The 55351-nt window shown below is 64.8% G+C and carries 60 protein-coding genes; 11 read left to right on the forward strand and 49 right to left on the reverse strand.

Going from position 1 to position 55351, the window contains the following annotated elements:
- The 3 genes from XF30_RS31140 to XF30_RS31150 form a co-directional block, all read right to left on the reverse strand.
- Positions 1-336: NAD(P)/FAD-dependent oxidoreductase (locus XF30_RS31140; RefSeq protein WP_146207814.1), on the reverse strand; the 336-nt coding region annotated here is incomplete at its 3' end.
- 14 nt (positions 337-350) lie between these two features.
- Positions 351-1067, reverse strand: coding sequence for an HAD family hydrolase (locus XF30_RS31145; RefSeq protein WP_036007133.1), 717 nt, complete (start codon positions 1065-1067; stop codon positions 351-353).
- Between the two features lie 33 nt (positions 1068-1100).
- Positions 1101-2180 carry an ABC transporter ATP-binding protein gene (locus XF30_RS31150; RefSeq protein WP_109144795.1) on the reverse strand — a complete coding sequence of 360 codons (1080 nt, stop codon included), beginning with the start codon at positions 2178-2180 and terminating at the stop codon, positions 1101-1103.
- A 210-nt stretch (positions 2181-2390) separates the two neighbouring features.
- On the opposite strand from XF30_RS31150, the gene XF30_RS31155 reads away from it, so the two are divergent.
- On the forward strand, positions 2391-3329 hold the full coding sequence (locus XF30_RS31155; protein WP_109144796.1) for a LysR family transcriptional regulator: 939 nt from the start codon (positions 2391-2393) through the stop codon (positions 3327-3329).
- A 248-nt stretch (positions 3330-3577) separates the two neighbouring features.
- On the opposite strand, the gene uxuA is transcribed toward XF30_RS31155, so the two are convergent.
- The 6 genes from uxuA to XF30_RS31185 form a co-directional block, all read right to left on the reverse strand.
- On the reverse strand, positions 3578-4768 hold the full coding sequence (gene uxuA, locus XF30_RS31160) for a mannonate dehydratase (RefSeq protein ID WP_109144797.1): 1191 nt from the start codon (positions 4766-4768) through the stop codon (positions 3578-3580).
- Between the two features lie 73 nt (positions 4769-4841).
- On the reverse strand, positions 4842-5891 hold the full coding sequence (locus tag XF30_RS31165) for an L-idonate 5-dehydrogenase (protein WP_109144798.1): 1050 nt from the start codon (positions 5889-5891) through the stop codon (positions 4842-4844).
- Complete coding sequence (locus XF30_RS31170; protein WP_109144799.1) at positions 5888-7294, reverse strand: TRAP transporter large permease; 1407 nt, start codon at positions 7292-7294, stop codon at positions 5888-5890. Before XF30_RS31170 ends, XF30_RS31165 begins: the two co-directional genes overlap by 4 nt.
- A 4-nt stretch (positions 7295-7298) precedes the next feature.
- Positions 7299-7877, reverse strand: coding sequence for a TRAP transporter small permease (locus tag XF30_RS31175; protein WP_036007120.1), 579 nt, complete (start codon positions 7875-7877; stop codon positions 7299-7301).
- A 112-nt stretch (positions 7878-7989) separates the two neighbouring features.
- Positions 7990-8955 (reverse strand): sialic acid TRAP transporter substrate-binding protein SiaP, encoded by a 966-nt coding sequence (locus XF30_RS31180; RefSeq protein ID WP_502696171.1) that lies wholly within the window; start codon positions 8953-8955, stop codon positions 7990-7992.
- Positions 8956-9037: 82 nt separating this feature from the next.
- Positions 9038-9850 (reverse strand): FadR/GntR family transcriptional regulator, encoded by an 813-nt coding sequence (locus tag XF30_RS31185; RefSeq protein ID WP_036007117.1) that lies wholly within the window; start codon positions 9848-9850, stop codon positions 9038-9040.
- Positions 9851-9993: 143 nt separating this feature from the next.
- On the opposite strand from XF30_RS31185, the gene XF30_RS31190 reads away from it, so the two are divergent.
- Together XF30_RS31190 and XF30_RS31195 are read left to right on the forward strand one after the other, a co-directional pair.
- A complete protein-coding gene (locus tag XF30_RS31190; protein WP_192893303.1) occupies positions 9994-11478 on the forward strand; it encodes a mannitol dehydrogenase family protein in 1485 nt (494 codons plus the stop codon).
- Positions 11479-11573: 95 nt separating this feature from the next.
- A complete protein-coding gene (locus XF30_RS31195) occupies positions 11574-11981 on the forward strand; it encodes a nuclear transport factor 2 family protein (protein ID WP_036007097.1) in 408 nt (135 codons plus the stop codon).
- Between the two features lie 24 nt (positions 11982-12005).
- Here XF30_RS31195 and XF30_RS31200 read toward each other — a convergent pair whose 3' ends face one another.
- A complete protein-coding gene (locus tag XF30_RS31200) occupies positions 12006-12761 on the reverse strand; it encodes an HAD family hydrolase (protein ID WP_109145924.1) in 756 nt (251 codons plus the stop codon).
- Positions 12762-12906: 145 nt separating this feature from the next.
- Between XF30_RS31200 and XF30_RS31205 the strand changes: the two genes are divergently transcribed.
- Positions 12907-13755 (forward strand): SDR family oxidoreductase, encoded by an 849-nt coding sequence (locus XF30_RS31205; RefSeq protein WP_109144801.1) that lies wholly within the window; start codon positions 12907-12909, stop codon positions 13753-13755.
- A gap of 122 nt (positions 13756-13877) precedes the next feature.
- Positions 13878-15146 carry a serine hydrolase domain-containing protein gene (locus XF30_RS31210; protein WP_109144802.1) on the forward strand — a complete coding sequence of 423 codons (1269 nt, stop codon included), beginning with the start codon at positions 13878-13880 and terminating at the stop codon, positions 15144-15146.
- Between the two features lie 55 nt (positions 15147-15201).
- Here the strand turns inward: XF30_RS31210 and XF30_RS31215 are convergent, their stop codons facing one another.
- The gene (locus tag XF30_RS31215) at positions 15202-16089 is read right to left on the reverse strand and encodes a dienelactone hydrolase family protein (RefSeq protein WP_109144803.1); all 888 of its coding nucleotides are present in this window, start codon (positions 16087-16089) and stop codon (positions 15202-15204) included.
- Between the two features lie 616 nt (positions 16090-16705).
- Between XF30_RS31215 and XF30_RS31220 the strand changes: the two genes are divergently transcribed.
- Entirely contained in the window at positions 16706-17284 is a 579-nt protein-coding gene (locus XF30_RS31220; protein WP_036007089.1) for a MarR family winged helix-turn-helix transcriptional regulator, read from the forward strand.
- Between the two features lie 13 nt (positions 17285-17297).
- On the opposite strand, the gene XF30_RS31225 is transcribed toward XF30_RS31220, so the two are convergent.
- Complete coding sequence (locus XF30_RS31225; protein ID WP_109144804.1) at positions 17298-18254, reverse strand: hypothetical protein; 957 nt, start codon at positions 18252-18254, stop codon at positions 17298-17300.
- An 819-nt stretch (positions 18255-19073) separates the two neighbouring features.
- Here XF30_RS31225 and XF30_RS31235 point away from each other — a divergent pair.
- Positions 19074-19844, forward strand: coding sequence for a response regulator transcription factor (locus XF30_RS31235; protein ID WP_192893304.1), 771 nt, complete (start codon positions 19074-19076; stop codon positions 19842-19844).
- A 233-nt stretch (positions 19845-20077) separates the two neighbouring features.
- Here the strand turns inward: XF30_RS31235 and XF30_RS31240 are convergent, their stop codons facing one another.
- From XF30_RS31240 to motA, 37 genes are all read right to left on the reverse strand, one after another.
- Positions 20078-20536: a hypothetical protein gene (locus tag XF30_RS31240; RefSeq protein WP_036007081.1), complete on the reverse strand. Its 459-nt coding sequence runs from the start codon at positions 20534-20536 to the stop codon at positions 20078-20080.
- Positions 20533-21045, reverse strand: a complete 513-nt coding sequence (locus XF30_RS31245; protein WP_109144805.1) for a flagellar biosynthesis protein FlgN — start codon at positions 21043-21045, stop codon at positions 20533-20535. The genes XF30_RS31240 and XF30_RS31245 overlap by 4 nt, the downstream gene beginning before the upstream one ends.
- A gap of 39 nt (positions 21046-21084) precedes the next feature.
- Positions 21085-21564: a rod-binding protein gene (locus XF30_RS31250; RefSeq protein ID WP_192893305.1), complete on the reverse strand. Its 480-nt coding sequence runs from the start codon at positions 21562-21564 to the stop codon at positions 21085-21087.
- Positions 21561-21980 (reverse strand): hypothetical protein, encoded by a 420-nt coding sequence (locus tag XF30_RS31255; protein ID WP_036007058.1) that lies wholly within the window; start codon positions 21978-21980, stop codon positions 21561-21563. The genes XF30_RS31250 and XF30_RS31255 overlap by 4 nt, the downstream gene beginning before the upstream one ends.
- A gap of 7 nt (positions 21981-21987) precedes the next feature.
- Positions 21988-22740, reverse strand: a complete 753-nt coding sequence (gene fliR / locus XF30_RS31260) for a flagellar biosynthesis protein FliR (protein WP_036007054.1) — start codon at positions 22738-22740, stop codon at positions 21988-21990.
- Entirely contained in the window at positions 22737-24818 is a 2082-nt protein-coding gene (gene flhA / locus XF30_RS31265; protein WP_109144806.1) for a flagellar biosynthesis protein FlhA, read from the reverse strand. Before flhA ends, fliR begins: the two co-directional genes overlap by 4 nt.
- Positions 24819-24893: 75 nt before the next feature.
- On the reverse strand, positions 24894-25160 hold the full coding sequence (fliQ, locus tag XF30_RS31270) for a flagellar biosynthesis protein FliQ (protein ID WP_025034323.1): 267 nt from the start codon (positions 25158-25160) through the stop codon (positions 24894-24896).
- Entirely contained in the window at positions 25157-25576 is a 420-nt protein-coding gene (gene flgD / locus XF30_RS31275; RefSeq protein ID WP_109144807.1) for a flagellar hook assembly protein FlgD, read from the reverse strand. The genes fliQ and flgD overlap by 4 nt, the downstream gene beginning before the upstream one ends.
- A 15-nt stretch (positions 25577-25591) precedes the next feature.
- Positions 25592-26002 (reverse strand): flagellar biosynthesis repressor FlbT, encoded by a 411-nt coding sequence (flbT, locus tag XF30_RS31280; RefSeq protein WP_109144808.1) that lies wholly within the window; start codon positions 26000-26002, stop codon positions 25592-25594.
- Positions 26002-26346, reverse strand: a complete 345-nt coding sequence (gene flaF / locus XF30_RS31285) for a flagellar biosynthesis regulator FlaF (RefSeq protein WP_157281887.1) — start codon at positions 26344-26346, stop codon at positions 26002-26004. Before flaF ends, flbT begins: the two co-directional genes overlap by 1 nt.
- A gap of 68 nt (positions 26347-26414) precedes the next feature.
- A complete protein-coding gene (locus tag XF30_RS31290) occupies positions 26415-27461 on the reverse strand; it encodes a flagellar hook-associated family protein (protein ID WP_109144810.1) in 1047 nt (348 codons plus the stop codon).
- A 3-nt stretch (positions 27462-27464) separates the two neighbouring features.
- Positions 27465-28940 carry a flagellar hook-associated protein FlgK gene (gene flgK, locus XF30_RS31295; protein WP_109144811.1) on the reverse strand — a complete coding sequence of 492 codons (1476 nt, stop codon included), beginning with the start codon at positions 28938-28940 and terminating at the stop codon, positions 27465-27467.
- A gap of 34 nt (positions 28941-28974) precedes the next feature.
- Positions 28975-30207, reverse strand: coding sequence for a flagellar hook protein FlgE (locus XF30_RS31300; protein ID WP_109144812.1), 1233 nt, complete (start codon positions 30205-30207; stop codon positions 28975-28977).
- A 106-nt stretch (positions 30208-30313) separates the two neighbouring features.
- A complete protein-coding gene (locus tag XF30_RS31305) occupies positions 30314-30895 on the reverse strand; it encodes a transglycosylase SLT domain-containing protein (protein WP_109144813.1) in 582 nt (193 codons plus the stop codon).
- The gene (gene fliK, locus XF30_RS31310; protein ID WP_109144814.1) at positions 30846-32180 is read right to left on the reverse strand and encodes a flagellar hook-length control protein FliK; all 1335 of its coding nucleotides are present in this window, start codon (positions 32178-32180) and stop codon (positions 30846-30848) included. Before fliK ends, XF30_RS31305 begins: the two co-directional genes overlap by 50 nt.
- Positions 32177-33352 (reverse strand): chemotaxis protein, encoded by a 1176-nt coding sequence (locus tag XF30_RS31315; protein ID WP_109144815.1) that lies wholly within the window; start codon positions 33350-33352, stop codon positions 32177-32179. The genes fliK and XF30_RS31315 overlap by 4 nt, the downstream gene beginning before the upstream one ends.
- Entirely contained in the window at positions 33349-34662 is a 1314-nt protein-coding gene (locus XF30_RS31320; protein WP_109144816.1) for a MotB family protein, read from the reverse strand. Before XF30_RS31320 ends, XF30_RS31315 begins: the two co-directional genes overlap by 4 nt.
- 6 nt (positions 34663-34668) lie before the next feature.
- Positions 34669-35364: a hypothetical protein gene (locus XF30_RS31325; RefSeq protein ID WP_109144817.1), complete on the reverse strand. Its 696-nt coding sequence runs from the start codon at positions 35362-35364 to the stop codon at positions 34669-34671.
- Complete coding sequence (gene fliF / locus XF30_RS31330; RefSeq protein WP_036046274.1) at positions 35361-36986, reverse strand: flagellar basal-body MS-ring/collar protein FliF; 1626 nt, start codon at positions 36984-36986, stop codon at positions 35361-35363. Before fliF ends, XF30_RS31325 begins: the two co-directional genes overlap by 4 nt.
- 294 nt (positions 36987-37280) lie before the next feature.
- Positions 37281-38195, reverse strand: coding sequence for a flagellin N-terminal helical domain-containing protein (locus tag XF30_RS31335; RefSeq protein ID WP_057030126.1), 915 nt, complete (start codon positions 38193-38195; stop codon positions 37281-37283).
- A 270-nt stretch (positions 38196-38465) separates the two neighbouring features.
- Positions 38466-39374, reverse strand: a complete 909-nt coding sequence (locus XF30_RS31340) for a flagellin N-terminal helical domain-containing protein (RefSeq protein ID WP_057030125.1) — start codon at positions 39372-39374, stop codon at positions 38466-38468.
- Positions 39375-39634: 260 nt separating this feature from the next.
- Positions 39635-40375, reverse strand: a complete 741-nt coding sequence (fliP, locus tag XF30_RS31345) for a flagellar type III secretion system pore protein FliP (protein WP_036007014.1) — start codon at positions 40373-40375, stop codon at positions 39635-39637.
- Entirely contained in the window at positions 40372-40815 is a 444-nt protein-coding gene (locus XF30_RS31350; protein WP_109144818.1) for a flagellar basal body-associated FliL family protein, read from the reverse strand. Before XF30_RS31350 ends, fliP begins: the two co-directional genes overlap by 4 nt.
- 42 nt (positions 40816-40857) lie before the next feature.
- Entirely contained in the window at positions 40858-41565 is a 708-nt protein-coding gene (flgH, locus tag XF30_RS31355; protein ID WP_057030122.1) for a flagellar basal body L-ring protein FlgH, read from the reverse strand.
- Positions 41566-42312: a MotE family protein gene (locus XF30_RS31360; protein WP_036027426.1), complete on the reverse strand. Its 747-nt coding sequence runs from the start codon at positions 42310-42312 to the stop codon at positions 41566-41568. It lies immediately after the preceding gene.
- 67 nt (positions 42313-42379) lie between these two features.
- On the reverse strand, positions 42380-43510 hold the full coding sequence (flgI, locus tag XF30_RS31365) for a flagellar basal body P-ring protein FlgI (RefSeq protein WP_036007006.1): 1131 nt from the start codon (positions 43508-43510) through the stop codon (positions 42380-42382).
- Positions 43507-43983 carry a flagellar basal body P-ring formation chaperone FlgA gene (flgA, locus tag XF30_RS31370; protein WP_192893306.1) on the reverse strand — a complete coding sequence of 159 codons (477 nt, stop codon included), beginning with the start codon at positions 43981-43983 and terminating at the stop codon, positions 43507-43509. The genes flgI and flgA overlap by 4 nt, the downstream gene beginning before the upstream one ends.
- A gap of 13 nt (positions 43984-43996) precedes the next feature.
- A complete protein-coding gene (gene flgG, locus XF30_RS31375; protein ID WP_036006992.1) occupies positions 43997-44785 on the reverse strand; it encodes a flagellar basal-body rod protein FlgG in 789 nt (262 codons plus the stop codon).
- 18 nt (positions 44786-44803) lie between these two features.
- Positions 44804-45133 (reverse strand): flagellar hook-basal body complex protein FliE, encoded by a 330-nt coding sequence (fliE, locus tag XF30_RS31380; protein ID WP_109144820.1) that lies wholly within the window; start codon positions 45131-45133, stop codon positions 44804-44806.
- A 2-nt stretch (positions 45134-45135) separates the two neighbouring features.
- The gene (flgC, locus tag XF30_RS31385) at positions 45136-45552 is read right to left on the reverse strand and encodes a flagellar basal body rod protein FlgC (RefSeq protein WP_036006988.1); all 417 of its coding nucleotides are present in this window, start codon (positions 45550-45552) and stop codon (positions 45136-45138) included.
- 11 nt (positions 45553-45563) lie between these two features.
- Positions 45564-45965: a flagellar basal body rod protein FlgB gene (gene flgB, locus XF30_RS31390; RefSeq protein WP_109144821.1), complete on the reverse strand. Its 402-nt coding sequence runs from the start codon at positions 45963-45965 to the stop codon at positions 45564-45566.
- A 64-nt stretch (positions 45966-46029) separates the two neighbouring features.
- A complete protein-coding gene (flhB, locus tag XF30_RS31395; protein WP_109144822.1) occupies positions 46030-47115 on the reverse strand; it encodes a flagellar biosynthesis protein FlhB in 1086 nt (361 codons plus the stop codon).
- Positions 47116-47128: 13 nt separating this feature from the next.
- Positions 47129-48169 (reverse strand): flagellar motor switch protein FliG, encoded by a 1041-nt coding sequence (locus tag XF30_RS31400; RefSeq protein ID WP_109144823.1) that lies wholly within the window; start codon positions 48167-48169, stop codon positions 47129-47131.
- A gap of 2 nt (positions 48170-48171) precedes the next feature.
- Entirely contained in the window at positions 48172-48546 is a 375-nt protein-coding gene (gene fliN, locus XF30_RS31405; protein ID WP_036006979.1) for a flagellar motor switch protein FliN, read from the reverse strand.
- Positions 48547-48622: 76 nt separating this feature from the next.
- Positions 48623-48937 (reverse strand): hypothetical protein, encoded by a 315-nt coding sequence (locus XF30_RS31410; RefSeq protein ID WP_036006976.1) that lies wholly within the window; start codon positions 48935-48937, stop codon positions 48623-48625.
- Entirely contained in the window at positions 48918-49859 is a 942-nt protein-coding gene (locus XF30_RS31415) for a flagellar motor switch protein FliM (protein ID WP_036006973.1), read from the reverse strand. Before XF30_RS31415 ends, XF30_RS31410 begins: the two co-directional genes overlap by 20 nt.
- Positions 49856-50752: a flagellar motor stator protein MotA gene (gene motA / locus XF30_RS31420; protein ID WP_036006971.1), complete on the reverse strand. Its 897-nt coding sequence runs from the start codon at positions 50750-50752 to the stop codon at positions 49856-49858. The genes XF30_RS31415 and motA overlap by 4 nt, the downstream gene beginning before the upstream one ends.
- 143 nt (positions 50753-50895) lie before the next feature.
- On the opposite strand from motA, the gene XF30_RS31425 reads away from it, so the two are divergent.
- The 4 genes from XF30_RS31425 (at position 50896) to XF30_RS31440 (ending at position 55233) form a co-directional block, all read left to right on the forward strand.
- Positions 50896-51684 carry a DUF1217 domain-containing protein gene (locus tag XF30_RS31425; RefSeq protein WP_036006968.1) on the forward strand — a complete coding sequence of 263 codons (789 nt, stop codon included), beginning with the start codon at positions 50896-50898 and terminating at the stop codon, positions 51682-51684.
- 3 nt (positions 51685-51687) lie between these two features.
- Positions 51688-52416: a flagellar basal-body rod protein FlgF gene (gene flgF / locus XF30_RS31430; protein ID WP_109144824.1), complete on the forward strand. Its 729-nt coding sequence runs from the start codon at positions 51688-51690 to the stop codon at positions 52414-52416.
- 40 nt (positions 52417-52456) lie between these two features.
- Complete coding sequence (gene fliI, locus XF30_RS31435) at positions 52457-53782, forward strand: flagellar protein export ATPase FliI (RefSeq protein WP_036006962.1); 1326 nt, start codon at positions 52457-52459, stop codon at positions 53780-53782.
- A gap of 815 nt (positions 53783-54597) precedes the next feature.
- Positions 54598-55233 (forward strand): MarR family winged helix-turn-helix transcriptional regulator, encoded by a 636-nt coding sequence (locus XF30_RS31440; RefSeq protein ID WP_036006959.1) that lies wholly within the window; start codon positions 54598-54600, stop codon positions 55231-55233.
- Positions 55234-55351 lie beyond the last annotated feature (118 nt).

Consider the following 55351-nt stretch of genomic DNA (forward strand, 5'->3'; position numbering starts at 1 on the left):
CATGTCGGTCGATTCATGCGCGATCTCGTACATGCGCCGCGCCATGGCGCGGCCGTGTGCGGCATCGATCTCACGGAACGAGAGGCGGAATTTTGCGGTGATCACGCCGCCATTGCGCCCGCTCGCGCCCCAGCCGGGACGGTTGGCCTCGAGCACGACGGGGCTGAGCCCGCTCCTGGCAATGTGGTGCGCGGCGGAGAGGCCAGTGTAGCCTGCGCCGATGATCACCACATCCGCCTGTTGCTCGCCCGACAGCACGGGAAACGCGCGCGCCGGCTCCGCCGTGGCTTCCCACAGCGAATTGACGGAAGGCAGCGCGCGCCAGTCCCGTGTCATGCCACAGCTCTCCGTTACGTCGCCGGCCCGATGGCCGCGTCGGCAAGCGCCTTCAACGTCGGATAATGGAAGTCCGGCTTGGTCAGCGTCTCCACCGCCGGCGTGCCGCCGAATCCGGCGATGCCCTGGCGGCGCTCGATCCAGCACACCTTGTAGCCGAGCTTCCGCGCGATCCCGATGTCGTGATATTGGCTCTGCGCGACGTGCAGAATGTCGGACTGCTTGTACCCGAAGGCGGACTGGCGGCCCTTGTTGTAGGCGAAGAATTCCGGGTTCGGTTTTGCAACGCCGGTGTCGTCGGCGCAGACGGTGTCATCGAAGGGATTACCGAGCGCATGCGCGTAGCATGAGAGTGCCACGCGGTCGGCATTGGTCATCGCGACCAGGCGGAATTTTGTGCGCAGGCGCTTCAGCGCCTCGACCGAGTCCGAGAACGGCCCCCAGCGCAGCACGGCAAGCTGGAAGACGTCACAGGAGGCATCGTCCGCCGGCAGCCCGAGCTCCTTGGCGAGATAGCGGTAGACGTAGAACATCACCTCGCTGGAGCGCTCATAATGCTTGTCGCGCCCGCGCTTGTAGGATTCGAAGATCTGCTCGTCGCTGAGCTCGGCCGCCTTCTTGCCTCCGATCTTGCGCACCGCTTCAAGTACGCCGGTCTCGAAATCGATCAGGGTGCCGACGACGTCGAAGGTGAGAACCTTGAAATTGCTGAACGAGGCTTGGGTCGACATATCGCTTCTTCTCTCGGTTGAACAAGGCTGGATTCAGTCCACCCTGGGCACGACAATGGTGTCCTCGGGATGGAGGGTGACGGTGAGGCTGCCGCCGAGCGGCGGAATGCGGTGATAGGCCTGGTGATAGCTCGGCTGGCGCAGGCTGAGCGCGATGCCATCGGCGAGCGCGAGGAAAATGCGCAGGCTCTCGCCCTGATAGACGATGTCGGTGACGGTCCCGGTCAGCCGGTTACAGGCGGCATCCTGCGCGCCGTCATCAATCAGCAGCTTCTCGCTGTGCACGGCCAGCATCAGGGCATCGCCATCGGGAATGGCGCGTGCGCTGCGCAGCAAGGCATTGCCGAGCGCAACGCTGGAAGCATCGACGCGGCGGACCGGCAGCATCGTGGCTTCGCCGATGAAGCTGGCAACGAAGGAATCGACGGGATGGTCATGCAGCCGCGCCGGCTCGTCGATCTGGACCAGCCGGCCGTCCTTCATGACGGCGACGCGGTCGCTCATGGTCAGCGCCTCGCGCTGGTCATGGGTGACGTAGATGATGGTCGCGCCGATCCGCTTGTGCAACGCGCGCAGCTCGATCTGCATGGATTCGCGCAGCTGCTTGTCGAGCGCGGAAAGCGGCTCGTCCATCAGGATCAGGCGCGGCTCGAAGATCATGGCGCGCGCCAGCGCCACGCGCTGGCGCTGGCCGCCGGAGAGCTGCGCGATGCCGCGCTCTTCATAGCCGGCAAGCCCGACCATGCTGAGCGCCGCGCGCACCTTGTCCGGCCAGAAGGATTTCGGCAGGCGTCGCGCGCGCAAGGGAAAGGCGACGTTCTCCCCGACGCTCATATGCGGAAACAGCGCGTAGTTTTGGAACACCACGCCGATGTCGCGCTTGTGCGGCGGCATGTAGGTGACGTCACGGCCTCCGAATAGAATCGTGCCTAAGGTCGGCAGGATGAAGCCGCCCAAAATGCCGAGCAGCGTGGTCTTGCCGGAGCCGGACGGGCCAAGCAGTGAGACGAATTCACCGGCGCTGACATTGAGCGAAACGTCGTCGAGGGCGCGAACGGCGCCATAGGCCTTGCTGGCGGACCTGATCTCGACGCTCTCCGCGCGCTTGTCCAACGATCGACCTCGCGATGTCCCTCAGCCGGCGTGCCTCACTGCGCGCCATAAGCCTGCTTTATAGACAGGGATTTGGAGCACTCACGGCAAAGCGTGCGCTGCACCAAATCCTCTCTCGAAGGGCCTGTCTTTAAGCTGTCATGCTGATGACACCAGACTTGGCAAAATCCGGCAATTGCCAAATTCTCACCGCGCCCATAACATGACGTTATGCCAGAGCTCCGTCGCATGCTGCCGTCCAGCAACGCCCTGTTCGTCTTCGACGCGGCGGCGCGCAATGGCAGCTTCACGGCTGCGGCCGCCGAGCTGAACGTCACGCAGCCGGCGGTGAGCCGCATGCTCGGACAGTTCGAGGAGCATCTCGGCGTTCGCCTGTTCGATCGCAAGGCGGGCCGCGCGGTGCTCACCGAAGAAGGCGAGCTGCTCTATCGCCGCGTGCTCGAAGGCTTTCGCAGCATCGAGAGCGGGCTCGTCGAGATCGAGCGGCGGCGCAAGGGCACCGAGACGGTGACGCTGTCGGTCTCCTCCGCCTTCACCACGCACTGGCTAATGCCGCGCATCGACAAGCTGCAGAAGCAGTTTCCGCAAGTCGATCTGCGCTTCCAGTTGATTTCCGGCGCGCTGCGCGGGCCGGTGGAGAATGTCGATCTCGGCATGCGCTTCCGCGATCGCGACGAGCCGCCCTCCGGCGGCACGCTGGTGATGAAGGAAGTGATGCTGCCGATGTGCAGCCCCACCTATCTCGGCGAGACCGATCCCACCGAGGGCAACACCATCATTCGCCTCGCCGAGACGCCGGGCGACTGGGCCGCGGATTACGCTTCGCTCCTCACCGGCCGCCGCGGCGCGGCCAAGGCGCTGAGCTTCACCGACTATGCCGTCGTGGTGCAAGCCGCGCTGCTCGGCCAGGGCATTGCGCTCGGCTGGCTGACGGTCGCCTCGCACTGGCTGCTCACCGGCGCGCTGGTGCCGGCCTCCGACCGGCTCACCACCACGCGCCGCATCTGCGAATTCCTGCCGCCGCGCAACCGCGCGATGCGCCCGATCGCCGCCGAGATCCGCGACTGGATCATCGCGCAGATGAAAAGCGAGATCGCCGCGATCGACCGGCTCTATCCGAAGCTCGGCGCCATGGCGGCGTGCTATTGAGCCTGGAGCGAGCTTCACAAGAAGCCGTCATGCCCGGGCTTGTCCCGGGCATCCACGTTCGCCGTGCCACGTGGTAAGGCGTGGATGGCCGGGACAAGCCCGGCCATGACGCTGTGGAGGCGTCGCCCCCCCTCCCTCCACGTCATTGCGAGCGCAGCGAAGCAATCCAGAGTCTTTCCGCGGAGGGATTCTGGATTGCTTCGTCGCAAGAGCTCCTCGCAATGACAGTGTGGAGAGAGGTTTGCCCGCTACCGATGCTCGATCGCCCTGATCGCACCGCGCAACTCTGCGAGGCCGCGCAGGCGGCCGATGGCGGTGTAGCCGGGATTGGTGCGCTTGGTGGCGGCGAGATCGTCGAGCATGCGGTGGCCGTGATCGGGACGGAACACGATTCTCTTGTCCGGTGCGCGCCGCGCGTTCTCCTTCAACAGCGCCTTGAGCACCGCGATCATGTCGACGTCACCGTCGAGATGGTCGGACTCGTAGAACGACAGGACGTCCGCCTCGCGCTTGGTCGCGCGCAGATGGGCGAACGCGATGCGCGGGCCGAAGCGCTCGGCCATATCAGGGAGATTGTTCTCCGCGCGCACGCCGAGCGAGCCGGTGCAGAAGCAGATGCCGTTGGCCTTGGACGGCACGGCATCGAACAGAGCATGATAATCGTCGGCGCTGGAAGCAATGCGCGGCAGGCCGAACAGCGGCCGCGGCGGATCGTCCGGATGCAGCGTCAAGGAGACATCGAGCTGCTCGGCCACCGGCGTTACGCGCGCGAGGAATTCCGCGAGATGCTGCCGCAATATCTTTGGCGTGATGTCGCGATAGGTGTCCAGCCGATCGCGGAATTGCGGGATCGTCATCGGCTCGGTGGTCGAGCCCGGCAGCGCGCTGGCAATGACCATGACGAGATAGTCGATATCCGCCTGGCTCATCTGCTCGAACAGCTTTTTAGCGCGCGCCTGCTGCTCGGGGGTATACTCTTGAGCAGCCGCCGGGCGCTTCAGGATGTGCAGCTCGAATGCCGCAAAGCGGTCCTGGTCGAAGCGCATGGCACGGGCGCCGTTCGGCAGCTCCCATTCCAGATCGGTGCGGCACCAGTCCACCACGGGCATGAAGTTATAGCAGATGATCTTGATGCCGGACGCGGCGACCGCCTCCAGGCTCGCGATCCACGCCTCGATCGACTTGGTCGCTTTTCCGCCGAGGCGCTTGACGTCGTCAGGGATCGGAATCGATTCCACCACCGACCAGGTCAGCTGCGAGCGGCCGGGCTGGCCGTTCTCGATGAAGTCCTTGCGCTCCTCGACCGCCTTGCGCGTCCAGGCCTCTCCGATCGGCACCTGATGCAGCGCCGAGACGATCTGGCTCGCCCCGGCCTGCCTGACATCATCGAGCGAGACCGGATCATCCGGTCCGTACCAGCGCCATCCCTCCAGCATCATGTGCTGCCTCCCCAAAGCGTTTTCGAGCGAAGTGGGTACCGGTTCGCGTGAAGAAAACGCGTCAAAACAAAAGTCAGTTCGCGGTCAGCACGACCTTGACGCTCTGCGAACGGTCGAGCGCCAGCCGCAGCGCGTCGTGCGCGGTCGAGAGCGGCCGCTCGGCGGTGACCAGCGACAGCACATCGACGCTGCCGTTGCCGATCAGTTCCACCGCATTCATGAACTCGAAGCCGAAGCGGAACGAGCCGCGCAGGTCGATCTCCTTGGCCATCACCGCATTCGACGGCGTCGGGATCTGGCCGCCCGGCAGGTTGCCGATCTGCACCACGACGCCGCCGCGCCTGACGATGCCGATCGCGCTGGCAAGGCCGGCAGCCGTGCCCGAGACCTCGAACGCGACGTCATAGGGTCGCGACGCAGCCTGCGCCTTCAACCCTTCCTCGCCTGCGGAGACGTTCTCGACATGGGAGGCGCCGAGCTTGGTCGCAAAGGCAAGCGGCGCCGGGGCGATGTCGGCCACGGTGATGTCGGCCATGCCGGCGCGGTGCGCCGCGAGCATGGTCAGAAGCCCGATCGGGCCGGCACCGAAGATGATGCCGCGCTTGCCCTCGATCTTGCCGGCGCGCGCCACCGCGTGCAGGCACACCGCGAGCGGCTCGGCCAGCGCGGCCGCCTGGTAGGACACGTGATCGGGAATCTTCACGCACTGCGCAGGGATCGCATCGAAGTAGTTGGCGAAGCCGCCCTGCATGTGCGGCGTCTTCGAAGCCGAGCCCATGAAATAGATGTTCTCGCACAGGTTCGGCCGGCCCTCGCGGCAGGCGACGCAATGGCCGCACCAGCGCGACGGGTTGACGGCGACGCGGTCGCCGACCTTCAGGTTCGCAGCGGCACCGGAGATCTCCACGACCTCGCCCGAGATCTCGTGTCCCAGCACCAGCGGCGACTTCACCACGAAGTCTCCGGTGCGGGCATGACGAAAATAGTGCATGTCCGAGCCGCAGATGCCGCCGGCGCCGAAGCGGATGCGCACCATGCCGTCAGCGAGCCTGTCGAGCGGATGCTCGATCATGCGCAGGTCTTCGGGGCCGAACAGGGTCGCGGCGAGAGCGGTCGAGGTCATTTGGAGAGTCCCATGTATTTTGGCAGCCAGAGGGTCAGTTCGGGAATGAAGGTGATCGCGATCAGCGCCAGCAGCAGCGGAACCAGCCAGGGCAGGATCGCCACCGTCGTTCGCTCGACGGAGAGCTTTGCCACGCGGGCGAGCACGAACAGCACCATGCCGAGCGGCGGATGCAACAGGCCGATCATCAGGTTCAGCGTCATGATCAGGCCGAAATGAATGGGGTCGATGCCGAGCTTGAGCACGATCGGGAGCAGGATCGGCACCAAAATGGTGATTGCCGCCGTGGTGTCGATGAAGCAGCCGACAAACAGGATCAGCACGTTGGCGAGCGCCAGGAACACCCATTTGTTCTGGGTGATGCTGAGCATCCAGTCCGAGAGCATCTGCGCCGCCTGCGACACCGTCAGCAGCCAGGCGAAGATCGACGCCGCCGTGACGATGAACAGCACCGAGGCCGTGGTCTCGATGGTATCGAAGGTCGCCTTGGCGACGGTCTGGAACGTCATGGTGCGGTAGCGGACGAGGCCGAGGAACAGCGACCAGATCACCGCGGCGACGGCGGCTTCCGTCGGCGTGAACCAGCCCAGCGTCATGCCGCCGATCAGGATCACCGGCGCCATCAACGCCATCACCGCCGAGAAGTCGAAATACCAGTCGATCAGGAGCAGCGTGCCGAGGCCGATGACGACGGCCATGTTGACCGAGAGGCCGGCGAGGACCATCAGCCAGATCGCCATCGGGAACGACAGCACGATCAATATCTCGAGCCCGGCCGAGCCGAGCTGCGGCCAAGAGAACGGCGTGTCGCTGCCCCATTTGTTCTTGTGCGCGAAATAGGTGACCGTCACCATCATGAACAGCGTCAGCACGACGCCGGGAATGACGCCGCCCAGGAACAGCGCGCCGATCGAGACGTTCGCCATCATGCCGTAGATCACGAACGGCAGCGACGGCGGAATGATCGGTCCGAGCGTCGCGGAGGCCGCGGTGACGCCGACCGAGAACTCGGTGGAGTAACCGTGGTCCTTCATCGCCTTGATCTCGATGGTGCCGAGGCCGGCGGCATCCGCAATCGCGGTGCCCGACATGCCGGAGAAGATCACCGAGCCGATGATGTTGACGTGGCCGAGGCCGCCGCGCATCCACCCCACCAGCGCAACCGCGAATTTGTAGATGCGCCCGGTGACGCCGGCGATGTTCATGAGATTGCCGGCCAGGATGAAGAACGGCACGGCGAGCAGCGGGAAGCTCTCGACGCCGGCGATCATGCGCTGCGCCAGCGTGACGTCGGGCGTCACGCCGCTGACCAGGATATAGAGCAGCGACGACACCGCCATGGCGATCGCCACGGGAACGCCGAGCAGCATGAGAACGAGAAAGCCTCCGAGCAACAGCAGCATGGTTTTATCCTTCCGATCCGTCGTAGGCACCGGGACGTTCGAGGACCGAGTAACCCTGCCGCCAGTTCTGGATTGCCACCTGCACAGAGCGTGCGAACATCAGCACGAACCCGAGCAGCACGGCGTAATAGACATAGTCCTTGGGAAGATTGATGGTGGTCATCTGCTCGTCGCCGATGATCCTGATGTAGACCCAGACCAGCTTGATGGCGTATCCGAAGAAGGCGATCCGGATCAGGTCGATCGCGGTCGACAGCACGCGCCCTACGGCATGCGGCAGATAGCGATAGACGAGGTCGACCTGGATATGCCGCGACAGCCGTACGCACATCGACGAGCCGATGAAAACCACCCCGATCAGGCAATAGGTCGCGATCTCCTCGGTCCAGGCGTAGCTGTCGTTGAGCACGTAACGGGTGAAGAACTGCAGGAAGACGGCGAGCGCCATCACCCAGAAAATCGCCAGCGCCACCCAGTCCTCGAAGGCGTAGACGCCGAGATCGACCTTCGGCGTCGCCTCCTCCTCGAAGGTGTGCGCGATCTCGTCCGCGGTGATCTGCCGGTGGATTTCGGCGGTGGACATGGGGGCTCCTCAAACTCGCTACGTCGTTCCGGGATGGTGCGTTAGCACCAGACCCGGAACCTCGAGATCCCGGGCTCGGTCTGCGGACCGCCCCGGGATGACGGCTACGTCGTCACTTCACCGCCTGGATCTTCTCCCAATCCGCCTTGCGGTACCCGAAAGTCTCGAACGCGACGTTCTTCAACACGGTGTCGCGGAACTCGTTCTTGTCGACCTCGGTCACGCTCAGGCCCTTGTCCTTGAAGAAGGCGACCAGCTTGGCCTCGTTCTGCTTGATCTCGCCCGTTGCCTTGGCAGCGGCCTCCTGCGCCACGTCGGTGAAGATCTTCTTGTCCTCGTCGCTGAGCTTCTTCCACAGCGCGCCGGCGATCACGGTGTTGAGGTGATCGACGATGTGGCCGGTCAGCACGATGTGCTTCTGCACCTCGTAGAACTTCTTGGCCTCGATCGTCGTCAGCGGATTTTCCTGCGCCTCGACGGTGCCGTTCTGGAGCGCGAGATAGACCTCGGCGAACGCGATCGGCGCGGTGTTGGCGCCGCAGGCCCGCGGCATCGCCAGATAGGCCGGAACGTCGGGCACGCGGATCTTCAGGCCCTTCATGTCCGCGCAGGTCTTGATCGGCTTGTTGGACGAGGTCTGGCGCACTCCGTAATAGGTCACCGCGACGATGTGGTGGCCGCTCTTGTCCTCATAGCCCTTGGCGAGCTCCTTGAAGATGTCGCTCTTGGTGTAGGCGAGCAGATGATCGGCATCGCGGAAGGTGTAGGGATAATAGGTCACGCCGATCGGCGCGAAGCTCTTGGCCGCGAAGCTCGATCCGGAGATGATGATGTCGACCGAACCGAGCGAGAGGCCCTGGTTGATGTCGGTCTCCTTGCCGAGCTGCGAGGCCGGATAGACCTCGATCTGGTAGCGCCCGTTGGTGCGCTTATTGATCTCCTGCGCGGCCCAGACCGAGGCTGTGTGGAACGGCTCCGAGGGCTCGTAGACATGGGCCCATTTGAGCTTGGTCTGCGCCATGCTGGCGCTGGTCGCCGCCAACAGCGTGGCGGCGGAAATCGCTGCTGCAATCGTCATCTTCTTTAACATCGACTTTTCCTCCATCGTTCAAGTCTGCTTCTTGTTCGCCCGCCCCGGCATGGATGCGGGCCGCCCAATCTCATCGCCGCCGCGAGCTGCCGCTCTTGGCCTGTTTCTTCGATGGTCGTTTTGATTTCGCCGGCTGAACCCCGGACGGCGCCGCCCGCCTCCGTGCAGCCGGCGCCCCTGCTGATGTCTCGGCACCAAAATTCTGTGCAAAGCGCTCCTGCGAATGCGCGAGGTGATCGCGCATGGCGTCATGGGCCGTCAGCGGCCGGCGCGCAGCGATGGCGTCGCGCACGGCCCGGTGCTCATCGAGCGCGGTTCGCCACGTGGTGGGATTCTCGAAATAATGCGCTAGCTGCGCGAAATAGGGGTTGAGGCGCTGGTCGAACAACTCGCCGACAACCCGCACCAGCACGGCATTGCCGAGACATCCTGCCACGGCGATATGGAAGGCGCGGTCATGAACCATCGAGGCTTCGCCAGGATGGTCGACATTCTCCATCGCGACGAGCGCGGCGTCGATGCGGTCGATGTCATCTTTGGTCGCCACGCGCGCGGCCTGTTCGGCGATGGCGCTCTCCAGGAATTCGCGGGCGCGCAAGAGTTCGAACGGGCCTTCGATGACGGCAGTAGCTGTCGGCGCGGCCACGGCGGCGGGCTCGATCACATAGATGCCGGATCCGACGCGGATGCGCAGGCGCCCTTCGACCTCGAGCGCAATCAAGGCTTCGCGCACCGTGGGCCTCGACACCTTGAGCTGTTCCGCGAGGTCGCGCTCGGTCGGCAAGCGGCTGCCGACCGCGTACTCGCCGCTGTCGATCAGGCTTCGCAATTGATCGGCGACCTGGCGATAGAGCCGTCTCGCCTCCACAGCTTCCAGCGGCACGCTGGTCCTCCCGAAAAGGTCTCGCGCGGCGCCTCCGGCGCCCGCGACCCGCCAATTTTGGAAAATTGGTCTTACCAATTGACCGGAGCATTGACCTGATACGGACGCCATGTCAAGCAGCGGCAAAGCAAGGGGAGACGTCCATGCGCCAGAGCTCGATGCGCCTTGGTCGCGCCAATCTCGACCGCCTGGCACCTGCCATCCGGCGGCCGGCCTATGACCGATCGCGCGTCACGCCCGGCATCGTGCATCTCGGGCTCGGGGCGTTTCATCGTGCCCATCAGGCCGTCGTCATCGACGATTGCCTTGCTAGGGGCAGCATGTCCTGGGGCATCATCGGCGCGAGCCTGCGCAGCCCGGATACGCGCGACGCCCTCGCCCCGCAGGACCATCTCTACACCGTCGCTGTCCGCGCCGCCGAAGGTACCGAGCACCGCGTGATCGGCGCCCTGCTCGACAGCGTCGTCGCGCGCGAGAAGCCGGCAACCCTGGTCGAGCGGATGGCCGATCCCGCCATCCGCATCGTCTCGCTCACGGTGACCGAGAAGGGCTATTGCCATACGCCGCAGACCGGCGATCTCGACGAGCGGCATCCTGATGTCGTGCACGACCTCAATAATTTCGACGCGCCGCGCTCGGCGCCGGGCTTCATCGTCGCCGCGCTGGCACGCCGGCGGGCGCAGGGTCTTTCGCCCTTCACCGTGCTGTGCTGCGACAACCTCGCCGCCAACGGCCACACCGTGCAGCGGATCGTCACGCAGTTCGCCGCGCTGCGTTCTAGGGAACTCGGCAAGTGGATCGCCGACACGGTTGCGTTCCCCTCGACTATGGTCGACCGCATCGTGCCGGAGACGACGGATGCCGACCGCGATGCGGTCGCATCCGCGCTGGGCATGCGCGACGCCTGGCCTGTCATGACCGAGCCGTTCACGCAATGGGTGGTCGAGGACCGCTTCACCGCGGGCCGGCCGGACCTTGCCGCAGCGGGTGTCGAGCTCGTCGGCGACGTCAAGCCGTTCGAGCTGATGAAGCTGCGGCTGCTCAACGCCAGCCATTCCGCGCTGGCCTATCTCGGCTATCTCTCCGGCTACGAGACCATCGCCGACACGATGCAGGATCCGCATTTTGCGCGCCTCGCCGCGCAGGTGATGGAAGAGGCCGCGGTGACGCTGACCATGCCATCAGGCACGGATCTCGCCGCTTATCGCGCCTCGCTGCTCAAGCGCTTCGCCAATCCGGCGCTGCACCATCGCACTTGGCAGATTGCCATGGACGGCTCGCAAAAGCTGCCGCAGCGGCTGCTCGGCGCGATGCAGGATCGCCTTGCCAGAGGCCTGCCCATCGCAACGCATGCGCTGGCGGTGGCCGGCTGGATCCGCTACGTCAGCGGCGTCGACGAGCAGGGACGGCCGATCGACGTGCGCGATCCATTCGCCGCCGAGTTCGCCGCGCTGGCGCGCGAGGCAGGACCCGTTGCCGAGCGCCTCGCGCCGGCACTGCTCGGGGTGGCGAAGGTGTTCGGGCCGCTCGGCGCCGAGCCGCGCCTGCGCGAGGCTGTCACCGCGGCGCTCGGCCGCCTCTATGCCGACGGCACGCGGCGGGCCGTGGCAACGCACGTTTCAGCGTGACCACGACGCGGGCAGCATCCTGAATGCTGCACTGCGGCCAAAGTCGACGGAAAGTCGCGCTTGATTTTTGCCTGTCCTTGCCCCACCCGAGAGCGATGGGAAACGACACCAAGGTCATTGCCGCCAACGCGGCCTTTTACGCGGCATTCTCGACCGGCGACTTCGCCGGCATGGAACGGATGTGGGCGGATGACGACGGCATCTCCTGCATCCATCCCGGCTGGCCGGCCATCATCGGCCGCGCCACCGTGATCGGAAGCTGGCGCGACATCCTGCAAAACCCGCAGCGGCCGCAGATCGTCTGCGCCGAGCCGCAGGCCATCGTCGACGGCGACAGCGCCCGCGTGCTCTGCATCGAGATCGTCGACGGCACCGCGCTGGCTGCGGCGAACCATTTTCGCCGCGTCGGCGACGACTGGCGCCTGGTGCATCATCAGTCCAGTCCGATCGCACAGATTGTCGAGCAGGCCGAGGACGATAGAGCAAGTCACCGCGTCCACTGAGCACGGCGATCACGGCGCCGTGATCTACTGTGCATGGGGTTGTTTTTCAGCTTTTGTTTGGCGGGCCGAAAGTTCCGACAGATCGTCGAGCACGACATGCGCGCCGGTGAAGTCGTCGTCCCCGAAGAACATGCTGCGGGTGATCAGAACCGGGATGCCGGCGCGCGAGGCCGCAATCAGACCGTTGGCGGAATCCTCAATCGCAACGCAATCGGATGCCTCGAGCTTCAGCCGCGCCAGAATCTCGAAATAGACGTCGGGCGCCGGCTTCTTGTGCCTGACGTCGTCGCCGGCGACGATCGCATCGAAATCCGCGGCCCAGCGTTTGCCCAGCGCCTGCGACAGCAGCGCATCGATATTGCCGTGCGATGTGGTGGTCGCAATCGCAAGCCGCTGGCCGCGCTCCTTCGCGGCCCTGAGCAAATCCGTCACGCCTGGCCGCAAGGGACAGCGGCCGGCCTCGACCAATTCGGCATAATGCGCGGTCTTGATGCGGTGAAGTTCTGCGATGTCCCCGTCCGACAAGGGCGGAGCGGTCACTAGCCTCTCGTGGTAGGCGCGCATGCGCTCCTTGCCGCCCGTCACCCGCAACAGGTCCTTGTAGACGGCGCGGTCCCACTGCCAGTCGAGACCGAGGCGGGCGAAGGCGAGATTGAAGGCCTGCCGATGCAGCTCCTCGGTTTCGGCCAAGGTGCCGTCGACGTCGAAGATCAGCGCGGCCGCGCGCCGGATCAGTTCGGCGGCGTCTGCTGGCGCCTGAACCAACGCTTCGGCCTGCATGATCGATGCCTCCTGTCCCAAGCGAACATCGCCCGAAGCGACAGACGAGTAAAATCGCAATATCTTTTGCCGGACCCAAAAATCTCTTATGAGCGAACGGTGCGCGACGGCGCGAACGGGAACTTTCGACCTGCACGGGAGACGCATGCGGCTCTTCATCCTCGGCCTCGGCTACAGCGCCCGGCATTTCGTCCGCAAGCACGGCCGCAGCTTCTCGCATGTCGCCGGCACCGTGCGCGATCCCGCGCAGCGGAATGACCTCGCCGGGATCGAGGTGCATCCGTTTTCCGGCAGCCTTCCGTCGCCCGAGACGGTTGAACGGGTTCGCGACGCCGACGTCCTCCTGGTGTCGATTCCGCCCGGCAGCGGCGGCGATCCCGCGCTCGCAGCCTTCGCGGACGTGCTGACAGGGCGGAAACGCAAGGCCATCTATCTCTCCACCATCGGGGTGTACGGCGATCACGCAGGCAGCTGGGTCGACGAGAGCACGCCGCCGCAGGCCATCCTCGACCGCACGCGGATGCGGATCGCGGCGGAGCAGGCCTGGACGGATGCGACGGACGGCGATGCCGCGATCCTGCGGCTTGCGGGCATCTACGGTCCCGGCCGCAACGCGCTGGCGACACTGCGCGCGGGAACGGCGAGGCGCATCATCAAGCCGGGACAGGTGTTCAACCGCATCCACGTCGACGACATCGCGAGCGCGATCATGGCCGCTCTTCGTCACCAGGGCGGCGGCGTTTGGAACGTCTGCGACGATGAGCCGGCGCCGCCGCAGGACGTGATCGGCTATGCCGCGCAGCTGATGGGCGTGGCGCCGCCGCCGGAAGAAGCGTTCGCCACCGCCGAGATGTCGGCGATGGCGCGCAGCTTCTATGCCAGCAGCGCCCGCGTCTCCAACGAGAAACTGAAGCGCGAGCTCGGCGTCACGCTGGCCTGCCCCACCTATCGGCACGGCCTCGACGCTCTCTGGCGGGCCGGCGAAGGACGTTAGGGTTCCTGCGCTCCGATGCGTCCCAGACATGCCGCCCCCACGCTTGACTTCGTCCCTGTGCGGTCATGATCTAACCTTCGAGCGAGCCACCGCACAACGAGCTCGCCTCTTGGGAGAATGCAATGAACAAGACGATCGCCATGATCGCGGCAACGATTGCTGTCGTCACGCTCGGCGCCGCGCGCGCTGCGCCGCTGCCCGAAGCCAATCCCGACGATGTCGGATTTTCGAAGCAAGGCCTTGCACGCCTCGATAATTTCTTCGCGCGCGAGATCGCGGCCAAGCGCGTTCCCGGCGCAGTGGTCGCCATCGCGCGCGACGGCAAGCTCGTCCACTACAAGGCCTATGGCCTGCTCGATCCGGCCAAGGGCACGCCGATGCCGCTCGATGCGATCTTCGCGCTGGCCTCGATGACCAAGCCGATGGCCGCGGTCGCCGGCCTGACGCTGATGGAGCAGGGACGGCTGCCGCTCCAGGCCAAGCTGTCCGAATACTACCCGGGCTTCGCCGACATGAAGGTCGGCGTGCCTCAGGCGGATGGATCACTCAAGCTCGAACCGCAGGCCTCGCCGATCTTCATCCACGATCTCTACCGGCATACGTCGGGGCTGATATATGGCGGCCGCCCCGACTCATCGAGCCCCGTGGCGCGGCAATATCCCGATGGCATTGCGCCGGCGATCGAAGGCGACACCCAGGCTTTTATCGATCGCATCACCAAGCTGCCGCTGGCGCAGCAGCCCTCGACCGCGTTCGAATACGGCTTTTCGATCGACGTGCTCGGCGCTGTCGTCGAGAAGGTGAGCGAGCAGAAGCTTGGCGACTATCTCGCTGCCAATGTCTGGCAGCCGCTCGGCATGAAGGATGCGACTTTCCATCCGACCGAGGCGCAGCGCCCGCGCCTCGCCCGCCCCTTCCCGAACGATCCGCTGACGGGCAAGCCGCAGGCCATCAAGCTCCTGGACACTCCAACCAAGTTCGACTGCGGCGGCGCCTGCTCCTTCGCGACGGTCGGCGACTACATCCGCTTCGGACAGATGTTGCTCAACGGCGGCGAGCTCGACGGGCAGCGCATTCTCGGTCCGAAGACCGTCCGTCACATGACGGCGAACCATCTCGGCCCCGAGATCAAGAACAACGTCGCCAATGTCGAACCGCATCGCGGCGGCTTCGGCTTCGGCCTTTCGGTGGCGGTCCGCACCAGCGAAGGGTTATCGTCAGTCCCCGGCAATCCGGGCGAGTTCACCTGGAACGGAGCCTACGGGACGCAGTACTTCTGCGATCCCAAGGAGCGTCTCGTCGTCGTGGTGGGAACGGCGGCACCGGGTGAGCTCAGGAAGTATTATCGCGAGCAGGTCCAGGACATCGTCTACGGCGCGATGACGAAGTGAGACCGTCACATGAAAGAGAAAGGGCGGCCACTTGGGCCGCCCTCTTGATTGACCGTCAGCTCAACACGCCGTATTTCTTGAACCAGGCCTCTGCCTGCTTCCAGGCATCTTCCGCGGCGTCCTTGCGGTAGCTGCCGCGATAGTCGGCATGGAAGCCGTGCGGCGCTTCGGGGTAGATCTTGAAGTCGGCCGTCTTCTTGCTCTGCTCGAGCGCGGCCTTCATCTGCTCGACCTGCGCGACGGGAATGCCGGTATCGGCGCCACCATAGAGGCCGAGCACCGGCGCCTTCATCTCGGGCGCGAGCTGCAGAGGGCTCTTCGGCCACAACGGGTTGGCTGGATCGACCAAGGTCCCGTAGAAGGCAACGCCCGCCTTGAGCGCACCGCTGTGGGCGGCATACTCCCAGACCGTGCGGCCACCCCGGCAAAAGCCGATGATGCCGAGCCTCGTGGTGTCGCCGCCTTGCGATCCTGCCCAGGCGACCGTCGCGTCCAGATCCGACAACAGCTCCGCGTCCGGCTTCGCATTCACCACCGGCAGCAGCTCCTTGATATCCGTGACCTTGGTCAGGTCGATGCCCTTGCGGAAATAATAGTCGGGCGCCACTGCGAACGCGCCGAGCTTGGCAAGGCGGCGCGTCACGTCCCGGATGTATTCGTGCAGCCCAAAGATTTCCATCGCCACGATGACCACCGGCGCCTTGGCGTTGCCGGCCGGGCGGGCGAAATAGGCGGGCATTTCCTCAGAGCCGACCTTGATCTTGGCATCGCCGGCCTGGAGGCCGCTGGTATCCGTCGTGATGATGTCGGCCCGGACCGGACCGGCCGCGAGCGTGTAGCCAGCGGCGACGGCAGCGGTGGCGCTCATGAATCCGCGGCGCGAGAGCGGGGCAACTTTCGTCAGTCCAACGACGTCGGATGTCATGGTGGTTTCAAAGCTCATCGATCTTCCCATTCCTGATTCCCATGCTGATGCCCCTCGGGCGCCGCATTCGCCAGTAATTGCCGGATAAACGCAAGTCACCAGCCTGCGAGCACGCGGCTCACCACTTCATCCCTTCGTTAGCGAGCGCCGGTGTCCGCTGCCCGCCGGAGCGTGGGCCGTGTGCCGGACTTAACCGCCTGGCTGCACTGCACCGCAACATCCATTAACCGAAAGGAATGGTTCTTTGCCTGCCGGCCGGACCGCTTGTCGCTGCACAGAATGCTCCTAAGCGCACACCCGACAGGCTCTGCCGCAACAAATAGCAATCGCAGCGACGATGGTGACACATCATGTTGCTTACGCATCGCTCATCATCACCAAATCACGTGCGAACCGCCGTCATTTGATTGAAATTTTCGGAGGATCTTGGCCGCGCGATTTACCCGGTCTTTCTTTGTGACACCCTAGTTCCACGGCCGGAAGTTCCATCTTCGGAAACGCAGAGGCTTCTTCCCGCGACGCGCGATGCGCGCCCGCAACGGACGGCGGAGCGCGAGCGGGTCTCATTCTCGTCCGCCCCGATTGCGCTACCCGAGGCCCAATTGAATAAACGTTTATGCGACCTGGAACTGAAATGAATTTGGCTCGTGAATCGATTGAACTGTTGGAGCAGGCCGCACGCATCCTGTGGTTCGAAGGCACCAAGCACGGTTTGCGCGACCGCGAATGGATGGCGCTGCGCTTCCTCTCCCGCGCCAACCGATTTTCCCGAACCCCCTCGGCGCTGGCGAGCTACGTCGGCACCACGCGCGGCACCGCCTCGTTCATCATCGGCGAGCTCGAGCGGCTCGGTTATCTCGAGCGGAAGCGCTCGGCCACGGACAAGCGTTCGGTGACGTTGAGCGTGACCCAGCAGGGCAAGAAGTTCCTGGTGCGCGATCCCGTCAACGTCCTCATCGAAGCGATTGGCGTTCTGGACGACGAGGTCAAGATCCGCTTCCGCGACACGTTCCGGCACGTGCTGGACCACTCCGATGCCGCCGAGCAGCGGCACCACACCGACGTCTGCAAGCGGTGCATCTTCCTGCGGGAGGATCGCGCCAATACCGACAGCAAGACGACGGCCGAGTTCAGCTGCCGCCTGTTTCGCGCACCGATCGCCGAAGCGGAGGTCGATCTGCTGTGCACCAGCTTCGAGCATCACCGCCAATAAAAGGCGGGCTCGTTCAGGGCGTTGCCTTGCGCGACGAATAGATGACGCCGCCGCTTGATTCCACCACCAGGCGCCCGTTCTCGTTCCTGATCTCTTCGATGCGGCCAAGGCCGGGCACCTGTTGTCCCAGCACGGCTTCGATGACACCGTTCGGGCCCTGCAGGATCGCAATTCCCTCATAGGCCTGGCGGACCGACCAGCCCTTGATCGCCTTGCGCGGCGCCGATGCACGCTCGGGTGCAGGCACCGATCCCGTGAATTCGGGCGCGGCGACCGCGGCCATCATCGGCCCTTGCGCTGACACCAGCTGCGTCTGCACCGTCGCCGGCGCGGGAGCTTGGGCTTGGGCTTGCACCTGAGCGAGCTTGTCGAGCTTCACCGTAGAGGACGAGCTCACCCGCTCGATCCGGTCGAGATTCTCGGCAAACCGGCCGAAGCGATCGTTCGTGACCTTGCTGGATTGATCGACCGCGGTCCGCAAGCCATCGAGGTTTTCAGACACGCTCGACACCTGCTTGCGCAGTTGCGCGACGGTCTCGCGCAGATTCCTGATCTCCGCATTGGCCGCAACGTTGTTTGGCGCGGGCTGCGTGGTGAGATAGGCGATCACGCCGGTGCAGGCGCAGACCACCAGCATGGCAGCGACCGCCAGAGTTGCGAGCGGCGCGACCCAGGTCGGACGGGGTGGCGGCGGCTTCGCCACGATCACGGCCGGCTTGATCACGACCGGCGCCGGCTTCGGGATCGCCATCTTGTCGAGGCGGGCCTTGGCACGAATCCGCTTCAAGCCGTCGAGTGCCTCCTTTGCGAGAGCCTCGTCGCTCGCCGTCGCCGATACGCGCTTTGCACTCGCGGCAGGCTTGGTCGTCCGCGCCGCGTTGTCCATTGAATCGCTCGCCTCTGGCGCTGGCTTCGCCGCCGCGGAAGCGTCCGCGGTCGCGTTGGGACGAGCTTGTCCATCGGACAACATATGAAAATGCTCCGTTCGGTTCGGTCTGTCGAGCGACGACGTTATCTGTCGAAGCTTGCCTGAAACGTGCGGGTCGAAAGCCGTTCATCGCGCGTGATGCGACGTCGCATGAGTCGATTGCGCCATACACGTGGCGATAGTGCGACTCGAAAGACACACACTCGCCAAGATTTCATCAAGCTGGAGGCGCGGCGCAGACGTGAGTCGAACTTCCGCATGCGGAAAAGCGAGTTCCAGAGTCAATCCGGGGTTGAAAACCCATCAATGTGCGTGCCTCGGAGCACCACCCGAAATAGCTGTAATTGTACGGGGATGCGGAACTATACAACCATCACAATGCAAAACTAGTTCAGTATCGAAATCAACTGATACGTTTGGATGCATCAAGAAACAACCAGAAACAAATCAACAGCATCAAGTGCGTGTAGCAATCGCTTTCTTTCGCACGCTTGATCGGGAATCGGCAATCGCTACGGTTCTACTCAAGTGATTCTCGCCAGTTGGCGAGGAGATCGACATGGTTCAGCAGTGTTCGGACGCGATGAGCAACTTGGCGCAACTGTTCTAGGTCGTTTCTCAATCTGCTCCGCGAGGTGATCAGTAAGACACCCGCCGAGCCTCACGCAGTAAGCGTTTCAGTATCGAGTTGAAGTAACAGGCCTGCGAGACGCAGGCACTGAACGCGTAGGGCTGCCCGCGAATATCGAAACCACAACAACGGTTCGCGGGATGGAATGTCGTCAAACAGCATCGTTGCCGAGCCGGCGCATCACAACAACCAACCGGCCGCAACAAGTGCGAAACAGGGGCGAAAGACTGATGTATATTATCGTTGATGATCGTGAGAGCGTCGCGAACAGCTATGTCGGAGGGCTCGTTCGCGAAGGCGTATCGTCGATCGGGTTCTCCTCCGGAGAATTCTGGGACTGGCTGCAATCTGCGAGCGAATCCGATCTGGCGGCGGTGGACGCCTTTCTCCTCGGGGATTGCGATGCCCGCGGAAGCCTGCCGCGTGCGATGCGCAAGCGCTCCTCGGCTCCCATCATCGCCATGAGCGGCCAGAAGATGCTCAAGAACACGCTGGAGCTGTTCGAATCGGGCGTGGACGACGTCGTACACGTGCCGATCCACCTGCGCGAGATCCTGGCACGAACGGCCGCGATCGCGCGCCGCCGGGTGGGCGAGCTGCCGAGGCCCTGCGAGAGTAGGATCCAGGTCTTCTTCAACGGCCGTGATCCCGAAATCGCGGGCCACGCCCTCACCCTGCCCCGCCGCGAACTGCGCATTCTCGAATATATGGTGGCCAACCACGGCAAGTGGATCACCAAGACGCAGATCTTCAATGCGGTCTACGGCATCTTCGAGTCCACCTTCGACGAGAGCGTGATCGAGAGCCACGTCAGCAAGCTGCGCAAGAAGCTCCGCGACCGCCTCGGCTTCGACGCGATCGTGGCAAGGCGTTACGTCGGCTACCGCCTCAACATCCCGGCGGGCGAAACTCTCGACGAGCCGGTGCAGGAGCTCGAGGACGTCGGCATCCTCTTGAACCGGGCGCAGGCCGCCCCCGCGGCATACCCGGCCGGAAACTGACACGGCAGGACAGCGCCACGAACCGGCAACGGCCTCTGCGAAGCAGCTTCGCGGAGGCCGTTACACTTTTGGCGGCGAGCTGAGCGCACGCCTCGTCCTTCGAGACGGCGCTGACGCGCCTCCTCAGGATGAGGCTAATCGGCCGCGGTGCGCGCTGAGACTGGCGCCGCGCATTCCGTCCTCATCCTGAGGAGCCGCGTAGCGGCCTCTCGAAGGATGGCCGCAGAAAAGAGCTACGGCTTCTGCTGGAATTCTTCCTTGGAGACGTAGTTGAAGTCCTCGACCAGGACGTCCTGGACAATGTCACCCTGCATCCGTTCGTTGACGCGCTGCTTGATGGCCGTCGTCAGGATGGCGAGGTCGTAACGGGCGAGCTTCCTGAAGTCGAGACGATCGTCGGCGTAGATCCTGCGGAAGGCCTCGTCGACGACGAACGGCTCCGGCGGGACGTTCAGCTGGTGCATGGTCCGCGCCTCCATGGTGTAGACGAAGCGCGCGACGATGTAGCCCTGGACATTGCCGTTCTCGACCATCGGCACGCTCAGCGCCCGCGTCTTGTGATATTGCAACCCTTCGAGATATTCGTCCTTCGCCGGCAGCAGGCTGCCCTTCTCCTTCCAATAGGCGACGGCATAGCTCGTGCCCGCCGTGAGGATGCATACCCAGAGCCCGGCCAGCACCAGCCTGATCATTTTCCGTCCTGCGCCGTGCGACCGGTATAGGTGCCGTCGGACTCGGCGTCCTTGACCGCCTTGACGATGATGCCCGCGACTTCGCGGACCGCGTCGTAGTGCATTTCCAGAATGGAGCGATTCCGCTCGAGCTTCTCGCGCAGCCGCTGAATCTCCTCGGTGATCTCGACCTCGCCGCCGAGGTGCATCCGCGCCCGCATCAGGCGGACGAACTCGAGCATGCTCCGGCTCTTCCGCGCGCTGAAATCGTCGAAATCGATCTTTTGGCCGGTCGCGAGCGCTGTCGTCTCCTCCTCGACGATACCTGCGAGCCGGCGGATTGCGGCCAGCAGGCCACGCATTTCGTCCGATCTCACCGTGTCCGCGGCGTCGACCCTTGCCTCGTCACCCCCGATCGGCAGCAGCACGGGCAGCAGCGCATCGCTCGCTGCGGCTTCCGTCGTCATCATCTCGGTGTCCGCGACCGCCTGGTCCATCGCCACGGCCACCGCGCCTTCTTGTGCCTGCATTGGAAATTCACCTCTCAACTTCTATCACCCGTTCGCGGATCATGATTTGGCCTTCGCAGCGTCCGGTCCAGCCGGATGCGCGGCGGCGAGCTGCCGGGCGATGCCGACACCGTTGCCCTTTGCCAGCTGACTGCCGAGCTGCTCTGCAAGCATCGACTTCCAGACGCCGCCAGCCGTGCCCTTGCCGAAGACCTCCTCCGACTCCTTCGGCAACATCGTCTCGACGAAGGTCTGGAGGATGAAGGCTTCGAACTTCCGGTAAACCTCGCCGGATGCCGGCGCCTTGATCACCTGCACCGGCGCGCCATTCACGGCACCCGACTGCGCTTCCGCGACTTTCGCCGCGGCTTGATCGGCGGTCGCCGCTTTGGCCTTGCCGACTTCCGCCTCCATCGTGGCGGCGAAACCGGCGTCCGACGATTTCAGCGCGTCGAGCTTCGCGGTCGCGGCGCGCTGCGTCGCGGGGTCCGCGGCTTCGAGGACGTCGAGGACGAGGTCGGGCGTCGCTGTCACGATCATGTCTTGTTCCGGTTGGCTGGCTGTGGCGTCCAGGCGTGCACGGTAAGGCTCGTTCCCGTCATGTCCTCGAGCGAGCGCTTCTCGGCATCGCGGAGCTTGTCTGCGAGTGCGGCCTTGGCGACCTCCTCGAGCTGTTTCACGCGGCGGGTCTCCCGGCGAACCTGGTCGAGCTGCTGCGCGGCCTGCGCCTGCACCGCACGGGCGCCGACGCTCGCCCTGTTGAGACGCCGCGCGATCGATTCGTTCGACGATCCCGCCGGCGGCTTTCCATCGTTCAAGGCTCCGACCAGCCATTCCTGCTCGTCCTGCAGGCTGCGCTCCTGCTGCCGCAATTGCGCGAGCTGCCATTCGGAGAGCCGGAGCTGCAGCTTCACCAGCGAGACCATCCGGCCGAGCTTGTCCGCGCGCGATGTCATGACCCGGTCACTCCGCCAGCCACGACGACACGCCCAGCATGAACTGCGTCAGCAGCTCGTCGCTGGTGAGGTAGAGCAGCAGGAAGCCGCCGAACAGCACGAAGGGCACCGAGATGAAATAGACCGGAATGGCCGGCGTCAGCTTGTTGATCAGGCCGACCGCCAGGTTGACGATGACCGAATAGACGATGAAAGGGCTCGAGATCCGCAGCGTCAGCACGAACGCTTCCGAAAGGCGGCCGACGAGCAGCTCGAGCGCGACGCTGCCGCCCAGCCTGCTGCCGGGCTTCCAGACGTCGTAGGAGTTCATCAGCCCCCGCAGCACCTGCCAGTGCTGATCGGTCATGAAGAACAGCGTGGTGACGGCCGCCATGATCAGCGGCACCAGGGCCGGCGCCGGATCGGTGTCGGCGATCGGTGTGCCCGGGATGTTGCTCAGCCCGATCGCGCTCGCCATCATGGTCGCCATGGTCTGGAGGGCGAGGAAGAACACGCGGCCGCCGAGCCCGATGACGCTGCCGACCACGAGCTCGGAGCAGATCAGGAGCGCGAGCGTCAGGGGAGCCGCGTTGTCCGTGAGCGGCTTCAGGACGGCAATCAGGATCGGCGTCAGTGCAAACGTCGTGACCAGTGCGACGAACAGGCGCACCTGGGGCGGAACGTTGACGCTGGAATAGCCGGGCACCAGCATCAGGCAGGCGCCGATGCGGCAAAACACGATGAACGTCACCAGCACGCTGTCGGCGAGCCCTGAGATCACGATATGGCTCCGAGCGCCCTGATCTCGGCGCTGCGCGCGACTTCGACATGCGACAGGATCGGCAAAGTCGGGAACACCCGCTCCAGGATCATCCGGACATAGGGGCGCGCTTCCGGCGTCACTGCCAGCACCACGCTGGTGCCGCTCTCGGTGAATTTCCGGATCGCGGCGCTGGCTTCGGTCGCGAACTGCTCGATCAGGCGCGGGTCTGCGTCGAACTCGACGACGTCCCCCTTGGCATCGCGCTTCAGGCTCTGGTGGAAAGCGAGGTCCCAGCGGTTGCCGAGACGAACCACGTTGAGCACGCCATTGTCGGAGAGATCACCGCAGATCTGCTGGGCGAGCCGGGTCCGAACGTGCTCCGCCACCTGCTCGGAGCGCCGCACATGGGGCGCGATCTCGGCGATCGCCTCGAGGATCAGGTGAAGATTGCGAATGGAGACGCGCTCGGCAAGCAGGATCTTCAGGATCGCCAGCAGGCCCGAATAGGAGATCTGCGACGGGCAGAGATCCTCGACCAGGCGCTTGTATTCGGGATCGAGCCGGTCGAGCAGGGCACGCATGTCCTTGTAGGACAGCAGCTGGGCAAGGTTCGCCCTGATCACTTCGCTCAAATGCGTGAGCAGCACCGACAGATTGTCGACCGGCTTGCAGCCCTGCCGCTTGACTTCGTCGGTGAAGGCTTCCGTCACCCACAGCGCCTTCATGCCGAACGCGGGCTCGATCACCTCGTCGCCCGGCACGTCGGGCTTGCCGTCCTTGTCGACCAGCACCAGCACCTCGCCGAGCCTGAGCTCGCCATGGGCAACGCGCGTGTCGTGAATCCGTACCTGGTAGCTCTTGGGATCGATCGACAGATTGTCCGTGAGCTTGATCTCGGGAATGACGAAGCCGTACTGCTTGGCGAATTTCTTGCGGATCTTGGCCACGCGGTGGGCAAGCTCGGTGCGCGAGCCCAACAGATGGACCGAAAGGTGGCCGCCGAGCGCCAGCTCGATCTCGGCGGTCTTGAGCTGCTCCTTGACGGACTCCTTGGCCTCAGCCTGCGCGCGCTCGTCGGCCTTGCGGGCCTCCTCCTTCTGCTTCAGCGCAGCCTGCCGCTTCGGCAACGAATAGCCGACGAAGGCCATGACACCCCCAAGCAGCACAAACGGCGCCATCGGCAGTCCCGGCATCAAAGCGAGCACGAACATCATCAGCGCGGCGGCCGACACCGCGCGCGGATAGCCGCCGAGCTGCCGCAGCACCGCCTGCTCCGCCGAGCCCGTGGTGCCGCCCTTGGAGACCAGGAGGCCCGCCGACAGCGACACGATCAGCGCCGGCATCTGCGACACCAGACCATCGCCGACGGAGAGCTTGGTGTAGACGTCGGCCGCGCGGGACAGAGTCAATCCGTGATGGGTGACGCCGATGACGATGCCGCCGAAGATGTTGATCGCGGTGATGATGAGACCGGCAATGGCGTCGCCACGGACGAATTTCGAGGCGCCGTCCATGGCGCCGAAGAACGCGCTCTCCTCTTCGAGCTCGCGGCGCCGTCGCTGCGCTTCCTTGTCGTCGATCAAGCCGGCGGACAGGTCCGCATCGATCGCCATCTGCTTGCCCGGGATGGCGTCCAGGGTGAAACGGGCGCCGACTTCGGCGATACGCGTCGCGCCCTTGGTGATCACGACGAAATTCACCGTCACCAGGATCGCGAAGATGATGAGACCGATCACGAAGTCGCCGCCCATGACGAACTTCGAGAAGCCTGCAACGACATGGCCCGCCGCATGTTCACCCTCCCCGCCCCGTGACAGGATCAGGCGCGTCGTCGCGATGTTCAGCGCCAGGCGCAGGATCGTCGCGATCAGCAGAACGGTCGGGAAAGCAGAGAAGTCGAGCGGGCGCTGAATCCAGAGCGCCACCATCAGGATCAGGGCCGAAAGCGCGATCGAGAACGCGAGGCCGAGGTCGATCAGGATCGGAGGAATCGGCAGGAACAGGATCGTGAGCATGGTCACGATGCCGGCGGCGAAAAAGGCATCCGTTCCGAGGCGGCGCTGATTGGGCGGGCTAGCAGCTAACGTATCGGCCATGGGGTCACCGGCAGAGGGGTCCGCCCGCAATCTGCCGCGCAAAGCTTACGCGGGGATGGTGCCGGGCCGTCCGGATCAGAAGCCGCGCTCGATCCTGGAATAGACCATCTCAGTGAAGGTCGACAGATGCGCGCCGATGAAGGAGCCGGAGACGGCAACGACCAGGAGAATGACGATGATCTTCGGAACAAAGGTCAGCGTCACCTCCTGGATCTGGGTCAACGCCTGGATCAGCGCGATGACGGTGCCGACCAGCATGGCAGCGCCGACCGCGGGCCCTGAGGCGACGATGATGGTCCAGATCGCCGCCTGGACGATATCGAGGGCGTCCCGCTCGTTCATGACTGGCTGATCGTGAGTCCGGGTCCGACCGCGACCTTGGTGCCGTCCTGAAGCGTCGCGATGGAGCCGTCGCTGTTGATGGAAACCGAGACGACCTTGCCGCTGAAGGTCGCGCCGGTCGAGTCGGTGAAGCTGACCGTCTTCCCGATCAGCCCGTTGGCCTGCGACAAGGACTGAGAAGACAACAATGCGTCCAGCTTCGAATTGGTCTGCATCGCCTGCTCCACCGTCGAGAGCTGGGCGAACTGGCTCATATACTCCGCGGTGTCCATCGGATTGGTCGGATCCTGGTTCTTCATCTGGGCGATGAGGAGCTGAAGAAACGTGTTGTAGTCCACGCTGTTGCTCGACGTCGTCGAGTTGGTGTCGGTCGAACTGGATCTGCTGGTGCTGTCGGTCGCGCTGTTGACGTTCATCTTGCCTCTCCGCTGTCAGGCAGCTTCGACTGGGGAAACGGCGGCGGCGCCGGCCAGGATGGCCTGCTCCACCGGAAACAGCGCGCGAATCCGCTTGAGCGCCTCGAAATAGCGGCTCGCCCCGACCAGTTCGTCGATCGCGCCGAGCCCATCGAGCATCTCGCGGTTCTCGCAAACGGCACAGAGGGCCGCGTGATGCTGGGCGTAGAGCGCCGCAGCGTCGCGGACGTCGGTCGGGTTCATCAGCATGAGCTGGACGATGAAATAGAGCTGTCGCAGCGCCGTGGTGGCGTCGGACGCCTGCATGACCTGCCCTTCGAGCAGGAACATCACGTCGTTGACGAGCTCGACGGAGACCTTGCGGTCGACGCGGAGCACCGCGCCGTTGATGTAGATCCGTTCGCCCGCGCGCAAGGAGATCTTCATTAAAGCGCGTCTCGGATCAGGCGGTTGATTTCGATGAGCTGCACCACGTCGCTCGACCGCTGCTCGCGGAGGCGATCGGCTTCCTTGACCACCCACAGCCCGATCGAGATGATGTCGGCGCGCAGCTTGTCCGGCAGCCCGTTGTCCGGGTGCGCGAGATCCTCGATGAAGATCGTCCACAGCCGCCGCACATAGAGCAGGCTCTCGACCTGATCCTCGAGGCTGAAACGCCCCTTCTGGATCCGCTCGAGCCGGTCGATGCCGAGGCTGAGGGCCTGCCGTTCCCGGCTGCGCGCCTCATAGCCACTTTCGTCAACGACCGCTTCATAGGCTTCAAACGTCATCAGGACCACTCTTCGCAGGAGACCGAACAACTGGACAAAGGTTACGAGCCTGACAGCGCAGCCTTGGCTCAGAGATAATTGATGAGGCTGATCTTCTGGAGCTGCGCGGTGAGCGCCAGCGCGGTCTGGATCTGTGTCTGCAGCGTATTGACGCGGACCGAGGCTTCGGTCGGGTCGACCGCTTCCATTCCGACGATCTGATTGTTCAGAATGTCCTGCTGCGTCTTGAGCTTGGCGGTTGCGGTGGTGACCCGTTGCTGAACCGTGCCGACGCTGCCGCCGAGCGCAGCGAGATCGTTGATGGCGTTGCCGACCAGCCCGATGGCCTTGTCCACGACGACCTGGAACGTCTCCTGGCTCAGCTTCACGTTCCCGAGATCGGCCATCATGGTGTAGGCCTCGGCGAGCCTGCGGAAGCCGATCTCGTTGGCGCTCACTGACGTGTCCGCGATCTCGGTGGTGGAGATTCGGCTTTGCATGGTCTGGTCCGTCGCAGAGGACCAGTTGGTGTTCCAGGCCGGGCTCGCGAACCCGGCATCGAAGGTGGTGTCCAGGAAGGTCTGCATCTGGGCCGGCGTAATGGTGGCCACGGCGGGCGAGGATTGCGGGAAGCCGAAGGCCGCGAGAAAATCGGCATCGACCTGGTTCTTGCTGGCCGAGCCCGCGGCGTACGGCGTGATGGGCGCGTTCTGCGTGTTGATGCCCGAGAACAGCGACGAGCCGTTATAGGAGACATTCAACGCGCCGATCAGGTCCTGGAGATTGGAGGATGCAGGCGGCAGGATGACCCGCCCGCCGCCGTCGGTGCTGCGGGCCGCGATCAGATCCTTGAGGAAGTCGGTCGCGGTCTTGTTGAGCTGGGTGATCCTGTTCTGCGTCACGTCCAGGCGTCCCGAGACGAGACCGTTGGTGTCGACGAGCTGGTCGGCAAAGCTCCAGTCCGCCCGCAGCGTGAGGTCGCTTCCCGTCGTCGCACCGAGTTCCAGACCAACGTCGTAGAAGCGGCCGGTGGTCGCCTCGGTCGAGGCCCTGGTGAGCGCCGCCTGGTTGTTCGTGATCGAATACCTCAACGACGAGGACAGCATCAGGGTGGAAACGTAGTTTGCGCTCATCATGGCTCAGTTCCCCACGGCGGCCAGCAGGCTTTGCAGCATTTCATCGACGGTCGAAATGATCTTCGACGAGGCCGAATAGGTGCGTTCGACCTGAAGCATCAAGGCCATCTCGTCATCCATGTTGACGCCGTTGACGTTTGACAACGCCGTGATGCTGCGGTTGAGCAATGTGCTCTGGTACTCGGAGTTGTCGTTGGCGACCTTGCGCTGATTTTCGATCCAGCTCGCCGACGACGATGCGAAGTCGATCAGGCTGCCGCTCGGCTTGCCTTGCGTCGTTGCGTCGAACGGCTGGGAGGCATCCATGCCGCCGATGAGCTGCTGCAGCCGGGCCGAATAGCCGCCGTTGCCGGCGGTGTTGTACTGGTAGGCGGGGTTGCCGCTGATCGCGCCGTCGCGCAGCAGATTCGGGTTGCCGCCCAGGCTCGGATCGACCGAGGCCGCGACCGAGATCGTGCCGGCGAGGCCCACCGAGACGGTCGCGCTCGCCGGCATCGCCGGCGCGCCCGGATAGGTGAAGAGACCGGGAACGTCGGGCAGCGCCGCGGCGGTCTGATCGCTTTCCCTGAACGTATTGATCAGGCCGCGCGCGATTTCGTCGAGCTGGCCCTGATAGGTGACGGTGTCCTGGTCGCGCAGCTGGGCGAGGCCTGCGAGCTTGCCCGACTTCAGCGGCATCACCGAATTGGCGCCGGTCACCGGGACCCCGTCGATGTAGACGGCGTTGCCCGTGGTGCCGGCGGTGTAGGCATTCGTCGGCGCAAAGCTCACCGTCCGCGCCGTCTTGTCGAACAGCACCACGCCGCTGTCAGCGTAGAGCGCCGCGTCGCCGTTGGGGCGGATCGACATGTTGACGCCGACCTCCTGCGACAGCTGCGAGACGATGCTGTCGCGCTGATCGAGATAGTCGGTGATGTCGTCGCCGGAGATCGTGCCTTTCACGATCGCGGTGTTCACGGTCTCGAACCGGGAGAGCAACTGGTTGATATTCTGAACCGACGTCTTCATGTCGGCATCGGCGCTTTCGCGGACCGACTGCACGGTCCGGGTCGCCTGGTTGAGCGCGGTCGCCATGTCCTTGGCGGACGCGACGGCCGCCTGCGCCAGGGTGGCGTTGTCAGGGGCGTTGGCATATTTCTGCAACGCCTGCTTCAGCGCGTTGAGCTGCGCCGTCGGCGACTGGTCGAGCTCCGGATCGTCCACCGTCGCGGTGGCGATCTTCTGCAGGCCGTCATAGATCGCGGTCTGCTTGGCGGACGACGAGGTCGCGATCAGGACGTTGTTGTAGAGGCCCGAGCTGGCGGCGCGCTGGATCGCCGCGACATAGACGCCGGCGCCGGGCAGATTGTCCAGCACGGTGAGCTTGCGCGAATAGCCGGTGGCGCTGGCACCGGCGATGTTGCGCGAGATGACCGACGACTGAACGCTCGACGCCATGAGCGAGGAGCGAGCCGAGTTGAGAGCGGCGGTAAGCGACATGGCGTGCTCTTGCCCGAAACGAGCGCCGAGGAATTCAGCGCTTCAAGTTGACGACGACATCCAGCAGATCCGAGCCGGTCTGGAACGATTTCGAGTTCGCCGTGAAGCCGCGCTGGGCCTCGATCATGCCGGTGAGTTCGTCCGCAAGGTCGACGTTGGAGTCCTCCAGGGCACTGGACTGGATCGTGCCGAGCCCACCCGTGCCGGCATTTCCGACCTGCGCGTTGCCGGAATTCATGTTGGTCGAATAGACGTTGCCGGGCTCGGGCGTCAGATTGTCGGGGCTCGCGACGTCGGCGAGCATGATGGTGTAGAGCGTCAGCTGCTGCCCGTTCTTGAGGATCGCCGTCACATGGCCGGCATCGTCGATATCGACCTTGTCGATCGCCGAGGGAACGCTGCCATTGACAGTGGCCTTGAAGCTGAAGTCGGTGCCGACCTGGGTCAAGTTCGACAGGTCAAAGGTCATCGCCGCACCTCCGGGAACGGTGAAGGCGAGACCGGTCGGGCTCGCCGCGGCGAGCGCGCCCCTGCCGGCCGCCGTGGTGTCGAAGGTGAAAGTGGTGGCGGCGCCGAGCGAGGTGCCCGTCGCGGAGTCGTAGACCCCGATCTGCCAGGTATCCGAGCCGGCAGCCGTCGCCGTGTGGGACATATAGACGTCGAGCGTAACGGCCTGGCCGATATTGTTGTAGGCCACGATCGAGCTCTTCGATGAATATGACGCCGGGCCGGGCGGACCAGCAATGACAGCCGCTTTCGGATCCAAATTGCCGGTCGTGAGCGTCCCCGCCGTCGACGGCACCGGCACCTGCGAGACCTGGGCGATGTTGACGATCTGCATGCCGGACAGGCTGTTCTGCGAGAAATTGCTCACGTTGCCCGGCTGGCCCAGAAGATAGAAGCCGGCCGCGTTGACCAGATTGCCCTGGCTGTCGGGCACGAACGAGCCGGCCCGCGTCAGATATTGCTGCGTGTTGTTGGCGTTCGACACCACGAAGAAGCCATTGCCCTGGACGCGGAGGTCCGTGGTCGACGTGGTATACTGCGTATTGCCGCCGTCGCTGATGGCATAGCGGACCTTGGTTTCGACCGCGCCGGAATCGTAATTGCCGGAGCCGCTCTTCAGGATCAGCGAGGAGAATTCCGTGGAAGCCCGCTTGTAGCCCGTCGTGTTGACGTTGGCGATGTTGTCCGAGACCGTCGACAGCTTGTTGGACTGCGCGTTCATCCCGGAAACGCCGGTGCGCATAACACCATACAGGCTCATGAATTGGGCTCCTTTGGTAGGTTGCAGCTACAATGGGGGTTCTTGCTTGCGCGGGGCTGATGATTGGGCGCGATGCACAACTTGTCGTGGTCCGGTCAGCTCTGCTTCAGCTCGTCTTGGGCCGGCAGAACGAGCGCGCCTTGTCCGTCCACGCGCCGAAACCGCTCGAGACGAGATGCGCAACGATGTGACAGACATAGCGCTTCTGCGCCGGCTGATTGTTGGGGCCCGCGTTGTAGCGCGCGACCGCCATGGTCCAGCTGCCTTCGCGCTGCTTCAACTCCTTGAGGAAGCGCGCGGCGTACTCGACGTTCCCCGCGGGATCGAACATCGCCCGGACCGAAGCGAACTTTTCGGCGTGATAATAATGGTTGATCTGCATGCAGCCGAGATCGATCAGCTTGATGCCTTTGCTGCGCATGGCCTCGAAATTCGCGATTGCATCGTTGATGTCCTTCGCGAACACGGTCTGGCCGTCGGCCCCGAGCGCGTAAGGATGGAGCGCGCCGCGCCGGCCGGTCTCGGTGAGGCCGACCGCATAGAGAATGCCGAGCGGAATCCCATGCTGCCGGGCCGCGCGCGCCATCTCGCGCTCGCAGGGGCGCGCAGTCTCGGCGGCGGCTTCCGAAGCGCTCGCGTTACAGATAAACAGGGCCGCGACGGTGATGCGGCGCCACGTCCTGCTCATGACGCGTCTCCTGGTTGAACTGGCGCCCCTCGCGGGCCTGCTTTGCGCCGCCGTCGGATTGCCCCGACGACGTGCCGGCACCGCCGAACGCGCCTTGCGACTGCGGCGAGGATTGTTGCTGGCCCGAGAGCTGGGGCTGGGACTGGCCGGAGCCGCTCTGGAATCCGTCCAGCGAGCCGTGCTGGACCGGCGCGACGTCGGCGACGTAGCCGGCCGACTGCATGAGCTCGCGGATCTGGTCGCGCTGCTGGTCGAGCATCTGGCTCGTGTCCTTGCGCTCGGCCGCGAGCTGGACGGACACTTCGGTGCCGACGAGACGCAGGCGCACCGTGACGTTGCCGAGCGCGGGCGGTTCGAGATTGACCGTCAGGATTCTGAGCGGCTGATCCGGTGCGTTGGTCTGGGATGCGGCGAGATTGGGTGCCGCGGACGCAGCCGGTGCCGAGGACTCCTTCAGTTCGGCGACGACGGCATTGGCAACCTGCTGCGGGGCGTTGAACTGCGCCGGTGGCAGATGGGTTTCCTGCTGGACCACGGTGACCTTGGTCGTCTCGGGTAGCGCGGGGCGCGCCGAAGCCTTGGCAGCGCGCTCGACATCGGCCGTGACCGCCTCGAAGCCGGGTGATGCCGGCCTTGCGCTCGAGGCTTCCGCACCTTGCGTCAGCGCAGATTGCGACGCCGCCATCGCTTGCGAAGCCGCCGCCTGCGAGCGCGCGCCGGCCGCGGCAGGACTGGATGGACCGGCATCGCCGGTCGCCGCCTTCACCGCGCCCGGTGCCTCGTGCTTCGCCGAGGTTGACCGCTCATCGCGCGCGGGCGCGTCCTTGTCTGCGGAGGGCACTTGCATCTGCGGCTTCACGGCAGAAACAGCAGCGATCTCCTGCCCGACCATCACAGCGACGCCGGATTGATCCTGGCGATCTGTCCCGGTGAGATGATCGACCGGACGTGGTTTCTCCGCCAGCTTATCGGACTTGGTGTCGGAGGTCTCGTCCATGGACTTTGGATCAGCAATGGTCGCGACGCGTTCGCGCAGCGCCGCCTCCTTCGGCTGCTCCTGCTCGGCCGGATGGATCGGACACGTGCGCAGCGTTCTGGTCTTCGCGGCCGCCTCGCTGCCGTCTTCGCTCAGCGCCTGCTTGGCGAGATTCGAGACGGTGTGGAGCAGATCGTTGAAGGACGAGTTCGCCTGTGGTTTGGTCGCGGTACCCTTTGCCGCGCGCATGTTGAGACTCTCGGCGAGACCGTTGAAGAGCTGTCCGGAGGTTCCACTGAGCTTGGTCATGGCCGGCGATCCTTGGTCAGGAGTTCGAGCTCCCCGAGCTGCTTCTGCGCGCGTGCGAGCGTCGCGGTCGATGACGCCAAATCGAGTCGCGCCGGCGTTGCCGGAGGCTTGTCCGCTGCCGCGGCGGATCCGCCCGCGAACGGCTTGCGAACGTCGAGCGCGAGCTGCACCGTGGCATTGAGAAGGGGGACGTCGCGTTCGGGCAGCTTCGACCGGTCGAGCGCCTTCAGTTCGGCGAGACCGCCGTCATATTCGTCGGTGAGCACGCGCGAGGCGCCGCGGAAGAAATGGGCGCGCTCGCGTTCCGCCGATGTATCCGCGCTGAGGGTCAATGCCCGCTCGCCGGCCAGCCGGGTCACGGTCAGCCGTCCGCGCACCATCGCGGCGCGCGCCATCATGAGATAGAGCTTGAGGCGGCTGGCGCGATCGATCTGCTCGAGCAAGGCTGATATCCGCGCAAAGCGGCGCTCGTCGAGTGCCAGGCTCGATTGCGTCAGCCCCGCGGAGAAGCGCTGCCAGAAATCGCCCGCATAGATCGAGTTGCGGTAATGGCGGATATAGGCCAGCGTCAGGAACTCGAACTTCTCGAAATCCTCCGCCTGCCCCACCAGCAGGATCTCGCGCCGCAGGGCCGCCTCCTCGACCAGCGTGCCGGGCAACAGCAGGCGCGCATCGTCCAGGCGCTCGATCGCGAGCGAGGCCTCGGCGCGCGCGAACAGCGCGCCCTGAACCAGCGCGACCTGTCCGCCCAGTCCCGAAGGAATCGTCCGCGGCTTGATCTCCTTGAGCAGCTCCCGTGCTTCCTCTTGGCGACCCTCGACATAGGCGAGCGCACCGTTGAACAGCCGCTCGTCGACGTTCAACTTGTCGCGCGGCAGTTTGCGGACGATTTGCGGCGCACCGCCGCTGAGCAGGTAGATAACGACCGCCTGGCCGTTCCGCGGATTGCTCCACACCGCGGGATCGGCCGCGAGAAACTTCTCGCCGATTTGCCGGATCAGCGCGATATGACTGCCATGTGCGGCGGTGTCGCCATTGGCGATGCCGTCCTGCACCGCTTGCAGCGCGCGGACGAGCTCATAGGGTTCGCTGCCCTGGGGTGCAGGCTGGGCAAGCGCATTTGCCGCGATGAACGGCAGCAGCAAGACGGCGCGGCGCAGCAGCCTGATCAAGGTCGCTTCTCCCGGATCAGGATTTCGATCCGGCGGTTCTGGGCGGCCGCCGGATCGTTCGGGAGCTTCGGCCGCCGATCGGCGTAACCTTCGATATGCTCGATCCGCCGCGCATCGACGCCGGAACGGACCAACATGTAATAGGCCATCTGCGCACGCGCGGTCGACAGCCTCCAATTGTCGTAGGTTTCCGATCGATACGGCCGATTGTCGGTATGCCCGCGGACGATGATCATGCCCTGGCGCTTCATCAGCAGCGGCCCGATCTTGTCGATCACGCGGATCAGCTCGGGCCGCGGCTCCGCCGAGCCGACCGCGAACATGCCGAAGCTCGCATCGTCGGTGAGGCTGACCAGGAGCCCTTCCTCGACCTGACGCACCTCGGCCGCCGGCCCCGCCCCTGCTTTGATGTCCGACAGCGCCTCCGCGACCGCGGACTGAAGCTGCTTGAGGGTGGGCTGCTGTGTTTGCGCCGCGTCGCGCGCCTCCGGCTCCTTCGCCGCATCGTTGGGACGAGCCTGCGGGGCGGTGCTCACCTGGACGCCAGCTTGGGCGCTGCCCTCGCGCGGCGACTGCGTCGGTGCGGCGCCCGGCGGCATCAGCGGCGACAGGCTTGCGGACGAGCTCTCCGGGCCCGGAGCCACGTTGCCGCCGGCATCATCCGTCCTGCTCCGGCGCGCTTGCACCTCGCCCGGATTTGCTCCGGCTGCGCCGTCTCGCGCGGAGGCATTCGGCTTCGGCTCGCTCTCGATGAAGCGATCGGCGTCCTTGGACGCCTGTGGCGCCAGCTTCCAATAGCCCGGATCGAATGGATCGCGATAGGCATCGCCTCCCTTGAGGCCGTCCCCTTCAGCGGCGGTCAGAGCGCCGGCGCGCCGCTGGCCCGTCGACTGGTTCGCGCTGTTGGCGATCTCGGCGAGCGTCGCATAGGGGTCACGGAACAGGACCTTCTCCTCGAAAGAGGCCGGCTTCTCAGCCGTCGGAGAATCGCCGCGCCTTTCCTCGTTCGTACCGGCCGGCTGACGCTTGCCGTCCTGGCCTTCGAACGACGACGGCTCCTTGTTGGAGAGATCCTTGAGGCCCTTTGGGGCAGGTGAGTTCTCAGCGAGCTTGATCGGATTGAAATAGCTCGCGACGACCTGCTTCTGGTCCTGGTTGAGCGCGTTGAGCAGCCACATGACCAGGAAGAACGCCATCATCGCGGTCATGAAGTCCGCATAGGCGATCTTCCAGACGCCGCCGTGATGCGCCTCCTCGGCGAAGGCGCTGCGGCGGCGGACGATCACGATCTCATGCTTGACCTCCTCCATGGCGGACTACCGGCGCGCTTCCTTGAGGCGTTCACTCCAGGCGGAGATCTGCGTCTCGATCACGGTCTGGTCGGCCACGACGCGCACCTCGAGCGTCTCGGCGGCCACGTATGCGATGCCCGTTCGCCTGGACGCCTCGAGCTGCGTCTTCACGAGGTCCAGCAGCTCGCTCGGGCCGGTGACCTTGAAGGCGGGCGCCGACGAGCTGCCGGTCAGCGCCGCGATCTGCTCGACCAGCGATCCGATCGCCTTGTCGCGCACCGCATCGGCGAGGAACGGCAGCAGGATCCGCGCCACGGAGCTTGCGATATTGGTCTCGATCTCGCGGCAGGCCGCCTCGAAGCCGCTGACGATCGCGACCGCCTGCTGGTCGGACCATTTGGCCCGCTCTTCGCCGAGCCGGATCGCGCTGCGGACGCGCTCCTCGGCCAATTTGGCGTCGCCTTCCGCGACGCCCGCGGCATGGCCGCGCCGATAGGCATCGTCCAGGAGATTGACCGGCGGCGCTTCCGTCGCGGGCGCCAGGGACTGAGCCTGAAGCTGCGTATGGGCCTGCGGCTGCGATTGAGGCTGCGGATCGCGCCTCGCCTCCTTTGGCCTGGTCAGCACGTCCTGGATTTTTGGAGGCGGGGGCGGCGGCGACGACTTGACCCGGCCGTTCGCATCGAACTGCGTCAGGAGTTTTCCGATTGCCGCGTTCATGCCGCCTCCTCGCGTCGCATCCAGTCTTTAAGGATCGCCGCCGCCTGCATCTGATCGAGCCGGACGATCTGCTCGAGCCGCTTCTGCGGCGTTCGCTGCATCTTGCCTTCGAGGTCTTCGACGAGGTTGAGCTCGGCCTCCTCGCCGTCGGGCAGCGCAAGGGCCGCCGAGGCCTCGAGCTGGGCGGCCTCGGCCGCCTCGGCCTGCTCCTGCTCCGCGCGATGGGTCAGGATGCCGTTGACCGCCGGCCGCAGCCCGAACCAGACCAGCATCGAAGCCACGGCCAGGATCGTGATCGCGTTGATGACGCTGCCGAGCTGCTTGTTGATCATCTCGACGAAGCTGATCGGCGGCACCGGCGCCAGCTCACGCGAGCCCTCGATGAAATCGACGGCCGTCACCTGGATCTGATCGCCGCGCGCCTTGTCCAATCCGCCCGCGGTCGCCGCGAGCTGGCTGATCTCGGCGAGCTTGCTGTCGATGATGGCCTGGTTGCTCTTGTCGCCGAGATCGGCGACCAGCCGAGCGCGATTCACCAGGACGGCGATGAACAGCTTCTTGACGGAATAGCCGTCGCTGACCGTCGTTGTGGTCTTGGAGGAGACCTCGAAATTGGTGACGTCCTCGCGGCGGGTCTTGTCCTCGCTGGAGTTCTTGCCGCCGCCCGCATTCACCTGCTGGTCGGGGAGATTCTGCTGCACCGTGGTCGGCGACGAGCGGTCGGCGTTCTGCGAGGATTCCTTCTCGCGTACGGCCCGCACCGAGCGCTCGGCGCGGTTCTCGGGATCGTAGACCGTCTCGTTGATCTGCCGCTTGTCGGTGGACAGCTGCGGAGCGACGCTCACCTCGAAGTTGTCGAGGCCCAGATACGGCGTCAGCGCCTTGCGAATGCTCTCCTGCACCATGCCGCTGACCGTCTTCTGCAGGCTCGCCATCTTGGTCGGCGCGGCGCTGGCTTCGTCCTCTTCGGCGAGCAGCATCGAGCCGTCGGCGTCGAGCACCGTCACCTTGTCGCGGCTCATGCCGGGAATGGCGGCGGCGACGAGATGCCGGATCGACTGCGCCGTGCGCGCCTCGATCGCGCCGTCGGTGCGCAGCACGACCGATGCCGAAGGCGGCTGCTGCGTGGCGCGGAACGAGCCGCGCACCGGCAGCACGATATGCACGCGCGCCGCCTTCACGCCCTTCATCAGCTGGACGGTGCGGGCGATCTCGCCTTCGAGCGCGCGCAGCTTGGTGACCTCCTGCATGAACGAGGTGAGCCCGAGCGAGCCGATCTTGTCGAACAGCTCGTAACCGGAATTGGCGCTGGTCGGCAGTCCCTTCTCGGCAAGCAGCATCCGCGCCTGCATGGTCTGGCTCGGACGCACCGAGACCGCATCGCCGGCGGAATTGACGTCGAAGGTGATGTTCTGCTCGCGCAGTGCCGCGCCGATGCGCGTCACGTCTTCGCGGGTGAGGCCGGTGTAGAGCGTTTCGAACTCGGGGCGGCTGAGATAATAGGCGCCGCCGACGACGGTGACGAGAACCGCAAAACCGATCAGTCCCAAGGCCATCAGGCGTCGCGGCCCAAGCTCCAGCAGATTGTTGAGCAGTTGCTGTACCTGCGCACGACTGAGCATATGACCTCGTACCAATGCGAATGGTGACGACACTCAGCTGCCAACCTTGTCTGAAGGTTGCGCGAGGCGCGAATGCGTGGGTTCGCTGGCGAGGCGTTGCAATTATGCAAGACGGGGCGACGCAATCGGTTTGGCAGCCGCGAGCGAGCGCCGGGCGCATTGCGGCCCGACCGGCTGCGGCAGGTCGCAAGACGATGACGAAGGTACGATTGCCGGCACGTCGCGAGTCGGCGCCCACCATCACGGCGGAGACCGTGCTCCCTGAGGGAGCACGGTCGTTTTCGAGAGCGCCGCTTAGCCGCGGAACAGCGACAGGATGCTCTGGCTGTTCTGGTTGGCGATCGACAGCGCCTGAACGCCGAGCTGCTGCTGCGTCTGCAGGGCCTGAAGGCGGGTCGATTCCGCGTTCATGTCGGCGTCGACGAGCTGGCCGACGCCGCGATCCACGGAGTCCATCAGGGTCTTGACGAATTCCGTGTTGGTCGAGATGCGGTTCTTGACCGCGCCGAGATCGGCAGCGGCCGAGGCCACCGAGTTGATGGCGGCGGTGACCTGCGCGATGTAGGCATCGAGCGTGGTCTGGTCGGCCGCCGAGTCGGTCAGCGCGGAGATGTTGATCGTGTCGACCGAAGCGCTGCCGGCCACGGTATCCAGAATGCCGGTCTGCGTCGTGGAGTACAGCGTGTAGTTGGCGGTCGTCACGGTGATCGAGCCGATGGTGGGCGTACCGCCGACGCGGGAGTAGGACGACACGAGGTTGAAGCTCGTCGGGGTGGTACCCGTCGTCGTGCTCAGCCAGTTGATGCCGTTGAAGGTCGCCGAATTGGCCTTCAGCTTCATGTCCTGCTGGATCTGGGTGATGTCCGCCTGGATCTTGGTGCGGTCGATACCCGCGGTCTTGGCTTCGACCAGTAGCGCCTGGAGCTTGGTCAGACCGGATTCCTTGTCGCCGATCACCGAGGTCAGAGCGGTATATTCGGTGTCCACGGTGGCAGCCGACAGGCCGAGCGAGTCGGAGACAGCGGACAGCGCGGCGTTGTCGGAGCGCATCGAGGTCGCAATCGACCAATAGGCGGCGTTGTCCGAGGCGGTGGACACGCGCTGACCGGTGGAAATCCGGTTCTGCGTGGTGGCGAGTTGCGTGCTGACAGACCGCAGGGTCTGCAGCGCGGTCATGGCGGAGGAGTTGGTGAGAAGACTAGAACCCATTTTGATGTCCCTTTGAAGATTGACTTGAGTTGGGGACATACCGGGCTTGCACCGGTACGACAGGGCGGCGTCATGCCTTTGGGCGTGCCGCAAACGCGGGTTCAAGGCCCAATCTGTCGTAGCGGCGAGGTTAGCGAGCGAAGCTTGTGCGGGGCTTGTGGCCCTGTGTTCCGGCCGCAACAGGCGGCCGGACTTGGGCGCGCGTGGCCATGTCCAAGCGAAAGGGCCGCGATTCGCGAGAAGCGCGGCCCTCCCCCGATGACTTCCGTCTTAGCGGAACAGCGACAGGATGCTCTGGCTGCTGTTGTTGGCGATCGAGAGCGCCTGCACGCCGAGCTGCTGCTGAACCTGAAGGGCGGCCAGGCGGGTGGATTCCGCATTCATGTCGGCGTCGACGAGCTGACCGACACCGCGGTCAACCGAGTCCATCAGCGACTTCACGAAGTTCGTGTTGGTCGAGATACGGTTCTTGACGGCACCGAGATTGGCGGCGGCCGAGGCCACCGAGTTGATCGCAGTCGTGACCTGCGCGATGTAGCCATCGAGCGTGGTCTGGTCGGCCGCCGAGTCGGTTAGCGCGGCGATGTTGATCGTGTCGACCGACGCACTGCCGGCCACGGTATCCAGAATGCCGGTCTGCGTGGTCGAGTAGAGCGTGTAGTTGGCCGTCGTCACCGTGATCGAGCCGATGGTGGGCGTGCCGCCGACGCGCGAGTAGGATGACACGAGGCTGAAGCTCGTCGGGGTGGTACCCGTCGTGGTGCTCAGCCAGTTGATGCCGTTGAAGGTCGCCGAGTTGGCCTTCAGCTTCATGTCCTGCTGGATCTGGGTGATGTCCGCCTGGATCTTGGTGCGGTCGATACCTGCGGTCTTGGACTGAACCAGCAGCGCCTGGAGCTTGGTCAGACCCGAATCCTTGTCGCCGATCACCGAGGTCAGAGCGGTATATTCGGTGTCGACGGTCGCGGCCGACAGGCCGAGCGAGTCGGACACCGCCGAGAGCGCAGCGTTGTCGGAGCGCATCGACGTTGCGATCGACCAATAGGCGGCGTTGTCCGACGCGGTGGCGACGCGCTGGCCGGTCGAGATCCGGTTCTGCGTGGTGGAGAGCTGCGAACCCACAGACCGCAGGGTCTGGAGTGCGGTCATGGCAGTCGAGTTCGTAAGCAGGCTTGACATTGCGAATGTCCCTTTATGTACGCGTTTACATTTTCGAGGGGACATACCGGGCTTTCACCGGTACGGAAGGGCGGCATCATGCCTTTGGACCGATCTGTGTGGGTCCAACCCGCCGTGCCGCATTGCTAGCACGCCGAATCTTGCTTCCGGATTAAGGTGAGACTGAATTCTGCAGTAATATCATATGGTTAATATTACGCACTGCTAACTATAACCAGTGCGTATCGCTTAACCATAAAGGGCCGGCCGGCGCTCGGTGCTCACGAGAACGAGCGGACCAGCCCGGAGGCCAGCAGATTCCAGCCGTCGATCAGCACGAAGAACAGCATCTTGAACGGCAGCGCGAGGATCGTCGGCGGCATCATCATCATGCCCATCGACATGGTCAGCGTCGCCACGATCATGTCGATCACCAGGAACGGCAGGATGATGAGGAATCCGATCTCGAACGAGCGCCGGAGCTCGGAAATCATGAAGGCCGGAATGATGACGCGCAGATCGACCCGCTTGTCGTCGAACTTCCTGCGGAAGCTTTCGGCGGCGAGCGCTTCGAAGGTCTGGAGATCCTTGTCGCGGACATGGGCCAGCATGAACTCGCGGAACGGATCGGTGATCTTCAGATAGGCTTCCTCTTCCGATATCTCGTTCTTCATCAGGGGCTGGACGCCGCTCTCCCAGGCCCGGTCGAAGGTCGGCGCCATGACATAGAAGGTCATGAACAGCGCGAGACTGATCAGCACCAGGTTGGCAGGCGTGGTCTGGAGGCCGAGACCTGCGCGCAGGAACGACAACGCCACCGCAAATCGCGTGAAGCTCGTCACCATGATCAGCAGCCCCGGCGCCACCGACAGCACCGTGATCAGCGCCATCAGTTGGATGATCCGGCCGCTGGTCGAGCCGTTTCCGGGCGGCAGCAGGGAATTCAGGTCCGGAATTTGGGCCAGCGCCGCTTCGGGCAGCACGACCAGAACCAGCGCGAGCAGCAGGACTTTCACCCTCACTGGATCACCAGCGTCTCGATGATCAATTCGCGGACCTTGCCTGACGAGCGGATATTGGCGCGCTCGGTCAGGTCGTCGCGCAGATGCTGGAGCCCGCGCGATCCTTCGAACTGCGCGACCGTCGCCGACCGCAGATAGGTCACGATGTCCTCGCTGATGTGGGCGGCCAGAATGCCGGCATCCTCGTCGCTCATGCTGTCGGTCACCATCGAGGCTTCTATGCGCGCCCAATTGTTCGCCGGCGCGGCGAGATTGGTCACGATCGGAGACAATTTCCTGAGCCGCGCGCTGCCGGCGTAGCTCGACGCGATCGGCGGCGATGCGGCGTTCTTCTTGGCGTCGGCAACGCGTTCGGCGGTCGCGATCAGATGCAGACCGGCAATCGCGCCCGCGCCGATCGCGATCAGGGTCAGCACGACGATGGCAGCGATCAGGCGCATGGCGTCTCCTGCCATCGCGGCGCGATCCAGCCGGCTCGGGCCTCAGAATGGTGCCACGGCGTCATAGATCCGGTGTCCCCATCCAGGCTGCTGCACGTCCGACAGATTTCCGCGCCCGCCATAGGACACGCGCGCCTCGGCGATCTTGTCGTAGGAGATGGTGTTGGCTCGCGAGATATCGCGCGGACGCACGATGCCGCCGACCTTGAGCACGCGCATCTCCGTGTTGACGCGAAATTCCTGCGAGCCGCTGATCATCATATTGCCGTTCGGCAGCACGTCGGTGACGACGGCCGCGATCGAGAGCCTGATGTCCTCGGTGCGGTCGATCTGGCCGTTGCCCTTGATCTGGGTATTGGTGCTGAGATTGGCGTTGGCCGAACCCGTGTCGTTCCATCCAGCGATGTCCATCAGCCAGTCGAGCCCGAACTTGACCTGCGAATCGCGCGAACGGCCGGTCTTGTTGTCGAGCTTGGCCTTGTCCTGCATCGAGATGATCACCGTCACGACGTCGCCGGTGCGGCGGGCGCGCGGATCGCGGTAGAGATCGGTGCCGTCGTCCCAGGTCGAGCGATAGCTGACGGGCGTGCGCATGCGCGGCGTCACCGGGATCGGATCGGCCTGCATCCGCAGGCCGCTGCCGACGGGCGACATCTGCGGACCGGTCAGGACTTCGGCCGGATCATGGAAGCAACCGGCCAGAAGTACGGACGCCGCGAGCAGCGAGAGGATGAGGATCGGCTTGGTCATCTATTTGCTCTTTCCGTCGTCCACGCGACGCATGCCGCCGAGCAGGTCTGCGAGGTGCGCCGCGCGTGCCGTGTCCATCTCGTTGAAGATCGCGCTCGAGCTGCGCGGGCTGAGCTTGGCGAGCACTGCGGCCGCGGTCTCGTCGGCCATGCCGGCGATCTGCGTCGCCGCAGCTTCGGGCTTCATGCGCGAATAGATCTCGACGACGCTCGCTTCGGCCTTCTTCAGGAAGTCGTCGCGCAGCGCCATCCACTTCTCGTATTCGGCGCGCTTGGCCTCGACCTCGGCGATGCGCTCGCGCAGCAGGCTCTCGGCCTTCTCGAGCTCCTTGAGCTGCCAGGCCAGCCTGGCATCGACGGCGGGATCGGCGACGTTGCTGCAGAACAGCGCGATTTCGTTGTCCGGGGGCGGCGCAGCCTGCGGCGGTGCAGGCTTCGGCGGCGCCGTGACGCTGCCAGGCTTAGCCGGACGGGCAGGCGCCGGTGTCTCCGGCACCGCACCGGTGACCGCGGGGCCCGAATCTTCGGCCGCCCATGCCGTGGCCCGGACCGACGCATTGTCGACAGGTGTCGCGGTGGCCGACGGCTGCGGCTTCTGCGGTCCGCCAGCGCGGGCGCGGGCGAAGGAGAGCAGGTTGAGCGGTTTCGACGGCTTGGCCTCGTCCAAGGCGAGCGCGGGCGAGGCGCTCGCGAGCATTGCTGCCGCGGCCAGCAGGAGGAGTTTGCCTTTGTGATCCAGCTTCAGCATCGGGCCGCGTGCGATTCTCGCTTCAGACCTGAGCATTGAGCGACCAAGCTTGCACGACGCTTGCGCATCATTGCACGATGACGTCGGCCTGGAGCGCGCCTGCCGTCTTGATCGCCTGCAGGATCGCGATAATCCCCGATGGCTTCAGGCCAATCTGGTTCAGCCCGCGCACCAGGCGCTGGAGATCGACCCCGCTCAGGATCGCCACCTGCGATCCGGCCTCGTTGGCTTCGACCACGGTCTGCGGGACGACCACCGTCTGTCCCCGCGAGAACGGCGCCGGCTGCGACACAACCGGCATCTCCGTGACGCGAACCGTCAGATTGCCGTGGGTCACGGCGACGGTGGATATCCGCACGTCGCGCCCGATCACGACCGTGCCGGTGCGCTCGTTGATCACGACCCGCGCCGGCGTATCCGGCTCGACCACCAATTCGCCAATCTCGGCGAGGAAGCGAACAGGGCCGACATGACGCGGCTTCGACAGCACGATGGTGCGGTAGTCGCGCTCGAAGGCGATCTGCGCGCGGTAGCGACCGCCGGCGTAGCGGTTGACAGCGTCGAGGATGCGCGTTGCGGTGACGAAGTCCGGGTTCTTCAGCTGTAGCACCAGGAACTCCATCTCGTGGAGACTTCCCTGCACCTCGCGTTCGACCAGCGCACCGTTCGGGATGCGCCCGGCCGTCGGCGTGCCCTGGCTGACGTTCTGCGCCTGGCCTCCGACGCTGTAGCCGGCAACCGTGATCGCGCCCTGTGCCACCGCATAGACGGCGCCGTCCGCCGCGCGCAGCGACGTCATCACCAATGTGCCGCCGAGCAGCGACGTCGCATCGCCGAGCGAGGACACGGTGACGTCCATGCGCTCGCCGGGCCCGATCGAAGGCGGCAGGTCCGCCGTCACCATCACCGCTGCGACGTTGCGCGTGCGCAGCGTGGTCGGACGCGGGGGATTGTTGGTGCTCGTGGTCTCGTTCCTGACGTTGATGCCCATGTTCTCGAGCATCGACTGCAGGGACTGTTCGGTGAACGGAGCGTTGCGCAGCGTGTCGCCGGTACCGTTGAGGCCGATGACGAGGCCGTAGCCGACGATCTGGTTCTCGCGCAAACCCTTGATGTCCGCGATGTCCTTGATGCGGACGGCGGCCTGGGCGCCGGCGGCCGACACCAGCAGCATGAGCGCAAGCAGGAGCCTGGTCATGACCCGTCCATGACCTTGACGCTGCCGTCCGGCTGGACGACGCCCCTGATGATCACGCCGGTGTCCGTATTGCGCACGGGGATCAGCGCGCCGGCCGCACCCGACTGCATGGCCGAGCCGTAAGTGACGATGGAGAGGCCGCTGTCCTCGACCACGACCTTGACCATGGCGCCGCGCGCGACGGTCCAGGGGTCCTCCACCGCGTTCGTCGGAATGGGCTGGCCCGGCAACAGCGCGCGCCGCGCCATGCGGCCGACCAGGATCTGACGCGCCTCGATGAACATGGCGACGCCGAGCAGGCTCGGCGCGAAGGCGCGCTCGGTGATCATCTCCTCGCGGATTATCTCGCCGGCGCGGATCGAGACGGCCGGTACGGGAAGCCGCTTCTCCTCGGCCGCGGCGGCCCGCGCCGCGGCGAGAACCAGCAGCACGGCGGCCAACCCGCGCACGATCAGGCCCACCCTGTTCAACATCGAGACACCGGAACTAGCGCATGCCCTTCGAGACCGTCTGGGCCATTTCATCCGAGGCCTGGATGACCTTGGCATTCATTTCGTAGGCACGCTGGGCCGAGATCAACTCGGTGATTTCCTTGACCGGGTCGACGTTCGAGGCTTCGAGCCATTTCTGGTTGATCTTGCCATAGCCGGCATCGCCCGGCAGACCGACGACCGGCGTGCCGGACGCCGTGGTCTCCTTGTAGAGATTGCTGCCCAGCGGCTCGAGACCCGCTTCGTTAGCGAAGTTGGCGAGGTTGAGCTGGCCGATCTGCCGCGGATTCACTTCCGTGTCGAGCTTGGCAAACACCTGGCCGGTCTGGTTGACCGTGACCTCGACCGTCCCCTGCGGGATGGTGATCGCGGGATCCAGCAGGTAACCGTCGATCGTGACCAGCTGAGCGTTGGCGTTGACGTTGAACGAGCCCGCACGGGTGTATTGCACCTCGTTGTTGGGGCCGAGCACCTGAAACCAGCCACGTCCGTTGATCGCGAGATCATAGGGATTGCCGGTCTGCGTCAGCGCGCCCTGGATGTGCAGCTTGCGGATCGCCGCGGACTTGACGCCGAGGCCGAGATTGGCACCTTCCGGAATCGGCGACGAGCCGTTGGTGTTCGCGACCCCCTGCATGCGGTCCATCTGGTAGAACAGATCGGTGAACTCCGCGCGCGCCCGTTTGTAGGAGGTCGAGTTGATGTTGGCGATGTTGTTCGCGATGACTTCGATGTTGGTCTGCTGGGCGTTCATGCCCGTGGCCGCGATGGCGAGCGATTTCACTGGTCCCACTCCTTCAGATCAAATCGACATCCGAACGACTTCCTGGTAGGCCTGGACGACCTTGTCGCGAACCGCGACCGCCGTCTGCAGGGCCTGCTCGGCCGACATCAGCGCTTCCACGACGCGGCGCGTCGATTCCTTGCCCTGCATTGCCGAGATCGATGCCGCCTCGCCCGCCTTCAGCGTCCCGATCGCATCCGACGTCACCTGCTTCATCACCGATTCGAAGCCGACGTCGTCACTGGTCTGGATCGCGGTGGACGCCGCCGGCGAGACGGCCTGCGTCTCGGTCGCACGGCTCGCGGCTTGCCCTGCGGAAATCGCGGTGGATGAAATCGCCTCAAGCATGGTCAGCTCCTCAAGAGATCGATGGTCATGCCGAGCATGGACCTCACCTGCTTCACGACCTGGAGATTGGCCTCATAGGAGCGGTTGACCTCCCGCATGTCGGCCATCTCAATCATCATGTTCACGTTCGGCAGCTTGACGTAGCCGGCCTTGTCGGCGGCGGGATGCCCCGGATCGTACTCGACGCGGTAGGGCGTGGTGTCGACCCCGATCTCCTTGACCTTCGCGAGCTGCGCGCCCGAGGCGCGATCCATCGCCGCATCGAAGGTGATGGTCTTGCGCTGATACGGATCGGCGCCGGCGGCGCGCCCCGTCGAGGTGGCGTTCGCGAGGTTCTCCGAGACGATGCGCATGCGCGTCGACTGCGCTTCGAGCCCGGAGCTTGCGACCGTCAGCGAGGCGCTCAATGAGTCCAGCATGTCAATTCACCTCAGGACTTTGCACTCGACAGCACCATGCGGTGAAACGACCGCACGATCGCCGCGTTCATCGAATAGTCGCGATTGACGTCGCTGCCCTTGATCATTTCCTGCTCGAGGCTGACGGAGTTGCCGGAGTGAACCACTTCCCAGCTGTCCTTCTTCGCGGTCGCCCGCGTGTCGGTCTCGGCTGCGGCCAATTGCATGTGCGAGGGCGACGTCGTCGCAAGCCTCACCGGCATGCCATCGAGCACCTTGTTGAACGGCTCGACGTCGCGCGCCCGAAAGCCCGGCGTGTTGGCGTTGGCGACGTTGGTGGCGATGGTCGACTGACGCAGCTCGAGATAGCGCGCCTGCGACGATGCGAGTTCGAAGAGAAAAAGCGGTCCCACGACGGCCCCATTCTGATCCATTCGGGACGAGCCTAGGGCGTTAAGCTTTCGTCAAGCTGTTGCGCGAAGTACCATCCTCGGAAATCTATCGGACGTTCTCGGGCCGTGGCGCCTGCTTGGATTGGAGGAAGTAGATGATCTCGGCAACGGGCCGGAAGAATTCCGCCGGAATCACCTGATCGACCTGGACTGCCTCGTAGAGCGCGCGCGCCAGCGCCTTGTTTTCGATGACGGGGATTCGGTTCTGCTCGGCAATCTCGCGGATCTTCAGCGCGATCACGTCCATGCCCTTGGCCACGACCAGCGGCGCGGCGTTTTCCTCGCGCTTGTAGCGCAGCGCGATCGCGAAGTGCGTCGGATTGGCAATCACCAGCGTCGCGCGCGAGGCCGAGGCGATCATGCGCTGGCGCGAACGGTCGCGCGCCAGCGAGCGCAGGCGCGCCTTGATCAGGGGATCGCCTTCCGCCTGCTTGTGCTCGTCCTTGATCTCCTGCTTGGTCATGCGCAGCTCGCGCCGCCAGTGGAAGCGCGCCCAAGCGAGATCGATCGCCACCAGCACGATGGTGGCGATGCAGATCGCCGAGACGATGCGCATCGCGAGGTTGAGGATCATCTCCGGCAGTGCGACCGGGTCGGTGTACATGGCCTCGAAGGCCCTTGCTTCGGACGCGCGCAGCACGAAGGCGACCACGGCGGTCACCGCGGCGAGCTTGAACAGCGACTTGGCGAACTCGATCAGGCCCTGCGTCCCGAACAACCGCTTCCAGCCGGTGACGGGAGAGATTCGCGACAAGTCAGGCTTGATCCGCTCGAGCACCAGGCGCGGCGCGTTTTGCAGCAGCGAGGCCGCGAGCCCGAACACCACCAGGATGACCACCAAGGGCACCAGGAACCGCAGCGCCTGCAGGCCGACCACGGTGAGCAGGTTCTGCGCGTCCGCACCGGTCGAGAGCGGGAAGCCCTCGGGATCGTCGAGCAGGCTCTTCAGCGTCGGCGTCAATTGCTGCACGCCCTGGCCGATCAGGAATGCCTGGATCACCATCAGCGCGGCCATCGAGGCGAAAATGGAGGCCTCCCGAGAGACCGGAATCTTGCCCTGTTCGAGCGCATCGCGGACTTTCTTCTCGGTCGGCTCTTCTGTCTTGCTCTCCTGATCGGATGTTTCTGCCATGCCCGTTCAGCGGTCAGCGGAAGACCAGCTCATCCTCCTGCTCGGGGTTGAGCTCGATTTCGCCCTTCTCCGCCAGCTCGAGCGCAAGGTCGGTGATCACGCGGCGCGCCTCGAGCACGTCGCGCTGGTTGGACGGCTCGCCGATCGCGAGCTCGGCCTCGACGACGCGGCGGACGCGCGAGGCGACCGCGGACAGGATCACCTCGCGGAAATGCTTGTCGGTGCCCTTCAGTGCGACCACGATGCGGTCGGTCGGAACCTGGTCGAAGATCATGGTGCGCGCCTTCGGCGCCAGGTTGATGACGTCGTCGAAGGTGAACAACAGCTCCTTTAGCACCTCGGCCGACTTCGGACGCTTCTCCGACAGGCTCTTCAGGATGTCCTCGATGTGGCCGCGCTCCATCTTGTTGATGATGTCGGCGACGCGGGCGTAGGTGTCGGCGCCGAGGTTGCGGGCGAAATTCAGCGTCAGATCTTCGTGCAGCGTCTTCTCGAGGACCTTCATCGCGTCATCAACGATCGGCTTGAGGCTGAGCACGCGCCGCATCAACTCGTTGCGCAGACTCGACGGCAGCTGGCTCATGACCTTGGCGGCGCAGGACGGCTTGACTTTGGACAGGATGAGCGCCGCGGTCTGCGGATGCTCCTTGGACAGGTAGGTGGCCAGCGAATTTTCCGACACCGACGAGACGCGGTCCCACACAGAGCGGCTCGAATTGCCGAGTAGGTCCGTCATGATCGCCGAAACCTGATCGGCCGGAAGCACGTCGCCGAGCACCGCTTCCAGGCCACCGAGGGTGCCGAGAATGTTCGCGCCCATCGAGAACTGCTGGGCGAACTCCTCGACGATCCCCTCGAGCTCCTGCGCGGTGATCGGCCGCAGCTCCGCCGCCGCCTTGGTGACGATGCGGATCTCCTGCGGCTCGAACTGCTGAAGCACGCTCGCCGCCGCCTGCCGGCCCATGGCCAGCAGGAGCGCGGCGACCTTTTCCGTGCCGCCCAGCGTGGTAACGCCTCGCTGCTTGACGGGAGCGATGCCGACCGGTGCCGCCATGGTCAGGTATCACCCTGCCCCAGCGGTCCGACGATCTCCGTGAGTGAGACGCCGAAGCGGGAATTGTCCTCTTCGACGACGACCACCTCGCCGCGGGCGACGATGCGGCCGTTGACGACGACGTCGACGGGCTCCCCGACCCGGTGATCGAGCGGAACCACCGCGCCGCGTCCGAGCTTCATCAGGTTCGCCACCGGAATGGTCGCCGATCCCAGCACCACCTGCATGGTGACGGGAATGCGCAAGATGGCGTCGACATTGGCGAACTTGCCGGTCTCCTCGGCCGTGCGCTGGGCGATCTCGGCCAGGCGTTCCAGCGGTGACGTCTCGGTCTCAGCCGATGCAGGTGCAGACTCGTAGTCGAATGATTGCGCCATATGGTATCGCCTCTTGGTACTTCCGCTGCCGGAGCGCCGTGGCGTTCCGGCCGTATTGCTCTGCCGGTGCCGGCATTCAGTGCTTGTTCAGCTCGGCGGTCGCGGCCGTCGCCGCGGGTGCGAGCCCGCTGCGCGCATCGAGCGCTGCGATCGCCTCGTGAGCCTGGTCGATCTTCGTGCTCAGCACGTTGGCGAGGCGTCCGAGATTCGCCGTGGAATCGTGCGCCGCGGTGATGACCGTGTCGAAGGCACCCGCGGTCTCGTGCATGATGGTTGAGAATTCGCCCTGATAGCTGCGCAGCCGCGCCAGCTCGCGATGCATCCTGGTCACCCGCAGGCTGGTGAAGGCGAGCGCAACCAGCAGCACGATATCAACGAGATAGGATATCATCGACGAACTCCCGCTTCTGATCGACGGGATCTGCCACCTGCATGGCGTAATAGCCGTCGAGCTGGCCGATCTGACACCAGAACAACACCTGATTGTTGCTTTCGAGACGGGCCAGCGTGCGCGGCGTGGCCTCGAGCTCGAGCACCTGCCCGACCTCGAACTTCACGACGTCGCCGAGCGTCACCATCTTCTCGTCGAGGACGGCGCTGAGGGTCACCTCGGTCCGCTGCACCTCGCTTTCCATCTGTTCGCGCCAGCGTGGGTCGGCGGCGCGACCGTCGCTGACGACCACGTGAGCGAGCTTCTGACGCAGCGGGTTGAGCGCGGAGTGCGGAATGATCAGGAACATCTGACCGCCGCGGTAGAGTGCCTGCACCATCATGTTCGCGCAGATCGACATGTTGCTGGCGCGTCCGATCGCCAGCGACGCCATCGCGGTCTCGACACGCTCGACGCGGAAGGTGACGTTGGACGTTCCGGCGAAGGCGCCTTGCAGCGCCTTGGCGAACCGCTCGAACAGCGCCTGGACCAGCCGTATCTCAATGTTCGAGAACGTCCGTTCGACGTCAAGCGGCGGTTCCGCTCCGTCAGAGCCGAACATCGCCTCGACCATCGTGAATACGAAGTCGCGGTCGAGCATGATAATGACGCGCGAATCCCACTGCTCGGCATAGAGCACGGCCGCGACCGCGTTGCCCTCGTAGTCCTTGATGATGTCGCCGAGCGGATCGTTGGTGATGCCGTTGACCGAGAAATAGCAGGGCGTTCCGGCCATCGGCTGCAGGCTGTCGGTGCACGATGCCGCCATGCGATCGAAGATCACATTGAGCATCGGCATACGCTCGATCGATATGCCGGCAGCGTCCAGCAGGTAGTTCGGCAGCTGCTTGCGCTGGTCGACTTCTGCGTCTTCCATCATCATGCGCGCGCCGCCTTGGGTTCAGCGTCGGCAGCGACGGGCTTGGGACCTGCGATCGTCTCGTTTTCGACGACGTCGATCGAGGGACGCTCGCTGCTGGAGATCATCTTGCGGCCGTGCTCGACGGCGATCTGCGGCATGGCACCGTTCATGAATGCCAGCAGCGTCTGCTTGACGATGATGTAGGGCCGACACTTCTTCTCGCGCGTCATCTTGATCTTGATCGCGAAGGGCGAAAGCACGCCATAGGACAGGAAGATGCCTGCGAAGGTGCCTACCAGGGCTGCACCGATAAATCCGCCCAATAGCTTCGGCGACTGGTCGAGCGCGCCCATCGCCTTGATGACGCCAAGCACGGCGGCGACGATGCCGAGCGCCGGCAGCGCCTCGGACACCGTCACCAGCGCATGATAGGGCGCCAGCTTGCCTTTCACGATGGTATGGATCTCCTCGTCCATCAGCGCCTCGATCTCGTGCGTGCGCGCATTGCCCATGATGATCAGGCGGACATAGTCGCAGATGAACTGGAGCAGCGAGGGATCTCCGAGCACGCTGGGGAACGCCTTGAAGATTTCGGAGGAGGCGGGATCGTCGATATGCGCCTCGACTTCGTTGCGCCCCTTGCCACGCAGCTCGCGCATCAGAGCGTGGAGCGCGCCGAGCAGGTCAAGGTAGTAGCGCTGGCCGGGCACCGCGCCGGTGATGGCCTGCATGCAGGCGACGCCCGTGTCCACCACCGTCTTCCATGGATTGGCCACGATAAAGGTGCCGACCGCGGTTCCCATGATGATCACGAACTCCCACGGCTGCATGAGCACGGCCAGGTGCCCGCCCATGGCGGCAAAGCCGCCGAGCAGCGCCGCTACCGTGATGAAAATCCCCACGAAACTGCCCAACGCGCCGCTCCATCGCCGATCCCACCTGGAATACCTAGTCGGCGACGCTTGCGCGAAGCTGGCTTCGAGGTCGCCAGCCCCGCGCAAGCAATTGGCGGCAGCTTGAAGCGGGGTCGCGACCTGCGGCCAGAGGGGCGCGTGTCATGCTATCCACCATCGCGGACTACACCAGGCTGACCAAAGACATGGGCAAGTCGCTGACGCAGGTCGCGAAGCAGCCGGACGTCAGCCGCGACACCGACTATTTCCTCGGCCATATCGGCAAAGTGAAGACCATCGACGATTTCCTGAAGGACTATCGTCTCTATTCCTATGCGATGAAGGCCTATGGCCTCAGCGACATGACCTACGCCAAGGCGTTCATGCGCAAGGTGCTGACCGAGGGGGTCACGAGCAAGGACGCCTTCGCCAACAAGCTGACCGACACCCGCTACCGGCAATTCGCGACCGCCTTCAATTTCGCCGCACTCGGCGACAAGGCGACCCAGACCGCCGCGGCCACGACCGGCACCGCGACCCAATACGTCACGCAGACGATGGAGGAGAAGGCCGGCGATCAGAACGAAGGCCTGCGTTTGGCGCTGTATTTCACCCGCAAGGCTTCCACGATCACGACCGCCTACCAGATCCTGGCCGACAAGGCGCTGACGCAGGTGGTGCAGACCGCGCTCGGCCTGCCGTCGACGATCAGCGCAGCCAACATCGACGCCCAGGCCAAGATGATCGCGGACAAGATCAAGCTCACCGACTTCCAGGATCCCGCCAAGGTGACCAAGTTCGTGCAGCGCTTTGCGGCGATGTGGGATGCGACCCAGGCCCGGAACGACAGCTCGACCAATCCCGCGCTGGTCCTGATCGCCGGCGCCGCGACGTCGGTCAGCATGGATACCAACGTGCTCACGACGCTTCAGAACATCAAGTTCAACAGGTAAGTCATGCAATCGGCTCTCTATGTGGGATTGTCGGCGCAGGTCGCCCTCGAAAAGCGCCTCCAGACGATCGCCAACAACGTCGCCAACGTCAACACGGCCGCGTTCCGCACCGACGTGGTGAAGTTCGAGACCGTGCTGTCCAAGGCGGGGCCGACGCCGGTGGCGTTCTCCTCGCCCGGCGACAACATCATCTCGCGAGAGATGGGCAACATCACCGAGAGCGGCAACCCGCTCGACGTCGCCGTGGTCGGCCAGGGCTGGATCGCCTTCGCCGGTCCGAACGGCACGGTCTACACGCGCGACGGCCGGCTCCAGATCGCCCCCAACGGCGATCTTCAGACCGTGAGCGGCTTTCCGATCGTCGATTCCGGCGGCGCGCAGATCACGCTCGACCCGAACGGCGGACCGATCTCGATCGCGCGCAGCGGCGCAATCATCCAGGACAACAACGAGATCGGCACCATCGGCCTGTTCAGCATTCCGGCCGACGCCACTCTCGAACGCTACGGCAATTCCGGCGTGACGCCCGACCGGCCTGCGACCGCCATCGCGGACTTCTCCCGGGACGGCTTCAAGCAGGGCTATGTCGAAGGCTCCGGCGCCAATCCGATGCTCGAGCTGACGCGGCTGATCTCGGCTTCGCGCGCCTTCGACGGCACCAACTCGATGATCGAGGGCACCGAGAGCTCGCTGCAGAACGCGATCCGGACCCTCGGCGAACCCGGCAAGTAGATTACGCGCCAAGCGCGCAGGATGAGGTTGGACGGTTTCCTTGAACGCTCTTCGGCAACTCGAGTGGGCGCTGCTGGAGCTTCAGCAGAGCACTCCCCTGGCAAGCGTCAGCGGCGCGATCTCCGAGATCGCGCCGACGCATTTCCGCGTCTCCGGCCTGTCGCGCTTCGTCAGGCTCGGCGAGCTCATCGGCGTCGATTGCGGCGGTAAGCGCCAGATCGGCGAGGTGGTGCGGATCGACAGCGACGGCATCATCGCCAAGCCGTTCGACCGGCAATTTGGCGGCGGGCTCGGCTCGGCGGCCTACCGGATGCCGCCGCTGTCCTTCGCGCCCGATCCGAGCTGGAAGGGCCGCGTCATCAACGCCCTCGGCGCGCCGCTGGACGGACAGGGGCCGCTCACGCAAGGGTCGCAGGCGGTCTCGGCGGAGGCGGAGGCGCCGTCGGCCATGAAGCGTGCGCGCGTGCACAAGCCGCTGCGCACCGGCGTACGCGTCATCGACCTGTTCGCGCCGGTCTGCGCCGGCCAGCGCGTCGGCATCTTTGCCGGATCGGGCGTCGGCAAATCGACGCTGCTCGCGATGCTCGCCCGCAGCCAGGGCTTCGATACGGTCGTGCTGGCCCTGGTCGGCGAGCGCGGCCGCGAGGTGCGCGAGTTCATCGAGGACGTGCTGGGCAACGACCGTCATCGCGCTGTCACAATCGTCTCGACGGGCGACGAAAGCCCGATGATGCGGCGACTGGCGCCGAAGACGGCGATGGCGGTGGCCGAATATTTCCGCGACCGCGGCGAATCGGTCCTGCTGATGGTGGATTCGATCACCCGTTTTGCCCACGCCGCCCGCGAGGTCGCGCTCGCCGCCGGCGAGCCCGCGGTGGCGCGCGGCTACGCGCCGACGGTCTTCACCGATCTGCCGCGCCTGCTCGAGCGCGCCGGTCCGGGCGAGGAGGGATCCGGCACCATCACCGGGATCTTCTCCGTGCTGGTCGACGGCGACGATCACAACGAGCCGATCGCCGACACCATCCGCGGCACGCTCGATGGGCACATCGTGCTCTCAAGGCACATCGCCGACCAGGCGCGCTATCCGGCCGTCGACGTTCTGGCCTCGGTCTCCCGCCTCGCCCACAACGTCTGGGACCCCGAGGAGCGCGAATTGGTGAGCAAGCTGCGCGCCATGATCGCGAAATACGAGGACACGCGCGACCTTCGCCTGATGGGCGGCTATCAGCCGGGACGTGATTCGGGCCTCGACCAGGCGGTCGAGATGGTTCCGCGAATCTACAACGCGATGCGACAGGGCGCATCGGCCCCGCCGAGCGCCGATCCGTTCCGCGAGCTTCGGGACATGCTCAAGGGCGACTGACGGGTGGAGAGGGTGAGGCGCCTGCCGTCCGCCCTGCCCGTGGTTTTCGACAGGAGATTGCGCATGTCGCTACGCTTCCAGCGCATGCGCGTGCACACCGGCTCACCCATTTTCGTCGTGAGCGAATTCGCCGTTTGCGGTGTGCACGAGCTGGCAAGCGCTGTGCAAGCGATCGAAGAGTCTATTCTGCAAGCACGACGGGAACAACCGCCGCGTGCAATTCCAATGAGTTCCCTCGACGATTCCGCGGCAGAACGCACAAGTTGTGGATGACGTGCCGCCAAACGTCATCGTGATGCACAAGCTTCGATCAGTTTGCATCAACGCAAGACAACAACGCGCGTGCAATCAAACTCTCACAATATCGAGTGCATATTACTCGCCGCGCCATGTATTGCGTTCACCATCATGTGTCCCGAACAACGAGATTGCCCTTGAACGTTACATTCGCCTGCCACGACATCCAGCCTGTGAGAGGGTCTCTACTTGATTTTGTTGAGAAGCTCATCCATCGTTTTGGTTGAGTATAAGAAACGTCTGCTTGTGACTTGAACTTTGGGGGCTTCGGTTGAGCTACTCCGATCCACCGTTTGCCGGCGACGGCAACCCGAGCTCCCGCGCGACGACCACGCCGTTGGCATGCCATCAGCGATACGGCTTCTCGCTGCGGACGATGCGACGCTCATCGGCCGAGGTCGGGCGCGGTGCGATCCGCGCCATTGTGCGAGAGTTCGACAGGGCATGCTCGTCTGACACTCAGGGCGCAAAGCGGCTTCGGGACGCCGCAGACGAAGTTCCGGGGACGAGGTAGATTCATGCCATTGGCGCGGGAAGCCGTCGAGCTGCTGGTTCAGGCGGCGCGGGCTTGGTATTTCGAAGGCAATCAGCATGGATTGCGCGATCGGGAATGGATGGCGCTGCGCTTTCTCGGGCGCGCCAACAGGTTTTCGCGCACGCCGTCCGCACTGGCCGGCTTCATCGGCGCCACACGCGCGACGGCGTCGCAGATCGTGAAGACTCTGGAGAGCAAGTCGTTCCTGGTGCGAAAGCCGTCGCATGAGGACAAGCGTTCCGTCGTCCTGCACGTCACGCCGCAGGGCGAGAAATGCCTGAGCCAGCACGACCCGATCAATCACGTGGTCAACGCGGTGACGTCGCTCGGGACCGAGGAGTGCATCAGGCTGCGCGACTCTCTCCGCGAGATCCTCAATCACCTCGATGCTGCCCATCAGCGGCTCGAAGCGAGCATCTGCCGGGACTGCATGTTTCTCGCAGAGCGCGGGCCGGGCACCGGCAAGGGGCGTGGAAACGCCGAATTCATGTGCCGGCTCTATCGTGCTCCGATCTCGCTCGAGGAGACCGAGCTGCTCTGCACCAGCTTCGAGCGCACGCGTGACCGCCCCAAGATCGAGCAGCATCTCGACCGCGAGCGCATGGCGAGCCAGGGCTGAGGCCGCCAAGAGGCGGCGCTCCATCAACGTCATTGCGAGCGAAGCGAAGCAATGACGGAGTATGAGGCGATAGCTCGCTCTCCGAGTGACGGCTGTCACTCCCCGCGAAGGCGGGGAA

It is taken from the genome of Bradyrhizobium sp. SUTN9-2 (assembly GCF_003122645.1).
Lineage (GTDB): Bacteria > Pseudomonadota > Alphaproteobacteria > Rhizobiales > Xanthobacteraceae > Bradyrhizobium > Bradyrhizobium yuanmingense.

Coding starts and splice junctions, on each gene's coding strand:
- XF30_RS31145 (WP_036007133.1), bottom strand. CDS start 1,067: ATGTCGACCCAAGCCTCGTTCAGCAATTTCAAGGTTCTCACCTTCGAC.
- XF30_RS31155 (WP_109144796.1), top strand. CDS start 2,391: ATGCCAGAGCTCCGTCGCATGCTGCCGTCCAGCAACGCCCTGTTCGTC.
- uxuA (WP_109144797.1), bottom strand. CDS start 4,768: ATGATGCTGGAGGGATGGCGCTGGTACGGACCGGATGATCCGGTCTCG.
- XF30_RS31165 (WP_109144798.1), bottom strand. CDS start 5,891: ATGACCTCGACCGCTCTCGCCGCGACCCTGTTCGGCCCCGAAGACCTG.
- XF30_RS31170 (WP_109144799.1), bottom strand. CDS start 7,294: ATGCTGCTGTTGCTCGGAGGCTTTCTCGTTCTCATGCTGCTCGGCGTT.
- XF30_RS31175 (WP_036007120.1), bottom strand. CDS start 7,877: ATGTCCACCGCCGAAATCCACCGGCAGATCACCGCGGACGAGATCGCG.
- XF30_RS31180 (WP_502696171.1), bottom strand. CDS start 8,955: ATGACGATTGCAGCAGCGATTTCCGCCGCCACGCTGTTGGCGGCGACC.
- XF30_RS31190 (WP_192893303.1), top strand. CDS start 9,994: ATGCGCCAGAGCTCGATGCGCCTTGGTCGCGCCAATCTCGACCGCCTG.
- XF30_RS31195 (WP_036007097.1), top strand. CDS start 11,574: ATGGGAAACGACACCAAGGTCATTGCCGCCAACGCGGCCTTTTACGCG.
- XF30_RS31200 (WP_109145924.1), bottom strand. CDS start 12,761: ATGCAGGCCGAAGCGTTGGTTCAGGCGCCAGCAGACGCCGCCGAACTG.
- XF30_RS31205 (WP_109144801.1), top strand. CDS start 12,907: ATGCGGCTCTTCATCCTCGGCCTCGGCTACAGCGCCCGGCATTTCGTC.
- XF30_RS31210 (WP_109144802.1), top strand. CDS start 13,878: ATGAACAAGACGATCGCCATGATCGCGGCAACGATTGCTGTCGTCACG.
- XF30_RS31215 (WP_109144803.1), bottom strand. CDS start 16,089: ATGAGCTTTGAAACCACCATGACATCCGACGTCGTTGGACTGACGAAA.
- XF30_RS31220 (WP_036007089.1), top strand. CDS start 16,706: ATGAATTTGGCTCGTGAATCGATTGAACTGTTGGAGCAGGCCGCACGC.
- XF30_RS31225 (WP_109144804.1), bottom strand. CDS start 18,254: ATGTTGTCCGATGGACAAGCTCGTCCCAACGCGACCGCGGACGCTTCC.
- XF30_RS31235 (WP_192893304.1), top strand. CDS start 19,074: ATGTATATTATCGTTGATGATCGTGAGAGCGTCGCGAACAGCTATGTC.
- XF30_RS31240 (WP_036007081.1), bottom strand. CDS start 20,536: ATGATCAGGCTGGTGCTGGCCGGGCTCTGGGTATGCATCCTCACGGCG.
- XF30_RS31245 (WP_109144805.1), bottom strand. CDS start 21,045: ATGCAGGCACAAGAAGGCGCGGTGGCCGTGGCGATGGACCAGGCGGTC.
- XF30_RS31250 (WP_192893305.1), bottom strand. CDS start 21,564: ATGATCGTGACAGCGACGCCCGACCTCGTCCTCGACGTCCTCGAAGCC.
- XF30_RS31255 (WP_036007058.1), bottom strand. CDS start 21,980: ATGACATCGCGCGCGGACAAGCTCGGCCGGATGGTCTCGCTGGTGAAG.
- flhA (WP_109144806.1), bottom strand. CDS start 24,818: ATGGCCGATACGTTAGCTGCTAGCCCGCCCAATCAGCGCCGCCTCGGA.
- fliQ (WP_025034323.1), bottom strand. CDS start 25,160: ATGAACGAGCGGGACGCCCTCGATATCGTCCAGGCGGCGATCTGGACC.
- flgD (WP_109144807.1), bottom strand. CDS start 25,576: ATGAACGTCAACAGCGCGACCGACAGCACCAGCAGATCCAGTTCGACC.
- flbT (WP_109144808.1), bottom strand. CDS start 26,002: ATGAAGATCTCCTTGCGCGCGGGCGAACGGATCTACATCAACGGCGCG.
- flaF (WP_157281887.1), bottom strand. CDS start 26,346: ATGACGTTTGAAGCCTATGAAGCGGTCGTTGACGAAAGTGGCTATGAG.
- XF30_RS31290 (WP_109144810.1), bottom strand. CDS start 27,461: ATGATGAGCGCAAACTACGTTTCCACCCTGATGCTGTCCTCGTCGTTG.
- flgK (WP_109144811.1), bottom strand. CDS start 28,940: ATGTCGCTTACCGCCGCTCTCAACTCGGCTCGCTCCTCGCTCATGGCG.
- XF30_RS31300 (WP_109144812.1), bottom strand. CDS start 30,207: ATGAGCCTGTATGGTGTTATGCGCACCGGCGTTTCCGGGATGAACGCG.
- XF30_RS31305 (WP_109144813.1), bottom strand. CDS start 30,895: ATGAGCAGGACGTGGCGCCGCATCACCGTCGCGGCCCTGTTTATCTGT.
- fliK (WP_109144814.1), bottom strand. CDS start 32,180: ATGACCAAGCTCAGTGGAACCTCCGGACAGCTCTTCAACGGTCTCGCC.
- XF30_RS31320 (WP_109144816.1), bottom strand. CDS start 34,662: ATGGAGGAGGTCAAGCATGAGATCGTGATCGTCCGCCGCCGCAGCGCC.
- XF30_RS31325 (WP_109144817.1), bottom strand. CDS start 35,364: ATGAACGCGGCAATCGGAAAACTCCTGACGCAGTTCGATGCGAACGGC.
- fliF (WP_036046274.1), bottom strand. CDS start 36,986: ATGCTCAGTCGTGCGCAGGTACAGCAACTGCTCAACAATCTGCTGGAG.
- XF30_RS31335 (WP_057030126.1), bottom strand. CDS start 38,195: ATGGGTTCTAGTCTTCTCACCAACTCCTCCGCCATGACCGCGCTGCAG.
- XF30_RS31340 (WP_057030125.1), bottom strand. CDS start 39,374: ATGTCAAGCCTGCTTACGAACTCGACTGCCATGACCGCACTCCAGACC.
- XF30_RS31350 (WP_109144818.1), bottom strand. CDS start 40,815: ATGCGCCTGATCGCTGCCATCGTCGTGCTGACCCTGATCGCGATCGGC.
- flgH (WP_057030122.1), bottom strand. CDS start 41,565: ATGACCAAGCCGATCCTCATCCTCTCGCTGCTCGCGGCGTCCGTACTT.
- XF30_RS31360 (WP_036027426.1), bottom strand. CDS start 42,312: ATGCTGAAGCTGGATCACAAAGGCAAACTCCTCCTGCTGGCCGCGGCA.
- flgI (WP_036007006.1), bottom strand. CDS start 43,510: ATGACCAGGCTCCTGCTTGCGCTCATGCTGCTGGTGTCGGCCGCCGGC.
- flgA (WP_192893306.1), bottom strand. CDS start 43,983: ATGTTGAACAGGGTGGGCCTGATCGTGCGCGGGTTGGCCGCCGTGCTG.
- fliE (WP_109144820.1), bottom strand. CDS start 45,133: ATGCTTGAGGCGATTTCATCCACCGCGATTTCCGCAGGGCAAGCCGCG.
- flgC (WP_036006988.1), bottom strand. CDS start 45,552: ATGCTGGACTCATTGAGCGCCTCGCTGACGGTCGCAAGCTCCGGGCTC.
- flgB (WP_109144821.1), bottom strand. CDS start 45,965: ATGGATCAGAATGGGGCCGTCGTGGGACCGCTTTTTCTCTTCGAACTC.
- flhB (WP_109144822.1), bottom strand. CDS start 47,115: ATGGCAGAAACATCCGATCAGGAGAGCAAGACAGAAGAGCCGACCGAG.
- XF30_RS31400 (WP_109144823.1), bottom strand. CDS start 48,169: ATGGCGGCACCGGTCGGCATCGCTCCCGTCAAGCAGCGAGGCGTTACC.
- fliN (WP_036006979.1), bottom strand. CDS start 48,546: ATGGCGCAATCATTCGACTACGAGTCTGCACCTGCATCGGCTGAGACC.
- XF30_RS31410 (WP_036006976.1), bottom strand. CDS start 48,937: ATGATATCCTATCTCGTTGATATCGTGCTGCTGGTTGCGCTCGCCTTC.
- XF30_RS31415 (WP_036006973.1), bottom strand. CDS start 49,859: ATGATGATGGAAGACGCAGAAGTCGACCAGCGCAAGCAGCTGCCGAAC.
- XF30_RS31425 (WP_036006968.1), top strand. CDS start 50,896: ATGCTATCCACCATCGCGGACTACACCAGGCTGACCAAAGACATGGGC.
- flgF (WP_109144824.1), top strand. CDS start 51,688: ATGCAATCGGCTCTCTATGTGGGATTGTCGGCGCAGGTCGCCCTCGAA.
- XF30_RS31440 (WP_036006959.1), top strand. CDS start 54,598: ATGCCATTGGCGCGGGAAGCCGTCGAGCTGCTGGTTCAGGCGGCGCGG.